Source organism: Cupriavidus sp. 22TCCZM04-2, from assembly GCF_057798895.1.
Genome location: NZ_JBYOJS010000001.1, coordinates 686,132 through 729,749, shown reverse-complemented (window position 1 = coordinate 729,749; position 43,618 = coordinate 686,132). Strand labels below are relative to the sequence as shown.

The window sequence follows — 43,618 nt, the reverse complement described above, 5'->3', positions numbered from 1 at the left end:
TTGCCAAGCGATCGCGGGTCTGCCCTGCGAATCGGCTGTTCTTTAACAATATGGGATGTAGTAAAGGTGTCGCGCGAGCGTTGATGAGACGCTGCAGTAACCAACGCGATACCGGGTTGTGATTGTATCAACCAAAATGTATTTAAGTGATCGAAAGATGACTTGGAATACGGCACAAATGCGAGAACTCACCTGTAGCGAAGGGTCTCACTGAGACACACTCGTTATAGGGTCAAGCGAACAAGTGCATGTGGTGGATGCCTTGGCGATCACAGGCGATGAAGGACGCGGTAGCCTGCGAAAAGCTTCGGGGAGCTGGCAAACAAGCTTTGATCCGGAGATGTCCGAATGGGGAAACCCGGCCCGAATGGGTCATCCCTGGCTGAATACATAGGCCAGGGAAGCGAACGCGGCGAACTGAAACATCTAAGTAGCTGCAGGAACAGAAATCAACCGAGATTCCCAGAGTAGTGGCGAACGAAATGGGAAGAGCCTTGTACTCTTTAGCAGTGTTGTTAGCAAAACGGGATGGAAAGCCCGGCCATAGCAGGTGATAGCCCTGTATGCGAAAACAGCGTTGTGGAACTAGGTGTACGACAAGTAGGGCGGGACACGTGAAATCCTGTCTGAAGATGGGGGGACCATCCTCCAAGGCTAAATACTCGTGATCGACCGATAGTGAACCAGTACCGTGAGGGAAAGGCGAAAAGAACCCCGGGAGGGGAGTGAAATAGATCCTGAAACCGCATGCATACAAACAGTCGGAGCCTGGAAACGGGTGACGGCGTACCTTTTGTATAATGGGTCAGCGACTTACATTCAGTGGCAAGCTTAACCGATTAGGGCAGGCGTAGCGAAAGCGAGTCCGAACAGGGCGTTCAGTCGCTGGGTGTAGACCCGAAACCAGATGATCTATCCATGGCCAGGTTGAAGGTGCGGTAACACGTACTGGAGGACCGAACCCACTAACGTTGAAAAGTTAGGGGATGAGCTGTGGATAGGGGTGAAAGGCTAAACAAATCTGGAAATAGCTGGTTCTCTCCGAAAACTATTTAGGTAGTGCCTCGTGTCTCACCTTCGGGGGTAGAGCACTGTCATGGTTGGGGGGTCTATTGCTGATTACCCCGCCATAGCAAACTCCGAATACCGAAGAGTGCAATCACGGGAGACAGACATCGGGTGCTAACGTCCGGTGTCAAGAGGGAAACAACCCAGACCGCCAGCTAAGGTCCCCAAATATAGCTAAGTGGGAAACGAAGTGGGAAGGCTAAAACAGTCAGGAGGTTGGCTTAGAAGCAGCCACCCTTTAAAGAAAGCGTAATAGCTCACTGATCGAGTCGTCCTGCGCGGAAGATGTAACGGGGCTAAGCTATATACCGAAGCTGCGGACGCACAGCAATGTGCGTGGTAGGAGAGCGTTCCGTAAGCCTGTGAAGGTGTCTTGTAAAGGATGCTGGAGGTATCGGAAGTGCGAATGCTGACATGAGTAGCGATAAAGGGGGTGAAAGGCCCCCTCGCCGTAAGCCCAAGGTTTCCTACGCAACGTTCATCGGCGTAGGGTGAGTCGGCCCCTAAGGCGAGGCAGAGATGCGTAGCTGATGGGAAGCAGGTTAATATTCCTGCACCGTCGTATGATGCGATGGGGGGACGGATCGCGGAAGGTTGTCCGGGTGTTGGAAGTCCCGGTCCCTGTAGTGGAGAAGGCGCTTAGGCAAATCCGGGCGCGTAATTCAAGGCTATGGGGCGAGCGGCCTAGTGCTGCGAAGCAATTGGAAGTGGTTCCAAGAAAAGCCTCTAAGCTTCAGTCATACGAGACCGTACCGCAAACCGACACAGGTGGGCGAGATGAGTATTCTAAGGCGCTTGAGAGAACTCGGGAGAAGGAACTCGGCAAATTGGTACCGTAACTTCGGGATAAGGTACGCCCTGGTAGCTTGACTGGCCTGCGCCAGAAGGGTGAAGGGGTTGCAATAAAATGGTGGCTGCGACTGTTTAATAAAAACACAGCACTCTGCAAACACGAAAGTGGACGTATAGGGTGTGACGCCTGCCCGGTGCCGGAAGATTAAATGATGGGGTGCAAGCTCTTGATTGAAGTCCCGGTAAACGGCGGCCGTAACTATAACGGTCCTAAGGTAGCGAAATTCCTTGTCGGGTAAGTTCCGACCTGCACGAATGGCGTAACGATGGCCACACTGTCTCCTCCCGAGACTCAGCGAAGTTGAAGTGTTTGTGATGATGCAATCTCCCCGCGGCTAGACGGAAAGACCCCATGAACCTTTACTGTAGCTTTGCATTGGACTTTGAACCGATCTGTGTAGGATAGGTGGGAGGCTTTGAAGCGTGGACGCTAGTCTACGTGGAGCCGTCCTTGAAATACCACCCTGGTTTGTTTGAGGTTCTAACCTTGGCCCGTGAATCCGGGTCGGGGACAGTGCATGGTAGGCAGTTTGACTGGGGCGGTCTCCTCCCAAAGTGTAACGGAGGAGTTCGAAGGTACGCTTGGTACGGTCGGACATCGTACCTAAAGTGCAATGGCAAAAGCGTGCTTAACTGCGAGACCGACAAGTCGAGCAGGTGCGAAAGCAGGACATAGTGATCCGGTGGTTCTGAATGGAAGGGCCATCGCTCAACGGATAAAAGGTACTCTGGGGATAACAGGCTGATACCGCCCAAGAGTTCATATCGACGGCGGTGTTTGGCACCTCGATGTCGGCTCATCTCATCCTGGGGCTGTAGCCGGTCCCAAGGGTATGGCTGTTCGCCATTTAAAGAGGTACGTGAGCTGGGTTTAAAACGTCGTGAGACAGTTTGGTCCCTATCTGCCGTGGGCGTTGGAATCTTGACGGGGGCTGCTCCTAGTACGAGAGGACCGGAGTGGACGTACCGCTGGTGTACCTGTTGTCTCGCCAGAGGCATCGCAGGGTAGCTATGTACGGAAGAGATAACCGCTGAAAGCATCTAAGCGGGAAACTCGCCTGAAGATGAGGATTCCCTGGCGGCTTGACCGCCTTGAAGGGTCGTTCGAGACCAGGACGTTGATAGGCTGGGTGTGGAAGCGCAGTAATGCGTTAAGCTAACCAGTACTAATTGCCCGTAAGGCTTGATCCTATAACCAGTGTGTTTTAGCCTGGTGAGAGAATCGCCTGTGCCGTGCGTTGACAAGCACAACCCAAGACTACAGAACTACATCCCGAATTGGTGAGGTTGACCGCGTCAGCCTCACAACCCCTTATGCCTGGTGACCATAGCGAGTTGGAACCACCCCTTCCCATCCCGAACAGGTCCGTGAAACGACTCCGCGCCGATGATAGTGCGGATTACCCGTGTGAAAGTAGGTCATCGCCAGGCTCTTACAACGCAAAACCCCTCGACAGCATGTGCTGCGAGGGGTTTTTGCTTTGGCGGCCGGTGCCATAAGCACGATCCCGCCAACCTCTGATCGTTTCCGGCTGTTGTTTGCCTGCGATTGAGGGTACCGGAGTATTACGGGCGTGCACCGCTTCTGATAACGTCCATCCCAAGTCCGGGGCTAACCGGGATGAAGCAGTCTGCCGCGCGCAAAACGCGGCAAGCAGTACGTAATACAAAGGCCCGCTGCAAAGCAGCAGTGCGGGCGGATTTCCGGAAGCAGGGGGTCACATGGCGGCCAGGACGTATCGGCTTGTATTGACTGGCGTGGCGGTCGCGCTGACGTTGGCGGGATGCGCATCGACGCAGGTCAGTCCGCCTCCAGACCCCGCATCGATGGCGGCCGCTTCCTCCATCGATTGCAAGGTCTTCGCGGCACGCGCCGCGGTGGACGCAAAAGGCCCTGCCGATGTGCCGGTGGCCGATGCAATGACTGCCGCAAACGAGCAAGCGGTCGAGGCGGAAGCCGGCGATGATGGCGATGCCGCGCCCCCTCCGCTTCTGGCGAGCCTCCCAAGGTTTTCCGCTGCACCCCTGCAGAACCGCCTCCCAGTCGGCTGGCAACCCTGGACAATCAACCGCAATAAGATCCCGACACGCTATACGCTGGCCGAAGTGGATCAACGCGTCGTCGTCCACGCCCAAGCGGACAGTTCCGCTTCCGGCCTCTACGTGCCCTTGCGCGAACGTGATGCCGGCATGGTGCGCTGGACCTGGAAAACCAACGGCATCATCCGCAACGCGGACAACGGCCAGGGCAATCGCGAAGATTCTCCGCTGCGGCTGTTTGTCGCGTTCGACGGCGACAGGAGCAGCCTGTCACTGAAGGATCAGCTCATGTACGAAATGGCGCGTCTGACGACGGGCCGTGAAATGCCGTACGCAACGCTGATGTATATCTGGGGCGGCAAGCGCCCCGAGGGCTCGGTCCTGCCTAATCCCCATACCGATCGTGTCCGCATGATCGTCGTGGATAGCGGCACGAAGCACGCCAATGAATGGCGTTGTCACGAGCGCGACCTGCGCGCCGACTACCGCAAGGCCTTTGGCACGGACCCCGGCCGGGTCATTGCCGTCGGCATCATGACCGATACCGACAACACCCGCAGCAAGGCCGAGTCCTGGTACGGCGATATCGCGCTGGACTAGATGGTCATGGGCCGCCAACCGGTTCGCTGAGCGCCAGCACCGCGAACGACGCAAGCCAGTGCGTCGCGACATAGCCGCCACCAAAGGCCTGCGGCAGCGAGGCTTCGATATGGTCCGACCAGGCGCGTATCGCCAGCGGCCGCAAGTCCTCGGGCAAGGCTGGCTCAAGCATGCGCCAGCACCACGCCCGTGACAGGTTGAGACCGTCGAGGTGCGTCATCTTCGGGTCGGTGCGATCGGCGACCGCCACGGGTGTCAGCCAGTTCGCCAGCTCCGTGCGCGGCGGGGCGAACAGCTCCCACCATTCGGCAAAGGCGCATCCGTCCATAACGGCGTGCATCAGCACAGCCTCCGTCAACCCGCCCGAGAGGAATTCATCACCGCCAGGTTCATAGCGGGCAGGGTAGCGCTGATCGTGGCCAAACCAGCGATGCGCGCGCCGGACAATGGCCCGGCGCAGCGCGTGATGCTGGTCCGTGCGCGCATAATAGAGCGCCATGATCAGCGCAAACGCGCTGTTGAAGTGCGTGCCGGTACGGACCGGGAAATCCGCCACATCGAGATAGTCGACAAGCTGCTGCGCCAGATGCCGTGCCAGCGGCGCACAGCATTCGGCCCATCGGGCCGCCTGCGCATCGTGCGCGCCGGCGGACTGCAGCTCTCCCTGCAACCGCAGCAGCCAGGCCCAGCCATAGGGCCGTTCGAACGTGCGCGACGCCGGCCGCTGGAAGTACGCCAGCTCTGCTTCCATTGCCTCGGGCCGAAACTGACGGTCCAGCGTAGTCCTGATCCGCGATGCCTGGTCAAGGTCGGGCCAGATCGACAGCAGGCGGACCAGCATCCAGTGCATATGCACGCTGGAGTGCCAGTCATAACTGCCACAGAACACTGGATGCAGGACGCCGGGGTCGAGTGGCTCCCCAGGCCCTGTCATCATGTGCTCCAACTTGTACGGATAGCGGCGCCCGACATTCTCCAGCGCCACCCGGGCAAAACCCTCCGCCGTATTTCGATCGAGTGCGATGCGCGCCATGGCTGTCGTGCTCGCTCAGGCCGGTGCCAGCCATTTTTCCACCAGCCTGACAAAGAAGGTCGCCCCGACGGGTAGCAGCTCGTCGTTGAAGTCATAGCTGGGGTTGTGCAGCATGCACGGCCCCATGCCGTGGCCCGATTCGCGGTGCGCGCCGTCGCCATTGCCAATGAACAGATAGCAGCCCGGTTTCTCCTGCAGCATGAAGGAGAAATCCTCCGCGCCCATCGTCGGCTCGACGTCGGCATCGACGCTTTCGGGGCCAACCAGCGCGGCGGCCACGCCGGCTGCAAATTCGGCTTCCGCCGCACTGTTGATGGTCGGCGGATAGTTGCGGTGGAATTCGTATTCGACCGAGCAGTCGAAGGCCGCCGCCACTGCCCGCGAGACTTCCCCCAAGCGCCGCTCGATCAGGTCGAGCACCGGCAAGGTAAAGGTGCGTACGGTGCCCCCAATCCAGGCCTGGTCCGGCACGATGTTGGTTGCATCGCCGGCATGGAACTGCGTGACGGAAATCACCGCCGTGTCGATCGGCCGCTTGTTGCGCGTGATGATGCCTTGCAGCGCCGACACGATCTGCGCGGCGGTGAACACGGGATCATTGCCGTTGTTCGGCATGGCCGCATGCGCGCCCTTGCCGCGCACGACGATGCGGAATTCGTTGCTCGATGCCATCAACGGACCGGCGCGGGTGCCGAAGGCGCCGACCGGCATGCCGGGCCAGTTGTGCATCCCGAATACGGCATCGCAAGGGAACCGCTCGAACAGGCCGTCCTTGATCATCTCGCGCGCCCCGCCGCCGCCTTCCTCGGCCGGCTGGAAGATCAGGTTGACCGTGCCATCGAAGTTGCGGTGCTCGGCCAGATAGCGCGCCGCGCCGAGCAGCATCGCCGTATGGCCATCGTGGCCGCAGGCATGCATGCGGCCGTCATGCTGCGAGCGGTGGCCGAAGGTGTTGGCCTCCTGCAGCGGCAGCGCATCCATGTCGGCGCGCAGGCCGATGCTGCGCTGGCCGTTGCCCTGGCGGATCACGCCGACGAGGCCGGTCTTTCCCAGTCCACGGTGGACTTCGATGCCCCAGGATTCCAGCGTGCGCGCGACCACGTCGGCGGTGCGCTGTTCCTCGAAGCACAGCTCGGGATGCGCGTGGATGTCGCGTCGGATCGTGCGGATTTCGGCTTGCGCCTGCAGGATTTCAGGGATGAGCTTCATGGTGCAGGAGCCGGTGCGGCTGGCGGTTGGATACCCCCGATCATACGATGCCCGCACCGAAAGCGCCAAAGCGCGCCGGTTCGCGCCCCGCGTGACGCGCAAGGACGGCATCGCAATGGCGCAGTGCAATACAGGTGGGTGGGTTTCCCCCAATGCCCGGTTTCGTTGGCTGCTGGAACAGTTCATGCTTGAAGTGCCCGGCCGGCAATACCGTCGTCACCTGATGCCCGACCGCACCAGAATGCAGCTTCCCTGGAGGATGGCTGCGCGCGCGCATTGCCGATCCTAACGTCTGCTTCACTTGTCCCTGGGAGAATTGCGCGATGTCCCTTCGCACATTCAAGAAGGCATTTGGTGCTGTCGCGGTAGCCGGGGCCATGAGCCTTGCGCTGGCCGGCGCAGCGCAGGCCGCTGATCTCAAGCTGGCCATGAGTTCGCCGCCAACCTCGATGGATCCGCACTTTTACAACCTGTTCTCGAACATCAACGTGTCGGAGCACGTCTTCGACTCGATGATCAAGATGGATCCCGACAGCCGCATCATTCCCGGCCTGGCGGAGTCCTGGAAGATGATCAACAACCTGACGTGGGAGTTCAAGATCCGCCAGGGCGTGAAGTTCCACGACGGCTCCGAGCTGACCACCGAAGACATTGCCTGGTCGCTCGATCGCCCGGCCACTATCCAGAACAGCCCGGGCAAGTTCGACGTCTACACCAAGGCGATCATCAACAAGAAGATCATCGACAAGTACACCATTCAGCTGACCACCAACCAGCCGTATCCGCTGATGCTGAACGACCTGACGTCGATCTTCATCGTGCAGAAGAAGGCGACCCAGGGGCTCAGCTCGGATGACTTTGCACAAGGCAAGGGCATGGTCGGCACGGGCCCGTTCAAGTTCGTCAGCTACGCGCGCGACGATCGGGTCGAACTGGTGCGCAACAATGATTACTGGGGACCGAAGCCCGCCTGGGACAAGGTGACGCTGCGCTTCATTCCCAATCCCGCCACGCGCCTGGCCGCGCTGCTGTCCGGCGATGTGCAGGCGATCGAGAACGTGCCGACGCCGGATCTGCCGAAGGTGCGCAGCGATCCCAAGCTGTCGTTCTTCTCGAAGATCTCGCACCGCGTGATCTACCTGTACTTCGATGCCAAGCGCGACAAGTCGCCTTACGTCACGACGAAGGACGGCCAGCCGATGGACAAGAACCCGCTGAAGGATGCGCGCGTGCGCAATGCCATCAGCATGGCCATCAACCGGCAGGGCATCAAGGACCGGCTGATGGAGGGCCTGTCCGAGCCGACCAACAACCTCGTGCCGCCCACGCTGTTCGGCTATAACCCGAACCTCAAGACCGTCAAGTACGACCCGGAGGGCGCAAAGAAACTGCTCGCGGAAGCCGGCTACGCGAACGGCTTCGGCGTGACGCTGCACACGCCCAACAATCGCTACGTCAACGACGAGAAAATCGCCCAGACCATCGCGCAAAACCTCACGCGCATCGGTATCGTGACGAGGGTGGAAGGCATGCCTATGGCCACGTATTCGTCCAAGGGCATCAAGCACGAATGGTCGTTCGGTCTGCTTGGCTGGGGCGCCCAGACCGGCGAAGTCAGCTCGCCGCTGCGCGCGCTGCTGGCGTGCGAGGACAGCAAGAAGGGCTTCGGCACGACGAACTGGGGCCAGTACTGCAACCCGAAGATGGACGTCGTGCTCGAGAAGGCGCTGTCCACCGTCGATGACGGCGAGCGTTCCAAGCTTCTGCAGGAGGCCACCGCCATCGCCATCCACGACGGCGGTATCATCCCGATCCACCAGCAGGTGACCACCTGGGCCACGCAGAAGGGCATCGTCTATGTACCGCGTACCGACGAACGTACCTATGCGCACAACTTCAAGCCGCAATAAGCGGCGCCGTCCGGTCGCCTGCGGATAGTCATCGCGGCAACGCGCATCATGCAGGCTGCGCCAGGCACGGGCGCGGCCTGCAACGGTGTGCGAAAGGATAGTGGTCTGACATGCTGGTCTTTATCATCCGGCGGCTGATGCAGAGCGTGGTCGTGCTCTTCATCATGTCGCTGCTCGTTTTCCTTGGTGTCTTTGCCATCGGCAATCCCGTCGACCTCCTGATCAATCCGCAGGCGGACCAGGAAGATATCCGGCGCACCATCGCCGCGCTCGGGCTCGACAAGCCGCTCTGGGAGCAATATCTCGTCTTCCTGCAGAATGCGTTGCACGGCAACCTGGGCACTTCGTTCGCGCACGGCACGCCCGCGCTCAAGCTGATCTTCGAGCGCATGCCCGCAACGATGGAGCTTGCCGTGTTCGCGATCCTGCTGGCCATCGTGCTCGGTATTCCGCTTGGCCTGTGGGCCGGCCTGCGCCCCAACGGCATCGCGGGCAAGTCGATCATGACGGTGTCGATCCTCGGCTTTTCACTGCCCACCTTCTGGGTCGGCCTGATGCTGATCATGGTCTTTGCCGTGCAGCTCGGCTGGCTGCCCTCGAACGGCCGCGGCGAGACCGTGCGCGTGCTTGGCATCCCGCTGAGCTTCCTGACCGTCGATGGCATCCGCCACCTGATCCTGCCGGCAGTGACGCTGTCGCTGCTCAATATCGCGATGGTGATCCGCCTGACGCGCGCGGGCACGCAGGAGGCCATGCTGCAGGACTACGTGAAGTTCGCGCGCGCCAAGGGCCTGTCCAACGCTCGCATCGTCGGCGTGCACGTGCTCAAGAACATCCTGATCCCGATCGTGACCGTGATTGCGCTGCAGTTCGGCTCGATCATCGCGTTCGCGATCGTGACCGAATCGATCTTCGCCTGGCCCGGCATGGGCAAGCTGATCATCGATTCGATCCAGCTGCTCGACCGACCCGTGATCGTCGCGTACCTGATGGTGATCGTGACGCTGTTCATCCTGATCAACCTGGCGGTGGACATTGTCTACAGCATGCTCGATCCGCGCGTGCGCATTGCCGACAACAAGGGCTGAACCATGACTGCCGCCACCGCAGACCAAGCGAAGACCGCGCGCGAGCAGACGCCGCTGCGCCGCTTCGCCGCCGAATTCCTGTCCAGCAAGATTGCCGTCGCGGGGCTGATCACGCTGATCGTCATCATCCTGATTGCCCTCTTCGCGCCTTGGCTGGCGCCGCAGAACCCGTATGACCTGGCCACGCTGGACGTGCTCGATGCGCGCCTCGCGCCCGGAGAGCAGGCCGGCAATGGCATGACGTTCCTGCTCGGCTCCGACGAGCAGGGTCGCGACATCCTGTCCGCGGTCATGTACGGGCTGCGCATCAGCATCGGCGTGGGCGTGGTCAGCACGATCATCGCGCTGTTGCTCGGCGCCACGCTGGGCCTGCTTGCGGGCTTCCTGGGCGGACGCACCGAGGCTTTCATCATGCGCGTGGCCGACCTGCAGCTTTCATTTCCGCCGATCCTGCTGGCGCTGATCCTGCTGGCGTTCCTGCGCCCCGGCATCGGCAATATCGTGATCGCGCTGGTCGCCGTCCAGTGGGCTTACTACGCGCGCACCACGCGCAGCGCGGCGCTGGTGGAACGCCGCAAGGAATATATCGAGGCCGCCACCTGCCTGGGCCTGCCGCCGGGGCGCATCATGTTCCGGCACCTGCTGCCCAACTGCCTGCCGCCGCTGATCGTGATCGCGGCGCTGCAGGTGGCATCGGCCATCACGCTCGAGGCGACGCTGTCATTCCTGGGGCTGGGCGTGCCGATCACCGAGCCTTCGCTGGGCTCCCTGATCGCCAATGGCCAGCAGTACATGCTGTCGGGCAAGTACTGGATCAGCTTTTTCCCGGGTATCGCGCTCGTCGTGACCATCGTCGCCATGAACCTGGTGGCCGACCAGTTGCGCGACGTGCTGAACCCGCGCCTGCAGACGCAATAGGGAAGGGAGTGCAACATGGCACAACCAACCCTGGTAGTGGAACACCTCAAGACGCAGTTCTTCACGCGCGGCGGCATTGCCAAAGCCGTGGACGACGTGTCGTTCACCGTCGGCCGCGGCGAGATCATGGGCCTGGTCGGCGAATCCGGCTCGGGCAAGTCGATGACGGGCTATTCGATCATGGGCCTGATCGACCCGCCGGGCAAAGTGGTCGACGGCCGCATCGCGCTGACCAGTCGCGACGGCGTCACGCGTGACCTGCGCGCGCTCACGCCCGCGCAGCAGCGCGACGTGCGCGGCAACCGCATCGCCATGATCTTCCAGGACCCGATGATGACGCTGAACCCGGTCCTGCGCATCGATACGCAGATGATCGAGGCGGTGATGGCGCACGAGCGGATCAGCAAGGCCGCCGCGCGCGAGCGCGCCCGCAATGCGCTCGCGCGCGTGGGCATTCCGTCGCCGGACGAGCGGCTGCTGGCGTATCCGCACCAGTTTTCCGGCGGCATGCGCCAGCGCGTGGCGATTGCCATCGCGCTGCTGAACAAGCCCGACCTGATCATTGCCGACGAACCCACCACGGCGCTCGACGTGACGATCCAGGGCCAGATCCTCTACGAGATGCAGACGCTATGCCGCGAATCGGGCACGGCGCTGATCTGGATCACCCACGACCTGTCGGTCGTCGCGGGCCTGGCCGATTCAGTGTGCGTGATGTATGCCGGCAGGATCGTCGAATCCGGAGACGTGCGCCAGGTGCTGGAACATCCGGAGCATCCCTATACGCACGGGCTGATCGGCTCGGCACCGTCGCGCAACCCGCGTGGTGCGCCGCTGAAGCAGATCCCCGGCATGACACCGTCGCTGCTGAACCTGCCCGGCGGCTGCTCGTTCCGCGAGCGCTGCCCCTATGCCACCGAGATCTGCAAGACCGAGCCACTGCTGGAGACCGCGGCCGACGGCCGGCGGCTGCGATGCTTCCATCCGGTGATGTCCCGGCAGGAGGCCGCATGAGCGAAACGGACCTGGATACCCCTGCCATGACCGACAGACCATCGCAGCCGGCTACGCCGCCGGCACCGCTGCTGGCACTGCGCGGCGTTTCGAAGCGCTTCGTCAAATCACTGGATACCGCGGCGCGTATCGCCAACCTGTTCGGCGCGCGGGCTCGCGAAGAGGTCGTGCACGCAGTCGACCGGGTCGACCTAAGCATCGGGGAGGGCGAGGTGGTGGGGCTCGTCGGCGAGTCCGGGTGTGGCAAGTCCACGCTGGGCCGCATGGCGGTCGGCCTGCACACGCTGACCGAAGGTGAGCGGCTGTGGCGTGGCACCAACCTTGACCACTTGCCGCCGGAGAAGCGCCGCGAGAAACAACTCGCGATCCAGATGATCTTCCAGGACCCGTATGCGTCGCTCAATCCGCGCTTGCGCGTGATCGATATCGTCGGCGAGGCGCCGGTCGTACATGGCATGGTTGCGCGGGGCGAGCAGAAGGCCTACGTGGAAGACATGCTGGTGCGCGTGGGGATGGACCCGACCGTGTTGCGCCGCTTTCCGCACCAGTTCTCGGGCGGGCAGCGCGCGCGCATCGGCATTGCCCGCGCGCTGGCGGTGAAGCCGGAATTCCTGGTGTGCGACGAATCGGTGGCGGCGCTCGATGTATCGATCCAGGCCCAGGTGCTGAACCTGTTCATGCGCCTGCGCCAGGACCTGAACCTGACCTATCTCTTCATCAGCCACGATCTCGGCGTGGTCAAGCACATCAGTGATCGCGTGGTGATCATGTACCTGGGCCGCGTGGTGGAGTCGGCGCCGACCGAGCAAGTTTTCGCCGCCCCCAACCATCCGTACACGCAGGCATTGCTGGCGGAAGCGCCGAAGCTGGAAGTCGGCAAGAAGACCTATGTGGCGATCCGCGGCGAGATTCCCTCGCCGCTGCATCCGCCCACGGGCTGCCATTTCCATCCGCGCTGTCCGCATGCGATGCCGCGCTGCACGGCGGAGCAGCCATTGCTGAAGGAGATTGCTCCGGGGCGCCTCTCGGCGTGCCACCTGAACGACATGGCATAGGCTCCGCAACCCTTAGCGAATCACCTGCCCCTTCGAGTTGATGATCGTCATCTCCACGAACTTCGACCCTACGTGGTTTTCGGGCGTGAAGTTGACGATGAAGCCGCCCAGGTCGACATTGCGCATGCCTTCCAGCGATGCCACCAGCCGTTCGCGCGTCAGGTCCTTGCCCGCGCGGCGCAGGCCCTCCGTGAACGCCTTGGCAGCGATGAAGCCCTCGATGCCGACGTAGTCGAATTCATCCGGCTTGCCGGTCGCCTGCAGCAGGCGCAGGTATTCACGCACCACCGGCAGCGTGGCGTTGCCCGGGTGCGGCATGACCTGCGAGATGATCACGCCGCTGCCCTGCGGGCCGAGTTCGCGCGCCAGCGCCTGCGTGCCGACATAGGACACGTTGTAGAACTGGCCGGTGTAGCCGCGGCGCAGTGCTTCCTTCACGAAGGCCCCGGCGGTGCGATAGGCACTGATCAGCACCACTGCGTCGGGCTGGGCCTTCATCGTGCCCTGCATGGCATCGCCAATCTCGACGGTGTTGCGCACCACGTTTTCACGCGCCACGATCTGCACGCTGCTGTCCGGCGATGCCTGCAGCGCACGCGCCAGCCCTTCCAGGCCGGCCTTGCCGTAGGCGTCGTCGTTGTAGACCACGGCCACGCGCTTGAGCCCGGTGGTGCGGATCTGGCGGACGATGGCGGCGGTTTCCTCGTTGAAGCCGGCGCGGACATGGAAGATGTTGCGCGCGCGCGGATCGCGCAGCGACTGTGCGCCGCTGTAGGGCGCGAAGAACGGCACGCCGGCCTGGGCCGCGACCGGCAGCGATGCCTCCGCATTGTCGGTGCCCACATAGCCGAACAGGGCAAAGACGTGGTTTTCGCCGATCAGCTTGCGCGTGTTGGCCGCCGCTGTTTCGGGCTCGTTGTAGTCCTCCAGCGTTTGCAATGCGATGCGGCGGCCGTAGATGCCGCCCTGGCGGTTGACGGACTCGAAGTACAGGCGCGCGCCGGCGCCCATCTGCTTGCCGAGTGCCGCGGTCTGGCCGCTGAGCGCCGCCGACTGGCCCAGCACGATGGTGTCGGCCGTCACGCCTGCTTCCGCTGCAATGGCGGCGCCCGATGCGCCGCAAAAGCCAATGGCGCATGCCATCAGCAGGCCGGCGATATGCCTGGCCTTGACCCCGTTCAGATCGGACATGGAACCCCGTTAAAAGTCAGGTTGGATACCTATGCGCCACCCGGGCCGGTCTGCGCCGGCGTCGGGCTCCCAGGGGTCTCCACATGCCTGCGCAAGCCGTTTCCGACTGCGTGGCGATGGGTGGCCCTCAGGACATTTCCGGCCAGGACCGGAACGCGCCGCTGCATCATAATCGAATACAATCCGATCCAGAAACTGCCTCGTCCGCCGCGGGTCTTCCGGCGCCGACAGGCATCGGGCCAACCCCCTCAAGGCCATCGCCGCGACCGACATTCCAGCGCCAGTCTGGCTTTCAACTTCTCGCCCCGCCCCGGAGATTCCATGGCTTCCCGCATCGTCCGCGCCGCCTGTCCGCATGACTGCCCCGACACCTGTGCCTTGCTCGTAACGGTCGAGGACGGCCGCGCCACCAAGGTCAGCGGCGATCCGGACCACCCCGGCACGCAGGGCGTGCTGTGCACGAAGGTGTCGCGCTACACCGAGCGCACTTACCACCCGGACCGGCTGCTGACGCCGATGCGCCGCGCCGGTCGCAAGGGCGAAGGCAAGTTCGAGCCGATTTCCTGGGACGAGGCGCTGGACGAGGTGGCCACGCGGCTCAAGGCCATTGCCGCACGCGACCCGCAGGCGATCGTGCCATACAGCTACGCCGGCACCATGGGACTGGTGCAGGGCGAAAGCATGGCGGCGCGCTTTTTTCACAAGCTCGGCGCCTCGCTGCTGGACCGCACCATCTGCGCGAGCGCCGGGGCCACGGCGCTGCGCTATACCTATGGCGCGAGCGTCGGCATGGACATGGAAAACGTCGTCGACGCGAAGCTGGTGATCATCTGGGGCGGCAACCCGATCGCCTCGAACCTGCATTTCTGGACGCGTGCTCAGGAAGCCAAGCGCCGTGGCGCGACGCTGGTCGCGATCGACCCGTACCGCTCGCTGACCGCCGAGAAGTGCCACCGCCACATCGCGCCGATGCCGGGCACCGATGGCGCGCTGGCGCTGGCCATCATGCACGTGCTGATCCGCGATGGCCTGCTCGACCACGACTACATCGCGCAGCACACGCTGGGCTTCGACGCGCTGCGCGAGCGCGCGCAGGCCTATGCGCCGGCCCGTGCCGCGCAGATCTGCGGCATTGCGGTGGAAGACATCGAATGGCTGGCCGGCCTCTACGGCACGCTGGCCGTGCGCGAGCGCAAGCCGGTGGCCATTCGACTGAACTACGGCATGCAGCGGGTGCACGGCGGCGGACAAGCGGTGCGCGCGGTGGCGTGCCTGCCGTCGCTGGTGGGCGCGTGGCGCCATCCGGCGGGCGGGCTGCAGCTGTCGACCTCGGGGTTCTTCCCGATCAACGAGCGCGCACTGCAGCGGCCAGACTTGCTACCCGGACCGCGCCTGCCGCGCACCGTGAACATGAGCACGATCGGCGATGCGCTGCTCGACGCGGGTAGCCCTGGTCATCCGCGCCTCGAGGCGCTGGTGGTCTACAACAGCAACCCGGTGGCGGTGGCGCCGCAATCGAGCAAGGTGGCCGCAGGCTTCGCGCGCGAAGACCTGTTCACGGTGGTGCTCGAGCAGTTCCGCACCGATACGGCCGACTATGCCGACATCCTGCTGCCCGCGACCACGCAGCTCGAGCACGTGGACGTGCACAAGGCCTACGGGCATACCTACTTCCTGGCGAACAACGCCGCCATCGAGCCGATGGGGCAGGCGCTGCCGAACACCGAGATCTTCCGCCGGCTGGCGCAGCGCATGGGGTTCGACGATCCATGCTTTGCGGACAGCGATGAACAGATTGCCGCGCAGGCCATCGTCCCCGGCGACGCCCGTGCGCAGGGCATTACGTGGGAATCGCTGAAGGCGCAAGGCTGGCAGAAGCTGTCGCTGTCGGCGGCGCCGTTCGCGCATGGGGGGTTCCCGACCGACTCGGGCAAGTGCGAGTTCTATTCCGAGGCCATGCGCAGCGCGGGGCTCGATCCGCTGCCCGACTACGTGGCGCCGTACGAGGCACCGTCTTCCGCGCCCGATCTGGCCGGCAGGTATCCGCTGGCGATGATTTCCCCGCCCGCGCGCAATTTCCTGAACAGCACCTTCGTCAACATCGACAGCCTGCGCGCGACCGAGGGCGAGCCGCACCTGGACATCCATCCCGACGATGCCGCCGCGCGCGGCATCGTCAACGGGGCCCGCGTGCGCGCCTTCAATGACCGCGGCAGCATGCTGGCGCGGGCGCGCGTGACCGACCGTGCACGGCGCGGCCTGGTGGTGGGGTTGTCGATCTGGTGGAAGAAGCTGGCGCCCGACGGCAAGAACGCCAACGAGCTGACCAGCCAGCGGCTGACCGACCTGGGCCGCGCGCCGGTGTTCTATGACTGCCTGGTCGAGGTCGAAGCGTGCCACGAAGCCAGCTAGGCGGTGGCCGCGGTCTCGTGATCCGGTGATGGACTGGAAGCGGGGCCGCCTGCGCGCGGCGGGCATCCTGGTCGCGGCAGGGCTCGCGCTGGCGGTGGCCGGCTGCGATACGGTCGGCTACTACTACCAGTCCATCGGCGGCCACCTTGGCGTGATGGCGCAGGCGCAGTCGCTCGATGAGGCGATCGCCGGCGCGCAGGCCTCAAATGACGCGCGCCTGGCCCAGCGCCTGGCGCTGGCGCGCCGCATCCGCGACTACGCCTCGCGCGAGCTGAAGCTGCCCGACAACGGCAGCTATCGCCGCTACGCCAACCTGCACCGTCCCTACGTGGTCTGGAGCGTGTTCGCCACGCCCGAGCTGTCGATGTCGCTGCACCAGTGGTGTTTTCCGATCGTCGGCTGCATCAGCTATCGCGGCTACTACGCACAGGGCGATGCCGAGCACTATGCCGCCGGCTTGCGCCGCGAAGGCCTGGAAGCCTACGTGGCCGGCATTCCGGCGTATTCCACGCTGGGATATTTCGATGATCCGCTGCTGAACACCTTCGTCTACCTGCCCGAAGGCGAACTGGCCCGCATGATCTTCCATGAACTCGCGCACCAGGTCGTCTATGTGCGCAACGACACGGCGTTCAACGAATCCTTCGCGACCGCGGTGGAAATCGCCGGCGTGGGGCACTGGCTGCACGACGACGCGTCGGACGATGCGCGTGCCAGCTATCGGCTGTACGACAGCCGGCGCCGCCAGTTCCGCTCGCTGCTGCTGGACACGCGCGACCGGCTCGATGCCTTGTACCGCTCGAATGCCAGCGACGAAGCCAAGCGCCAGGGCAAGGCCGAGATCTTCGACAGCCTGCGCAGCCAGTACGCCAGGCTGCGCGTGGAGTGGGGCGGCTACAGCGGCTACGACCGCTGGTTCGACCAGCCGCTGACCAACGCGCAACTCGCCGCCGTGGCCACGTACCAGCAATGGGTGCCCGCATTCACGGCGCTGCTCGATAGCGTGGGCGGCGACTGGACGCGTTTCTATGCCGAGGCGGCCCGCATCGGCGACCTGCCGCCGGACAAGCGCCACGAGGCCTTGCGCAAGCTGGCGCCGCCGGCCGTGAACACCGGCACGCTGAACGCCGAGGAGCGTGCCCCCGGCGACGTCCGTTCCGACCACTGAGCGGGCGCTGTGCCGGCCAGTCGCCCGTCCGTTGTGAACCGCCACGCTCGGCATGCCCAGCGACGCGGCCGCGGGTGGGGTGGCAGGCGAGGTCGGCGCAGCGCTCGAGGTTCAGCTTCTTGACGAAGGACGACACGCCGACGTGGCGCAGCGAGCGCAGGTCATAGTCGACGACGCGCGGGTGGTCCAATCGCCTCGACCGCGCTGTCGACGAGCATCGACGCATTGGTGATCCGATAGTGCTGCACGGTGGCCATGAAAGTCTGCGCGTCCCAGCGCGCCAGCAGTACCAGCGGGACGCCATGGAAGACCGGGAAGATCAGGTGCGCCTGACCGCAGGTGTCGGACCCCGGGGTTTGGAGGGATGGCACGGCCTTGGCGCCGTGCGAGAATTGAAACATGTCAATTGCACCGAAACCCGTAGCGGCGGCCGAAGACGCGCCGGCCCGCCCGCATATCGCCGAGCGCCAGGAAGCCCGTCGCCGCCAGATCCTGGACGCGGCGGCGCAGCTCTTCTACACCAAGGGCTACCCCGGCATGACCATGAACGACCTCTGTCGCTCGCTGGGCGTGACCAAGCCGGCGGTCTACTACTATTTCACGGACAAGTACGAGATCTTCGACATCCTGTGCCGCGAATCGGCACAGACCTGCCTGCCGGTGATCCGCGAGACGGCCGATCCGTCGTTGCCGGTCCGCGAACGGCTGAATGCCTGCCTGCTCGAAATGGCGCGGCGCTGCGTGTCGTGCCATGTCGCCGCCACGCTGAGTTTCCGCGACAACCAGTACCTCAAGCCCGAGACGGTGGCCTGGCTCGACAGCATGGCGCGCGAGTTTTATCGGGACCTCTACACGCTGCTCGAAGAAGGCAAGCGCGAGGGCGTATTCGCGTTCGGCGATGCACGCGTCACGGCGCATTCGATCGGCAGCGTGATCGGCTTCATGTACACCTGGCATCAACCGGGCCGCATGGACCCCGACGTGCTGGCCAGGGAGCTGGCCTCCAACATGATGAAGCTGGTCCTGCCCGCCTGAGTACGGCTTCAGGGTTATCCCGTGGCCGGCACTGTCGCGGTGGCGCATAATCCTCCTGAGCGCTGGCCCGGCCCCTGAGGACTTCATCTAACGTGTTGTTTTCATACGGGGCGCCGTTTAGCATTCCCGAAAAATCGAACGACCATTCAGAAATCAGGAGACGGTGTCATGGACAGGTTTTGGCTGAAACACTACCCGGCCGGCGTACCCGCCGAAATCGATGCCAGCCAGTTTCCCTCGCTTGCGCAGCTGCTCGAGCATTCCTTCCGCACCTATGCCAACCGCCGTGCCTTCGTTTGCATGGACAAGGCCATCACCTACGGCGAGCTGGACCGGATGTCCACGCACTTCGCCGCGTGGCTGCAGTCGCGCGGCCTGCGTCCGGGCGCGCGCGTGGCGATCATGATGCCGAACGTGCTGCAGTATCCGGTGGTGCTGGCCGCCGTGCTGCGCGCCGGGTTTGTCGTGGTCAACGTCAACCCGCTTTATACCCCGCGCGAACTGGAGCACCAGCTCAAGGACAGCGGCGCCGAGGCCATCGTCATCCTCGAGAACTTCGCCACCACGCTGCAGCAGGTGCTGGCGCGCACGCCGGTGAAGCACGTGGTGGTCGCGAGCATGGGCGACATGCTGGGCGGCCTCAAGGGCGCGATCGTCAATTTCGTGGTGCGCAACGTCAAGAAGATGGTGCCGGAGTGGGAACTGCCGAACTGCGTGCGCTTCAACGCCGTGCTGGCGGAAGGGCGCAAGCTCACGCTGCAGCCGGCCACGACCGGCCCGGACGACGTCGCGTTCCTGCAATACACGGGCGGTACCACTGGCGTTTCCAAGGGCGCGGAGCTGCTGCATCGGAACGTCGTGGCCAACGTGCTGCAGTCCGAAGCGTGGATGCAGCCGGCGTTGAACAAGGGCGCGCCGATCGAGCAGGTGGTCACGATCACCGCGCTGCCGCTGTACCACATCTTCGCGCTGACGGTCTGCTGCCTGCTGGGCATGCGCAATGGCGGCATGAGCGTGCTGATCCCGAATCCGCGCGACATCCCGGGTTTCATCAGGGAACTGCAGAAATACAAGTTCCACATGTTCCCGGCGGTCAACACGCTGTACAACGCGCTGCTCAACAACCCGGAAATCAGCAAGGTCGATTTCTCGGGCCTGCGCGTGGCCAACGGCGGCGGCATGGCGGTGCAGGAAGCGGTGGCCAGGCAGTGGCTGGCCAAGACCGGCTGCCCGATCATCGAGGGCTACGGCCTGTCCGAGACCTCGCCTTCGGCGACCTGCAACCCGACCGACAGCACGGCGTTCTCCGGCACCATCGGCCTGCCGCTGCCGTCGACCGATATCGCCATCCGCGATGATGACGGCCGCGACGTGCCACTCGGCCAGCCCGGCGAGATCTGCATCCGCGGCCCGCAGGTGATGGCTGGCTACTGGAACCGTCCGGACGAGACCGCCAAGGTCATGACGCCTGACGGCTTCTTCAAGACCGGCGATATCGGCGTGATGGATGAACGCGGGTACACGAAGATCGTCGACCGCAAGAAGGACATGATCCTGGTGTCGGGATTCAACGTCTATCCGAACGAGATCGAAGGCGTGGTGGCCGAATGTCCCGGCGTGCTGGAAGTCGCGGCCGTGGGCGTGCCCGACACGCACTCGGGCGAGGTGGTGAAGCTCTACGTGGTGAAGAAGGACCCGGCCCTTACCGAGGCGGACGTGATCGAGTTCTGCAAGGAACGCCTGACCGGCTACAAGCGGCCCAAGTACGTGGAATTCCGCACCGAGCTGCCGAAGACCAACGTCGGCAAGATCCTGCGCCGCGAACTGCGCGATACGCGCCAGGCGGCCTGATCCAGGCCCAAGGCAAACGGAACGGCCTCCCTCACGCTGTTGAGGGAGGCCGTTTTGCTTTGCACGCGTGGTTCAGCACTCGTTTGATGGCGCCATGCGCGGTTCGCTGCCGCCGTCCGGGTAGATCAGCCGCACGCAGGCACCCGGCTCCAGCCCGGGCGCGGACGGGGCATTGACCGAGGCGATGGTGCCGTCGAGGGTGCGCACCTTGTATTGGAACAGGTCGATCTGCTGCTGCGGCGGCGGCCGGTTGAACAGCCGCGAGAGGTCGAACGAGAAGCCTACGCCCACGCCGCCTCCGCCGCCACCGCTGCCTCCCACCGCACCGACGCCGACGCCGCCATAGTTGCCGTAGCCGGCGTTGTCGGCGACATCGATGCGGGTCAGGAAAGTCTTTTCGGTGACGCGGCCGAGCTTGATGGTGGCATTGAGCGGCGTGACCTGCGGCGCGGGCGGCGCCGTGTTGCAGCCGGCCAGCACGGTCAGCAGGGCGGCCAGGACCAGTATGCGTGGGGTCTTCATGGCGAAGTCAGGCCGGCCTTGAGCCGGCCAAGCAGGCGGAACAGGGCGCGGCGGTCGGTATCGGCCAGTCCCGCGAACAGTTGCTCGATCCAGTCTTCATGCGCGCGCGCCATGCGGGAAAACGCCTCGCGGCCGGCGGGCGTGAGCCGGATCAGGTAGGCACGCCGGTCGGTAGGCAGGGCTTCGCGCGAGACCAGTCCTTCTTCCTGCAACTGGTCGGTGATGCCGGTGACGTTGCCCCCGGTCACCATCATGCGGCGCGACAGCTCGCCCATCTTCAGGCCTTCCGGATGGCGATCGAGCTGGGCCATCAGGTCGAAGCGGGGCAGGGTGCAGGCGAAGTCCTGGCGCAGCCGGCTGCGGATGTCGGCTTCCACGAGGTTGGTGCAGGTCAGCAGGCGCAACCACAGGCGCAGCGCTTCATGCACGGTGTCGCCGGCGCGGGTTTCCAGGTCGACCGGGGCGGCATCGGCATTGCCGGCGGTGGAGGGATTGGGCATTTCTATGGCAGGTTGTGCGGCCGGGCGGCCCGCTCCGGCGGGCTGCCCAGACATTTGATGCCTCAAGTATATGCCGGTTGGACTGTTCGAACCGCTACCTCAGTCCACCTTGGCCCCGGACGCCTTGACCACTTGGGCCCACTTGGCGGTTTCGGCCTTGATCAGCGCGGCGAACTGCTCGGGCGTGTTGCCGACCGGCTCCGCGCCCTGGGCCTGCAGGCGCTCGCGCACGGCCGGCGAGCCCAGCGCCTTGGCCACCTCATGCTGCAGCCGGCTGATGATCTCGGGCGACGTGCCGGCCGGCGCCAGCAGACCGAACCAGGAGCTGGCCTCGAAGGAAGGAAGGTTCGCGGCGGCGGCGATGGTCGGCACGTCGGGCAGGGCCGGCGATGGCTTCGCGCTGGTCACGGCCAGCGCCTTGAGCTTGCCGGCCTTGATCAGCGCCATCGAGGACGGCAGGTTGTCGAACATGACCTGCATGGTGCCGCCGGCGAGGTCCGTCAGCGCGGGGCCGCTGCCCTTGTACGGGAAGTGGACCATGTAGGTGCGCGTCTGCGTCTTGAACAGTTCGCCCGCCAGGTGGATGGACGTGCCGTTGCCGCTCGACGCCATGTTCAGCTTGCCCGGATTGGCGCGCGCGTAGGCGATCAGGTCGCGCACATTGTTGATCTTGTTCTGCTGGGCGAAGGCCGGGTTGACGACCAGCACGTTGGGCACCGCGGCCACTTCCGTGATCGGCGCGAAGTCCTTGATCGGATCGAACGGCAACTTGCTGTACAGCGACTGGTTGATGCCGTGCGTGCCGACCGTGCCCATCAGCAGCGTGTAGCCGTCGGGCGCGGACTTGGCCACGATGTCGGCACCGATATTGCCGCCGGCTCCGGGCTTGTTGTCGACCACCACGTTCCAGCCGGGCAGTTTCGCCAGCTCGGCCGCCACGGCGCGCGCCAGGATGTCGGTCGTCCCGCCCGCCGCGAAAGGCACCACGAGCCGGATCGGCTTGTTTGGATAGGGATCGGCCGCCATGGCCGCCTGGCCGACCAGTCCGGCCAGGCAGCCGGACAGCAGCAGCGCCATCAGGCGCCGGCGATTGCGTTGCATGGATGTCTCCTCTCTTGTCCGGTGGACTGGTTGGCTGGTGAGGGCATTCTAGTTACTGCCCGTGACCACGCCGATGAGGAAATGCCCTATGCGTCGCCCCACGCACTCATGAAAAAAGGCACCCGAACAGGTGCCTTTGCCATGCCATGGAAGTCCTGGATCAGAACTTGTGGCGGATACCGATGGCGGCGCCGAACATCGAGCTCTGACCATTGGCCAGCGCATAGCTTTGGCCAAGGGAAAGGCTCGTGGCGTACGTAGTGGCCAGGGATTCCATCGTGAGGCCAGCGTTCCTGGCGTAGGCGGTGCTCAGGTAGACATCGGTGCGCTTGGAGAATGCGTAATTCGCAACGAAGGCGATTTGCCACGGGTTGGCAACGTGCGTGTCGCCGAACAGGCTCTTGATGTTGTCGTAGTTGTACTCGAGCGTCAGGCCGACAGAGGGGGTGACTTGGTAGTTGGCGCCGACCCAGAAGAAGTCGTCACGCTGGATCAGCACGTCTGCGTTGTTCTTCTGCTGGCCCCAACGGTAACCGCCCATGATCTTGGCCGGACCCCACGAATAGCTGCCAGCGACCGAAGCCTTCTTGACGGTGCCGTTGCCGGTACCGATGGTCGGATTCCACTGGTCGTAGCCAATGGTTGCGCCGAACGGGCCTTCAAGGTAGGTGACAGCCGCACCGTAGCCGGTATCGCGCCGGAACGCGCCCGGGACTTCACCGTTGCCACCGATCGGCGTTGCCACGCCAACGGTTGCCGGCAAGGCTACGCCCGTGCCGAACGACCAGTGGGCTCCAGCGGTGAACGGGCCGAACTTGCCCGTGTACTTGATGGTGTTGTCCTCGCGGTAGTTCGGACCTTGCTGCAGTACGACCGGCTCGTACTGGGTGGCATAGGCGGTCGGCGAGAAGTTAGCCAGGGCGTCGAACATCGCGACGTACTGGCGACCGAAGGTGAACTGCCCGATGCTGTCGCTTTGCAGACCCACGAAAGACTGGCGACCAAAGAGGCGGCCGCTTTGCTGGAGGCCGCCCGTGTCGCTGCTGAAGCCGCTCTCAAGCACGAACACAGCCTTCAGGCCGGCGCCGAGGTCCTCAGTGCCGCGCAAGCCCCAGCGCGACCCGGACAGGCCGCCAGGATCCATGCGGGTAACGGAATGGGACGGGCCACGATTGAAGCCGTTGGCTGCAGTGGGCACGACGCCAACGTTATTAACGTACTCGATATTGGCGTCCACCACGCCGTACAGCGTCACGCTCGATTGTGCTTGTGCCGCACCAGCAAAGGCACCCAATGCCGCCATCGCGATAAGCGATTTTTTCATGCTCCAGGATCTCCACTAATGATTGTTATGTGGTCAACGGGGAAACCTCCTAAGGTCTCCATTCCCTATTGCCAAACTTCGTAAGAAGTTGCGAAGTACTGTAACAAACAACCCTAAATTCACTATCTGGTGCCAATGCCCTTTGTCTTCTTTTAACAACTCAGGGTTTTTGTGTACTTTTGGGTAAATAGCGAGGCCTGGCATGGGTTGGCGGGAGTTAGAGGCTTGCTACAATGCGGGTAATCCCGATGCTTGCGCCGGTTGTGCGGCGGCATGTTCGCGCTGGCAGTGCGGAAATTTCGGGCCCATTTGCCTGCCTTTCTTTTGATTTCTCTGCTCTATTCGCTTTCCCGCATGGACAACTTCATCCGCGAATTCGACATGGCACTGCGCGCCATCGCCGGCGCCACGCGTTCGGGCCGTTCCAACCCGGCAGACCGGCTGGCGCCGGACGACGGCCAACTCAGTGCGGACGAGCGCCGCCACGTGGCTGGCCTGATGCGCATCAACCATGTTGGCGAGGTCTGCGCGCAGGCCCTGTACCAGGCGCAGAAACTCACCGCGCGCAACGGTGACGTGCGGGCCCAGATGGACGCCGCCGCGCGCGAGGAAGAAGACCACCTCGCCTGGTGCGCCGAACGCCTGCGCGAACTGGACTCGCGGCCGAGCTTGCTGAACCCGCTCTGGTATGCCGGCGCCTTTGCCATCGGCTTCCTGGCCGGACGTGCCGGCGACCGCGTCAGCCTGGGTTTCGTGGCCGAGACCGAGCACCAGGTCGAGCAGCACCTGAGCGGCCACCTTGAACGCCTGCCCGACGCGGACGGCCGCTCGCGCGTCATCCTCGAACAGATGCGCGACGACGAGATCCGCCACGGCGACGCCGCCCGCGCTGCCGGCGGCCTGCCGTTGCCGGCTCCGGTGCGCGCGCTGATGCGCGGTGCTTCGCGCGTGATGACCACGGCCGCCTACCGGATCTGACTCTCAAGAGGAGCCCGACGCCGGCCCCATTTCGGCGGCCAGGTGTGGCGAATGTTGTATCCTTCCCCACGGTCGCGGGCCGGTCTTTCCCGCACCGTCGGCAGTTCCCCCCGCGGTGGTTCTCAGGTGGTTTCTCTGCTTTCCTCCCTAAGATCTTCATTTCATTAAGGATTCGCCTTTGCGTGCGTGTCGGTGTGCGCGCTAAGTCTTTGTTCTGATTCGAGAATCCCGGTTTGTTGCCCTGCAGCGAGCCTTGACCCGCGAAATTGCTTCCTCTAAAGTGGGAAATAGTGTGAGGAAGTGTATTTTTGTGTGAAATTGAGCCCCTCCCGTGGGATGATCCACAGGGTCGGGAACTGAGCGATTCACGCACGTGCCGGCAAGGCAGAAGCCGGTCGGGACCGGGGGGCGAGCTTGTTTCAGGGAGCATCGGCGCTCTCGCTGGATGCCAAGGGGCGGATGTCCATTCCGTCGCGGCACCGGGAAGCGCTGCAACAGCAGGCCGACGGCCGGGTGACGCTGACCAAGCACCCGGACGGCTGCCTGCTGCTGTTTCCCAGGCCCGAGTGGGAAGTTTTCCGGGAACGGATTGCGGCGCTACCGATGGATGCGCACTGGTGGAAGCGCATCTTCCTGGGCAACGCTGCCGACGTGGAGATGGACGGCGCAGGCCGCGTGCTGATTGCACCGGAGCTGCGCGGTGCCGCCATGCTCGACAAGGAAGTCATGCTGCTCGGCATGGGCAGCCATTTCGAAGTCTGGGATGCCGCGACATACGCCGCCAAGGAACAACAGGCGATGGCGCAAGGCATGCCGGAAGCATTGAAGAATTTCTCTTTCTGACAAGGTCATGAGTCCTACCGGATCTCCGGCAACCCCCGCCCTGCGCCATCGCACCGTGCTGCTGGACGAGGCCGTCGAGGCGCTGGTCTGGCGCCCGGACGGCGCCTACGTGGACGGCACCTTCGGCAGGGGAGGGCACAGCCGGGCGGTTCTGGCCCGGCTGGGGCCAGACGGGGCTCTCGTCGCATTCGACAAGGACCCAGCAGCAATCGCAGAAGCGGGCACCATCCAGGATGCCCGCTTCTCCATTGAGCACGAGAGCTTTGCAGCCATGGGCGAGCGCCTGGCCGGGCGTGGCCATGTGGCTGGCGTGCTCCTCGACCTGGGGATCAGCTCGCCCCAGATCGACGAGGCGGCGAGGGGGTTTTCCTTTCGTTTCGAGGGCCCGCTGGACATGCGCATGGACACCACGCGCGGCATCACTGCCGCCCAGTGGCTGGCGCAGGCGGAAGAGCACGACATTGCCAGGGTGATACGAGACTATGGGGAAGAACGGTTTGCTGTACAGATTGCAAAGGCGATTGTTGCTCGCCGGCGCGAACCCGGCGATGGCGGACCTCTCGCCACTACTGCCGACCTTGCCGCGCTCGTGGCGAAAGCCGTCAAAACACGCGAGAAGGGTCAGGACCCTGCGACCCGCACCTTTCAGGCTCTACGGATTCACATCAATCAAGAGCTTGAGGACCTCGAAAGAGGGCTGAAGGCCGCCTATGACCTGCTGCAGGTAGGGGGCCGCCTCGTGGTGATCAGCTTCCATTCGCTGGAGGACCGTATCGTCAAGCGGTTCATGGCGGCGCACGCCCGTCCCCAGCAGGATGCCGATCCGGCGCTGCGCCGCGCGCCGCTGCGCGCGGCCGACCTGCCGCAGCCGACGCTGCGCCTGCTGGGCCGCGTCAAGCCCGGCGCGCAGGAGGTTGCCGACAACCCGCGCGCGCGCTCGGCCGTGATGCGCGTGGCCGAGAAGCTGGCGCCGGCCGTACCGGGCCAGGGAGGTCGGCCGGCATGAATCGCCTGACCTTCTTCCTGCTCGCCGCGCTGATCTTCTGCGCGCTCTCGCTGGTGAGCGCGCAGCACCAGGCGCGCACGCTGTTTGTGGCGATGGAACGCGCACAGTCCGAGGAGAAGCAGCTCGGCGTCGACTGGTCGCGGCTGCAATACCAGCAAAGCGCGCTGGGCAAGAGCGCGCGCATTGCGGAGGCCGCGCGTACCCAGCTGCACATGGCGCCGGTCATGGCGGGCCGGACCCAGTACCTCTCGGGTATCGTGCTGCCGCAGGCGGCGCCGGCACCCGCGGCGGCCGCATCGGCTCCCGCCGGGGAGGAACGTCCATGAACATGCCCCGCAACGGCGCCCCCTCGCGCAACCGCCCGAATAACTCCCGTCCGCGCACCGGCCAGTTCTCGGCCAGCCCCGTGCTGGGCCTGCGCCTGCCGATGTGGCGCTCCAAGTTCGTCGTGTTCCTGATGTTCGCGGCGTTCGTGGCGCTGGCCGTGCGCGCGCTGTGGATCCAGGGCCCGGGCAACCAGTTCTACGAAGCGGAAGGCAAGAAGCGCTTCCAGCGCACGCTCGAGCTGCCCGCCACGCGCGGCAAGATCCTGGACCGCAACGGCCTGGTGCTGGCCACCAGCCTGCCGGTCAAGGCGATCTGGGCGGTGCCCGAAGACGTGCCCAACCAGGTCGAAGCCGCCAAGATCCGCCAGCTCGCGAAGCTGCTCGACATGTCCGAGAAGGACCTGGGGCGCAAGCTGTCGGAAGACAAGAGCTTTGTCTACCTGAAGCGCCAGGTGCAGCCGGACGTGGCGGAGAAGATCGCCGCGCTCAAGATCGAAGGGATCCACCAGACGCGCGAATACAAGCGCTTCTACCCCGAAGGCGAGGCCATGGCGCACATCGTCGGCTTCACCAATGTCGAGGACCGCGGCCAGGAAGGCGTGGAGCTCGCGCGCGAGGCCGGCCTGGCCGGGCGCGCCGGCGCGCGCCAGGTGATCAAGGACCGCCTGGGCCGCGTGGTCGAGGACGTCGGCATCATCAAGACGCCGCGCGACGGCGCCGACATGCAGCTGTCGATCGACGCCAAGATCCAGTACCTGGCCTACAACGAACTGAAGGCGGTGGTCGAGCGCAGCAAGGCCAAGGCCGCCAGCGCGGTGGTGCTCGACGCCCAGACCGGCGAAGTGCTGGCGCTGGCCAACTGGCCGACCTACAACCCCAACGACCGCACCCGGCTGTCGGGCGAGCAACTGCGCAACCGCGTGCTGACCGACACCTTCGAGCCGGGCTCGATGATGAAGCCGATTTCGATCGGCCTGGCCCTGCAGCTCAAGCGCGTGACCCCGTCGACGGTGATCATCACCACCGGCAAGTACAACTTCGAAGGCGCCACCATCAGCGATACCCACAACTACGGCGCGCTGACCGTGGGCGGCGTGATCCAGAAGTCGAGCAATATCGGCACGACCAAGATCGCGATGATGATGAAGCCCCAGGAAATGTGGGACATGTTCACCAGCGTGGGCCTGGGCCAGGCGCCGAAGATCGGCTTCCCGGGCGCCGTGGCGGGTCGCGTGCGGCCGTACAAGAGCTGGCGCCCGATCGAGCAGGCCACCATGTCCTACGGCTACGGCCTGTCGGTGTCGCTGTTCCAGATGGCACATGCCTACACGATCTTCGCCCATGACGGCGAGATCATTCCCGTGTCGATGTTCCGCACCAACGGTCCCGTCACCGGCGAGCGCATCCTGTCGCCGCAGGTTGCCCGCGACGTGCGCGGCATGCTCGAAACCGTGACAGCGCCGGGCGGCACCGCGCCGGAAGCGCAGGTGATGGGCTACCGCGTCGGCGGCAAGACCGGTACCGCGTACAAGCACGAAGGCCGCGGCTACAACCGCAGCAAGTACCGCGCCTCGTTCATCGGCCTGGCGCCGATGTCCAACCCGCGTGTGATCGTGGCCGTCAGCGTGGACGAGCCGACCGCCGGCAGCCACTACGGCGGCGCCGTGGCCGGCCCGGTCTTCGCCGCCATCACCGGCGGCACGCTGCGCGCCCTGAACGTCCAGCCCGATTCGCCGATCCGCCAGCTGGTGGTCAGCGACAAGGTGCAGGAAAGCGAACCGTGGAGCTCGACGCAATGACGGCCAAGCCGCTGCTCCCGCTCGAGATCGCCGCACAGGCCAGCGACGCGCTGGCCTGGCTGCGTACCAAGGTGCCGGCCAATGCGCAGCTGACCGGCGACACGCGCCGGCTGGCGCGCGGCGATGTCTTCTTCGCCTACGTGCTGGGCAATGAACGTTTGTCCACCGACGGCCGCCCGCATATCGCCCAGGCCATCGCCGCCGGCGCTGGCGCCATCGTTTTTGAGGCCGATGGCTACGACTGGACCTTCGGTGACACGGTCCCGCACCTGGCGCTGGAGAACCTGCATCAGCTGGCCGGTCCGATCGCCGCCGGCTGGCACGGCAATCCTGCGCGGGGGCTCGCGGTGACCGGCATGACGGGTACCAACGGCAAGACCTCGTGCAGCCAGTGGCTGGCGCGGGTGCTGCAGGCCACCGGTACGCCGTGCGCGACCATCGGCACGCTCGGCACCGGTTTCCCGGATGCGCTGCAGCCGACCGGCTTCACCACGCCCGACGCCGTGCAACTGCAGGCGAGCCTCGCCAGCCTGCACGATGCCGGCGCACGCGCGGTGGCGATGGAGGTCTCCTCGCACGGACTCGAGCAGGAGCGCGTGGCCGGCACGCATTTCTCGGTGGCGGTCCTGACCAACCTGACTCAGGATCACCTCGACTACCACGGCACCATGGCCGAGTACGAGGCCGCCAAGGCGCGCCTGTTCGGCTGGGACGGCCTGCGCACCGCCGTGATCAATCGTGATGACGGCATGGGCCGTCGGCTGCTGGCTTCCAACGGCGCGGCCATCCGCGCGCCGCACGTGATCGAGTACGGCATCGACGGACCGGCGGGCGCGTCGGTCAGCGGCACGCGCGGTCGCTGGCTGCGTGCCACCGGTGTCCGTGCAACGGCAACCGGCACCGCTTTCCATATCGATGGCAGCTTCGGCAGCGCCGACGTGGCGACGCCGATGATCGGCGCGTTCAATGTCAGCAACCTGCTGGCGGTGCTGGGGGCGGCGCTGGCCAATGGCGTGGCATGGGATGCCGCGCTGGCCGCATTGCGCGCACTCGCGCCGGTGGACGGCCGCATGGAGTTGTTCGGCGCCCACGGCGGCCAGGACAGCCCGCTGGCCGTGGTCGACTACGCGCACACGCCCGACGCGCTTGAAAAGACGCTCGAAGCGTTGCGCCCGGTGGCCCAGGCGCGTAATGGGCGCCTGTGGTGCGTGTTCGGCTGCGGCGGCGACCGCGATCCGATCAAGCGTCCGCTGATGGGTGCGGTGGCGGAACGCCTCGCCGACGAGATCGTACTGACCAGCGACAACCCCCGCAGCGAGGAGCCGCAGGACATCCTCGACGCCATTGCCGACGGCATGGCCGACCGCGCGCGCGGGCGCCAGATCGAAGATCGCGCCGCCGCCATTCTTTATGCAATCAAGCACGCGGCCGGTGCCGACGTGGTGCTGGTGGCCGGCAAGGGCCATGAAGCCACGCAGGAGAGCCATGGCCGCAAGCGGCCGTTCTCGGACCGCGAGCACGTACGCCTGGCCCTCGCCGCGCGGGGGGTATCGGCATGAGCCATCCAGTAATGACCAGTTTGCAGGAAGCCGCCGGCTGGATTGCCGGCGCGCGTGTTTTGGGCGATGGCGCGCAGGGCTTTGCCCGCGTGCACACCGACAGCCGCACGGTCGAGCCGGGCGACCTGTTTGTCGCGCTCAAGGGCGAGCGTTTCGACGCGCACGATTTCATTGCCGACGTGGTCGCGCGCGGCGCTGTCGCCGTGCTGGTGAGCCGCGAGGTCGATGCCGGCGTGCCGGCGATCGTCGCACCCGACACGCGTATCGCGCTCGGCGAACTCGGCGCCGGGTGGCGCCGCCAGTTCACGCTGCCGGCGGTAGCGGTGACGGGCAGCAACGGCAAGACCACGGTCAAGGAAATGATCGCGGCCATCTTCGCCGCGGCCGTGGGCGAAGACCGGCGCCTGGCGACCGGCGGCAACCTGAACAACGACATCGGCCTGCCGCTGACGGTGCTGCGCCTGCGCGCGTCGCACCGTCTCGCCGTGCTCGAACTCGGCATGAACCATCCGGGCGAGACGGTCTACCTGGCCGGCATCGCCCAGCCGACCGTCGCCGTGGTCACGAACGCCCAGCGCGAGCACCAGGAATTCATGGTCAGCGTGGAAGCGGTGGCCCAAGAGCACGCCGCGGCCATTGCCGCGCTGCCCGCCGACGGCGTGGCCGTGTTTCCGCTCGACGACGAAAGCGGTGGCCAGCACGCCGCGGTGTGGCGTAACGCTGCCGGAGCGCGCCGCGTGCTGAGCTTCGGCACCACGCCCCAGGCGGACGTGCATGCCACCGTGGCGCTGGTCGACGGCGTGCAGGTGATGCAGGTCCGCGCGCCGGGCCATGCCTTCGAGGTTCGCCTCGGACTGCTCGGCACGCACAACGTGCGCAATGCACTGGCCGCAACGGCCTGTGCGCTGGCGGCCGGCGTTCAGGTCCCGGCGATCCGGGAAGGCCTCGCGGCGTTCCAGCCTGTCAAGGGCCGCCTGCAGGTCAAGCACACGCCGGGCGGTACCGTGGTCATCGACGACACCTACAACGCCAACCCCGATTCCATGCGCGCCGCCATCGACGTGCTGGCCGGGTTTGCCGCGCCGCGCCTGCTGGTGCTGGGCGACATGGGCGAAGTGGGCGATCAGGGACCGGCCTTCCACACCGAAATCGGCGCCTACGCGCACGCGCGCGGCATCGAGGCGCTGTGGGCGATCGGCGCACTGGCGCCGCACGCCGTGCAGGCATTCGGCGCGCAGGGCAGGCATTTCGGCCGGGCGGAGGATCTCGTCCGGGCGCTGGAGGAAGACGCAGGGGGCATGGTGGCCGGGGCTGGCGCCGTGCTGGTGAAGGGATCGCGCTTTATGCGCATGGAACGGATGGTGGATGCGCTGGTCGCAAACACTTCCGCAAACTAAGTAAGAAGACACGATGTTATTGGCTCTGGCCCAGTGGCTGCAAAACGATTACAGCTTCCTTCGGGTCGTCAACTACCTGACCTTCCGCGCGGTGATGGCCAACCTCACCGCGCTGGTGATCGGCCTGGCGGCCGGTCCGTGGGTCATTCGCAAGCTGACCGAACTGAAGGTCGGCCAGGCCGTGCGCACGATCGGCCCGCAGACCCACCTGGTCAAGTCCGGTACGCCGACCATGGGCGGCGTGCTGGTGCTCGTCTCCATCGCCATCTCGACGCTGCTGTGGTGCGATTGGGGCAACCGCTTTATCTGGGTGGTGATGCTGGTCACCTTCGGCTATGGCGCCATCGGCTGGGTCGACGACTACCGCAAGGTGGTCTATCGCGACCCGCGCGGCATGTCGAGCCGCGAGAAGTTCTTCTGGCAGACGCTGATCGGGCTGGTGGCCGCGGTCTACCTGGCTTTCTCGGTCTCGGAAAGCAGCAACGTTCGCGTCTGGGAACTGTTCCTGAACTGGGTCGAGGGCGGGCTGTCGCTGGACATGCCGTACAAATCCAACCTGATCGTGCCCTTCTTCAAGGAAATCAGCTACCCGCTAGGCGTGGCCGGCTTCATCGTGCTGACGTACCTGGTGATCGTCGGGTCGAGCAATGCGGTCAACCTGACCGATGGCCTGGACGGCCTGGTGATCATGCCGGTCGTGCTGGTCGGCGGCGGCCTGGGCGTGTTTGCCTACGTGATGGGCAGTTCGGTCTACAGCAAGTACCTGCTATTCCCGCATATCCCCGGCGCGGGCGAACTGCTGATCTTCTGCTCGGCACTGGCCGGCGCGGGGCTGGCCTTCCTCTGGTTCAACGCACACCCGGCGCAGGTGTTCATGGGCGACGTCGGCGCGCTGGCGCTGGGCGGCGCGCTTGGCACGGTCGCCGTGATCGTGCGGCAGGAGATCGTGCTGTTCGTGATGGGCGGCATCTTCGTCGTGGAAACCGTGTCGGTGATGCTGCAGGTCACATGGTTCAAGATCACCAAGCGCCGCTATGGCGAAGGGCGAAGGCTGTTCCGCATGGCGCCTCTGCACCACCATTTCGAGCTGAGCGGCTGGAAGGAGACGCAGGTCACCGTGCGCTTCTGGATCATCACCATGCTGCTGGTGCTGATCGGGCTGTCGACGCTGAAGCTGCGCTGATGCGGGCGCGGGTTATTTAGACAACAGGATTACTGAACTCAAAAGGCGGGAATACGAAGTGTTTGGCGAGCTGCAAAAACCTCATGTGCTGGTACTGGGCCTCGGCGAATCGGGGCTGGCCATGGCGCGCTGGTGTGGCCTGAACGGCTGCGCGGTGCGCGTGGCCGACACGCGCGAGGCCCCCGCCAACCTTGTCTTCCTGCAGGCCGAGTTGACGACGGCCGAGTTCGTGGGCGGCGCATTTGCCGAAAGCCTGCTCGACGGCATCGGCATGGTGGCGATCAGCCCGGGCCTGTCGCCGCTCGAGGCCGACACCGGCGCACTCCTGGCTGCCGCGCGTGCGCGTGGCATTCCCGTGTGGGGCGAGATCGAACTGTTCGCGCGCGCGCTGGCGCACCTGCAGGCCGAGTCCGGCTACGCACCGAAGGTGCTGGCGATCACCGGCACCAACGGCAAGACCACCACCACGGCGCTGACCGGCCGGCTGGTCGAGCGGGCGGGCAAAAGCGTGGCGGTGGCGGGCAATATCAGCCCGTCGGCGCTGGACAAGCTGTCGGCCTGCATCGCCTCGGTCACGCTGCCGGACGTGTGGGTGCTGGAGCTGTCGAGCTTCCAGCTCGAAACCACGCACACGCTGGTGCCGCACGCGGCGACCGTGCTCAACGTCACGCAAGACCATCTGGACTGGCATGGCTCGATGGAAGCCTATGCCGCGTCCAAGGCGCGCATCTTCGGCCCGGCCGGCACGGCCTGCGTGCAGGTACTGAACCGCAATGACCGCCTGACCATGGACATGGCCCGTCCGGGCACGGCGCCGGTGACGTTCGGCACCGACCTGCCCGAGACGCCTGGCAGCTTTGGCGTGCTGCGCGAGGGCGGCATGCCCTGGCTGGTACTGGCCGAAACCGATACGGAAGCGGAGGCTGAGAACAAGCCACGCCGCCGCAAGGCCGCCGCCGAGCAGGAAGCCGTGCCGGTGCGCCACAAGCGGCTGATGCCGGCCGATGCACTGCATATCCGCGGCATGCACAACGCCACCAACGCCATGGCGGCGCTGGCGCTGTGCCGTGCCATCGACCTGCCGCTCAACGCGCTGCTGCACGGCCTGCGTGAATACCGCGGCGAGCCGCACCGCGTGGAGTGGGTCGCGACCATCGACGACATCGAGTATTTCGACGACAGCAAGGGCACCAACGTCGGCGCCACGGTGGCCGCGCTGTCGGGCCTGGACAAGCGCGTCGTGCTGATCGCCGGCGGCGAAGGCAAGGGCCAGGATTTCTCGCCGCTGGCCGCGCCGGTGGCGCAGTACGGGCGCGCGGTGGTCTTGATCGGCCGTGCTGCCGGTGAACTGCGCGATGCCCTGCAGGGCAGCGGCGCGTCGCTGGTGGACGCCGACACGCTGGAAGAAGCCGTCAACAAGGCTGCGGAGCTGGCAGAGAGCGGCGATGTCGTGCTGCTGTCGCCGGCGTGCGCGAGCCTGGACATGTTCCGCAACTACGTGCACCGCGCCGAAGTGTTCCGCGCCGCGGTGGAAGAACTGGCCCTGTCGCGGGGGATCATGCCATGAGTGACTCGCAGGTCAAGCGCAGCGGTTTTATCGGCGCCACCATCGGCAACGCCTGGGGTGGCCTGCGTGATGCGGTATCCGGCGTTAAGCCGACCCGCTCGCGCATGATGGAGTACGACCAGCCCCTGCTGTGGGTGGCGATCGTGCTGCTCGCGCTCGGCCTGGTGATGGTCTACTCGGCGTCGATCGCGCTGCCGGACTCGCCGCGCTACGCCAACTATCGCGAAAGCCACTTCCTGGTCCGGCACTTGTTCGCGCTGCTGATCGGGCTGTCGGTGGGACTCGCGGCGTTCCAGATTCCGGTCAAGGTGTGGGACCGCTACGCGCCCAAGCTCTTCATCATCGCGCTCCTGATGCTGGTGGTGGTGCTGGTGCCATTCGTCGGCAAGGGCGTGAACGGCGCGCGCCGCTGGATTCCGCTGGGGATCATGAATTTCCAGCCGTCGGAGCTGATGAAGCTCGCGGTGGTGCTGTACGCGGCCAACTACACCGTGCGCAAGCAGGAATGGATGCAGACCGTGGCCAAGGGCTTCCTGCCGATGGGCGTGGCCGTGGTGGTGGTCGGCATGCTGCTGCTGCTCGAGCCCGACATGGGCGCGTTTCTGGTGATTGCAGCGGTGGCCATGGGCATCCTGTTCCTGGGCGGCATCAACGGCAAGCTGTTCGCGGGGCTGGTCGGCGTGGCGGTCGGCGCGTTCGCGCTGCTGATCACGGCGTCGCCATGGCGGCGCGAACGGATCTTCGCGTACCTGAACCCGTGGGAAGAGAGCAACGCGCTCGGCAAGGCCTACCAGCTCACGCACTCGCTGATCGCCTTCGGGCGCGGGGAGTGGACCGGCGTCGGCCTCGGCGGCAGCATCGAGAAGCTGCACTACCTGCCCGAGGCGCACACCGACTTCATCCTCGCCGTGATCGGCGAGGAATTCGGCTTTGTGGGCGTGCTGGTCGTGATCATCCTGTTCTACTGGCTGGTGCGCCGCGCGTTCGGCATTGGCCGCACCGCGCTGCAGCTCGATCGCACCTTTGCCGGCCTGGTGGCCAAGGGCATCGGCGTGTGGATCGGCTGGCAGACCTTTATCAATATGGGCGTGAACCTAGGCCTGTTGCCGACCAAGGGGCTGACGCTGCCGCTGGTCAGCTATGGCGGCTCGGGCATCCTGATGAATTGCGTCGCGCTGGCGATCCTGCTGCGCATCGACTATGAAAACCGCGTGCTGATGCGTGGAGGGAAGGTATGACGCAGCAGCGCACCCTGCTCGTGATGGCCGGCGGCACCGGGGGACATGTATTCCCGGGGCTGGCGGTCGCGCACGCGCTGCGCGAGCAGGGGTGGAAGGTGGTCTGGCTGGGCAACCGCACGGGCATGGAAGCCACGCTGGTGCCGAAGCACGATATCCCGATGGAGTTCATCCAGTTCGGCGGGTTGCGTGGCAAGGGCCTGGTGACCAAGTTCCTGCTGCCGCTGAACCTGCTGCGCGCGTTCTGGCAAAGCCTCGGCGCGTTGCGTCGCGTGCGGCCGAGCGTGGTGCTGGGCATGGGCGGCTATATCACGTTCCCGGCGGGCATGATGGCCTCGCTGCTCGGGCGCCCGCTGGTGCTGCACGAGCAGAACTCCATCGCCGGCCTCGCCAACAAGGTGCTGGCCAAAGTAGCCGACCGCGTGCTGTGCGCGTTCCCAGACACGCTGCCCGACAGCGAGTGGACCGGCAATCCGGTGCGCGACGAAGTCGCTCATATGGCCGGGCCGGAGGCACGCTATGACCAGCGCACCGGTCCGCTCAACATACTGGTGGTGGGCGGAAGCCTGGGCGCCGCGGCGCTCAACGACGTCGTGCCGAAGGCCATCGCCATGCTGCCTGAAGCGCAGCGTCCGGTGGTCACGCATCAGGCCGGTGCGAAGCAGATCGACACGCTGCGCGCGAACTATGCCGCCGCGCAGGTGTCTGCACAGACCGTGCCTTTTATCGACGACATGGCGAAGGCATATGCCGACGCCGACCTGGTGATCTGCCGCGCGGGCGCGATGACGGTTTCCGAAGTGGCGGCCGCCGGCGTGGCGGCGCTGTTCGTGCCGTTCCCGCATGCGGTGGACGATCACCAGACGACCAATGCGGAATTCCTGGCGAAGCAGGGCGCAGCCCTGCTCGTGCAGCAAAAAGAACTGACGGCGGACGGGCTGGCGCAAACCATCGCCAGCCTGAACCGGCCGCAACTGAAAGACATGGCGCGCCTGGCGCGCGGACTGGCCAAGCCTGAGGCAACCCGGCGCGTAGCCGAGGTATGCAGTCAGATGGCCAGGGACTGAAGCCCATACATGTAGTGACTCAATGAAGCATATCGTCAAGAACATCCACTTCGTAGGCATCGGCGGCGCCGGCATGAGCGGCATCGCGGAGGTCCTGCTGAACCTGGGCTACAAGGTCTCGGGTTCCGACCTGGGCAGCAATGCCGCCACGCGGCGCCTGGCCTCGCTCGGCGCCACGGTCATGCACGGACATGACGCGGCCCATATCGCCGGCGCCAATGCGGTGGTGGTTTCCACCGCCGTGAGCGGCGACAACCCCGAAGTGCTGGCCGCCCGCGCCAGGCGCATCCCGGTGGTGCCGCGCGCCGTGATGCTGGCCGAGCTGATGCGCCTGAAGCAGGGCGTGGCCATTGCCGGCACGCACGGCAAGACCACCACCACGAGCCTGGTGGCATCGGTGCTGGCCGAAGGCGGGCTGGACCCAACCTTCGTGATCGGTGGCCGCCTGAATTCCGCGGGCGCCAACGCGCGCCTGGGCACGGGCGACTTCATCGTGGCCGAGGCGGACGAATCCGACGCATCGTTCCTCAACCTGTTCCCGGTCATCGAGGTCATCACCAATATCGATGCCGACCACATGGACACCTACGGGCACGACTTTGCGCGGCTCAAGCAGGCGTTCATCGAATTCACGCAGCGCCTGCCGTTCTACGGCATCGCAGTGCTGTGCGTGGATGACCCGAACGTGCGCGAGATCCTGCCGTTCGTGTCCAAGCCCGTGGTGCGCTACGGTTTTGCCGAAGATGCGCAGATCCGCGCGGTCAACGCGCGCGCCGTCGACGGCCAGATGCATTTCACGGTGCTGCGCCAGCTCAACGGCCACGCCGAGCCGCCGCTGGACGTGGTGCTGAACCTGCCGGGCCTGCACAACGTGCAGAACGCGCTGGCCGCGATCGCCATCGCCACGGAACTCGAAGTGCCCGACGCCGCCATCGTCAAGGCGCTGCGCGAATTCCACGGCGTCGGCCGCCGCTTCCAGCGCTACGGCGAAGTGGCCACGGCGGACGGCACCGGCACGTTCACGCTGGTCGACGACTACGGCCACCACCCGGTGGAAATGGCCGCCACGCTCGCCGCCGCGCGTGGCGCGTTCCCGGACCGCCGCCTGGTGCTGGCGTTCCAGCCGCACCGGTTCACGCGTACGCGCGATTGCTTCGAGGATTTCGTCAAGGTGCTCGGCACCGTTGACGCGCTGCTGCTGGCCGAGGTCTATGCCGCCGGCGAAGCGCCGATTGTTGCGGCCGACGGCCGCGCGCTGACCCGTGCCCTGCGTGTGGCAGGCAAGGTCGAACCTGTATTCGTGGAGCAGATGGAAGAAATGCCGCAGGCCATCATGAGTGCCGCCCGGCCCGGCGATGTGGTCGTGACCATGGGGGCCGGCTCGATCGGCGCGGTGCCGGGACAAGTGGTCTCGCACCAGCAGCCGCTGCATGCGGGAGGTGCGGCATGAGCTTCGTCGCCAATCCCAAGATCGATCCGAAAGCGCTGGGCAAGGTCGGCGTGCTGTTCGGCGGCCGTTCCGCCGAGCGCGAGATTTCGCTGATGTCCGGCAGCGGCGTGCTGGCCGCGCTGCAATCGCGCGGCGTGGATGCGCATGGCTTTGATCCGGCCAAGCAGGGCGTCGCCGAACTGGCCGCGGCCGGCTTTGACCGCGTCTTTATCGCGCTGCACGGCCGCTACGGCGAAGACGGCACCATGCAAGGCCTGCTGGAACAGCTCGGCGTGCCGTACACCGGCAGCGGCGTGCTGGCTTCGGCGCTGGCCATGGACAAGGAAGCGACCAAGCGCCTGTGGATGACGCATGACCTGCCGACGCCGCGCTTTGCCATGCTGCACGCCGACACCGACTTCAATGCCGTGGTGGCCGACCTGGGGCTGCCGCTGATCGTCAAGCCGGCGCGCGAAGGGTCGTCGATCGGCCTGAGCAAGGTCACCGACGCGTCGCAGATGCGTGAGGCATTCGAGAAGGCGGCCGCGCTGGACAACGACGTTATCGCCGAGACCTTTGTCGACGGGGCCGAGCTGACTTGTCCGCTGGTGGGGGAGGGCGCCACGGCCGAAGCGCTGCCGGTGATCCGCATCGTCGCGCCGGATTCGAACTATGACTATCAAAATAAGTACTTTACTGACGATACCCAATATCTGTGTCCGTCAGGCCTGAGCGCTGAGGTCGAGCGCGAGGTGCAGCAACTGGCGGTGCAGGCCTACCGCGTGCTGGGCTGCCGTGGCTGGGCGCGCGCGGACGTGATGCTGCGCGCAGACGGCAAGCCTTTCCTGCTTGAAATGAATACCTCGCCGGGCATGACCGGCCATTCGCTGGTGCCGATGGCCGCGCGCGCGGCCGGCATCAGCTATGAGGATTTCGTCATGCAGGTGGTGGCCGCCGCAACGCTGGACCTGCATCCGAACGAACACTGGAAACCCGAATAACCCTGGCAATACCGTACCGGACGAACTCGCACCATGTGGCATAACGCTCGCCTGCTCAACCTGATCGCCTCCGCGCTCTACGCGCTGGTGGCGCTGATGGCGCTCGCGGCCGGTCTGCTGTGGCTGGCGCAGCGGCCCGTGTTCGCCATCACCCATGTCGAGGTGGCGCCGATGGACGGCGGCGCGCTGCGCCACGTCAACGCGCCCAGCGTGCGGTCGAATGCAGTGGGCAAGCTGACCGGCAACTTCTTCACGCTGGACCTGAACGCGGCGCGCCAGGTGTTTGAATCCGTGCCCTGGGTGCGGCGCGCGAGCGTGCGGCGCGAATGGCCCAACGGGCTGACCGTGGAAGTCGAGGAACACGAGGCACTGGGCACCTGGGGCCCCGCCGACAGCGGCAGGCTGGTCAACACCTATGGCGAAGTGTTCGTCGCCAACACGGCCGAGGCCGAGGAAGACGCCCAGCTGCTGGCGCTCGACGGTCCACCCGACAGCGAAGGCGACGTGATCGAGAAGCTCGAGGTCATGCGCGAATGGTTCAAGCCGCTCAAGGCGGAGCCCATGGCGGTGGCGCTGTCCGGCCGCTATGCCTGGCGCACGAAGCTGTCGAACGGCATGGTCGTGGAGCTGGGCCGCGAGCAGAACGACGAAGAGCGCGCCGCGATGGAGCAGCGCGTGAAGCGTTTCGTCGCCGCGTGGCCCCAGGTCACCGAGCAGTGGGGCAAGCAGATCGACTACGCGGACCTGCGCTACCCGAACGGGTTCTCGATCCGCACAGCCAGCGCCCGGTTCCTGACCGACGCGCAGGCCGCGGCCGCGGCGAAGGCCAGGGCAGCAGGTACGGGAACCCCGGAAACAGGTACTTCCAACAACAATCCGACGCGACTGAAGAGCAAGGCGGAGAAAACCCGATGAGCAAGGAATACAAGGACCTGTTGGTCGGTCTCGATATCGGCACCTCGAAGGTGGCGGCCGTGGTGGCGGAACTGCGCCCAGACGGCAGCTATGAGGTGATCGGGATGGGCCAGTCGGAGTCCAAGGGTCTGAAGAAAGGGGTCGTGGTCAATATCGAGGCCACCGTGCAATCGATCCAGAAGGCGCTCGAAGAGGCCGAGCTGATGGCCGACTGCAAGATTGCCGAAGTGTTCACCGGCATCGCCGGCAGCCATATCCGCAGCTTCAACTCCAGCGGCATGGTGGCTATCAAGGACAAGGAGGTGACGCAGACCGACGTGGCGCGCGTGATCGAGACCGCCAAGGCGGTCAATATCCCGACCGACCAGCAGATCCTGCACATCCTGACGCAGGAATTCATCATCGACGGCCAGGAAGACGTGCGCGAGCCGATCGGTATGAGCGGTATCCGCCTGGAAGTGAAGGTGCATATCGTCACCGGCGCGGTCAGCGCGGCGCAGAACATCGTCAAGTGCGTGCGCCGTTGCGGCCTGGAAGTGCATGACCTGATCCTGCAGCCGCTGGCTTCGAGCCTGGCGGTGCTGACCGAGGACGAGAAGGAACTGGGCGTGGTGCTGGTCGACATCGGCGGCGGCACCACCGATATCGCTATCTTCAGCGAGGGCGCGATCCGGCATACGGCCGTGATTCCCATCGCCGGCGACCAGATCACCAACGACATCGCCATGGCGCTGCGCACGCCGACGCCGGATGCCGAGGACATCAAGATGCAGTACGGCATTGCCAAGCAGGCGATTGCCGATCCGGAAGACATGATCGAAGTGCCCGGCGTGGGCGACCGCGGCACGCGCACCCTGTCGCGCCAGGCGCTGGCGGCCGTGATCGAACCGCGCATCGAGGAACTGTTTTCGCTGGTGCACCAGGTGGTGCGTGAATCGGGCTACGAAGAGCTGCTGTCGTCGGGCGTGGTGATCACCGGCGGCACGGCGATGATGCCTGGCATGGTGGAGCTTGGCGAGGACATCTTCCTGAAGCCGGTGCGCGTGGGCGTGCCGGAGTACCGCGGCAATCTGCACGAGGTCGTGAAGAGCCCGCGCTATGCCACGGTGATGGGCCTGCTGCTCGAAGGGCGCGTGCAACGCATGCGCGGACGAAAGGTGGCGGTGCAGAGCGGATCGGTCAAGCAGGTATGGGGCCGCATGAAGGAATGGTTTGTCGGCAACTTCTGACGCGAAGCTTGTCTGATGGAAAGGAAAGTCGCGCTGTCTTGACGATCGTGTCTACCACGGCAGAGATGGCGCGTTGATGGGAACAATTTCATTTAATCGGTTTCTTGTTCAGGAACCAGGGGTTGCGGCGGGGAGGCTGCAAAGTCTGGGGACTGATTTTTCTCGGAGGCAGTGATGGACTTTGACATGATCGAAACGGAAGTGATGGACGGCACCATCATCAAAGTGGTGGGCGTGGGCGGCGCGGGCGGCAATGCCGTGCAGCACATGATCAGCCGCGGCGTGCAGGGTGTTGAATTCATCTGCATGAACACCGACGCGCAGGCGCTGAAGCGTTCGACCGCTTCGCGCGTGCTGCAACTGGGCAATTCCGGCCTGGGCGCTGGTGCCAAGCCGGAAGTCGGTCGTAACTGCGCCGAGCAGGCCCGCGAGCAGATCGCGGACGCACTGCGCGGCGCCCACATGGTCTTCATCACTGCCGGCATGGGCGGCGGCACCGGTACCGGCGCCGCGCCGATCGTGGCGCAGGTGGCCAAGGAAATGGGCATCCTGACCGTGGGCGTGGTCAGCAAGCCGTTCGACTTCGAAGGCGCGCGCCGCGCCAAGGTGGCCGAACACGGTTCGAGCGAGCTGGAAAGCTCGGTCGATTCGCTGATCGTGGTGCTCAACGAGAAGCTCTTCGAAGTCATGGGCGATGATGCCGAGATGGACAAGTGCTTCCAGTGCGCGGACGACGTGCTGCACAACGCCGTGGCCGGTATTGCCGAGATCATCAACGTGGACGGCCTGGTGAACGTCGACTTCGAAGACGTGAAGACGGTGATGGGCGAGCAGGGCAAGGCCATGATGGGCACGGCGACCGTGTCGGGCGTGGATCGCGCCCGCCTGGCAGCCGAGCAGGCCGTGGCCAGCCCGCTGCTGGAAGGCGTGGACCTGTCCGGTGCGCGCGGCGTGCTGGTCAACATCACCGCCAGCCGTTCGCTCAAGCTGTCGGAAACCAAGGAAGTCATGAACACCATCCGCAGCTACGCCGCGGAAGACGCGACCGTGATCTTCGGTACGGTGTATGACGACGCCATGGGCGATGCCCTGCGCGTGACCGTGGTGGCGACGGGCCTGGGCCGTTCGGCCAAGAAGCAGCAGCCGATGACGTTGCTCAAGACCGGCACCGACAACATCCCGGTGCAGATGATGGCCGGCATGGCTGCCGCCGCCGTGCAGCACAGCTCGCCGGACTACAGCGGCCTGGATACGCCGGCCGTGTGGCGCAGCTCGCGTGAATCGGCGTCGGCCCACGTGGCCGCGCTGCAGGAGAAGGGTGTCGATACGTACGACATCCCGGCCTTCCTGCGCAAGCAGGCAGACTGAGCCGGGACGGCCGGATCCAGCATCGCAGGGCCGGTCCCTGACGGCTTGCGCGTCCTTGTCGCGAAGCACGAGCGCTCCCTATCCGCGCGTGCCTTGCATGGACCGTGCAAACCGCCCGGGCTGCCGGTGATGCCGCGTCCGCGCTGAACCGCCTCCGTTCACATCCTGTCGCCGGGACGGGCGGCCGCTGGCCGCCTCCCCGGACTGGTTCCCGCCCTCCCGGTCGGGATGTGCCGTCGTCCGCGCGGCGCGCTGCAAGGCGCGTCGCGCGGACTTTTTTGTAGCAAGCTGTATCGAAATGCCACCGGATGTCATCAGTCTTGGACGAGCGCGCTCGGGAGCCTATGATGCCGGCAGGCTTTCCCCGCTTTCCCCCTTCTTTGACAGGTTGCCAATCACCATGATCGCTGTCGGACAACGCGTCCCGGACGCCACGCTGCAAGAATTCTTCGATACCCAGAGCGAAGGCTGCTCGCTGGGTCCCAACGCGTTCCGCGTATCGGACCTGGTCAAGGGCCGCAAGATCGTGGTCTTTGCCTTGCCGGGGGCATTCACGCCGACCTGCTCGGCCAAGCACGTGCCTGGCTATGTCGCCGAGTCGCAGTCGCTGCGCGACGCGGGCGTGGACGAGGTCTGGTGCGTGTCGGTCAATGACGCCTTCGTGATGGGCGCCTGGGGCCGCGAGCAGCACACCGAAGGCAAGGTGCGCATGATGGCCGACGGAAGCGCAGAATGGACGCGTGCGCTGGGCCTGGACCAGGACCTCACGGCGCGCGGCATGGGCGTGCGCTCCAAGCGGTACGCGATGGTGCTCGATGATGG

36 protein-coding genes and 2 rRNA genes (1 of these 38 only partly in view) are annotated in these 43,618 nt (G+C 65.2%); 30 read left to right on the top strand and 8 right to left on the bottom strand.

Translation table 11 applies throughout. From position 1 onward, the window contains the following. Window positions 1-230 precede the first annotated feature (230 nt). From AC3FKG_RS03335 to AC3FKG_RS03325, 3 genes are all read left to right on the top strand, one after another. Window positions 231-3,111 (top strand): 23S ribosomal RNA (locus AC3FKG_RS03335). Between the two features lie 126 nt (window positions 3,112-3,237). Next, window positions 3,238-3,351: ribosomal RNA gene (rrf, locus tag AC3FKG_RS03330) — 5S ribosomal RNA — on the top strand. A gap of 291 nt (window positions 3,352-3,642) precedes the next feature. Next, window positions 3,643-4,560 carry a DUF3047 domain-containing protein gene (locus AC3FKG_RS03325; RefSeq protein WP_483709462.1) on the top strand — a complete coding sequence of 306 codons (918 nt, stop codon included), beginning with the start codon at window positions 3,643-3,645 and terminating at the stop codon, window positions 4,558-4,560. Window positions 4,561-4,564: 4 nt separating this feature from the next. Here the strand turns inward: AC3FKG_RS03325 and AC3FKG_RS03320 are convergent, their stop codons facing one another. Further along, a complete protein-coding gene (locus tag AC3FKG_RS03320) occupies window positions 4,565-5,593 on the bottom strand; it encodes a DUF2891 domain-containing protein (RefSeq protein ID WP_488742403.1) in 1,029 nt (342 codons plus the stop codon). Window positions 5,594-5,608: 15 nt separating this feature from the next. Then, on the bottom strand, window positions 5,609-6,802 hold the full coding sequence (locus AC3FKG_RS03315) for a M20 aminoacylase family protein (RefSeq protein ID WP_483709459.1): 1,194 nt from the start codon (window positions 6,800-6,802) through the stop codon (window positions 5,609-5,611). Here AC3FKG_RS03315 and AC3FKG_RS03310 point away from each other — a divergent pair. The 6 genes from AC3FKG_RS03310 to AC3FKG_RS03285 all read left to right on the top strand — a co-directional run bounded on the left by AC3FKG_RS03310 (window position 6,792) and on the right by AC3FKG_RS03285 (window position 12,787). After that, window positions 6,792-7,091, top strand: coding sequence for a hypothetical protein (locus AC3FKG_RS03310; RefSeq protein WP_483709458.1), 300 nt, complete (start codon window positions 6,792-6,794; stop codon window positions 7,089-7,091). The genes AC3FKG_RS03315 and AC3FKG_RS03310 overlap by 11 nt on opposite strands. A gap of 34 nt (window positions 7,092-7,125) precedes the next feature. After that, a complete protein-coding gene (locus AC3FKG_RS03305) occupies window positions 7,126-8,712 on the top strand; it encodes an ABC transporter substrate-binding protein (protein ID WP_483709456.1) in 1,587 nt (528 codons plus the stop codon). Window positions 8,713-8,822: 110 nt separating this feature from the next. Further along, on the top strand, window positions 8,823-9,800 hold the full coding sequence (locus AC3FKG_RS03300) for an ABC transporter permease (RefSeq protein ID WP_488742402.1): 978 nt from the start codon (window positions 8,823-8,825) through the stop codon (window positions 9,798-9,800). Window positions 9,801-9,803: 3 nt separating this feature from the next. Next, on the top strand, window positions 9,804-10,718 hold the full coding sequence (locus tag AC3FKG_RS03295; protein ID WP_488742401.1) for an ABC transporter permease: 915 nt from the start codon (window positions 9,804-9,806) through the stop codon (window positions 10,716-10,718). Between the two features lie 15 nt (window positions 10,719-10,733). Beyond that, window positions 10,734-11,732: an ABC transporter ATP-binding protein gene (locus AC3FKG_RS03290; protein WP_483709452.1), complete on the top strand. Its 999-nt coding sequence runs from the start codon at window positions 10,734-10,736 to the stop codon at window positions 11,730-11,732. Beyond that, window positions 11,729-12,787, top strand: coding sequence for an ABC transporter ATP-binding protein (locus tag AC3FKG_RS03285; protein ID WP_483709451.1), 1,059 nt, complete (start codon window positions 11,729-11,731; stop codon window positions 12,785-12,787). The genes AC3FKG_RS03290 and AC3FKG_RS03285 overlap by 4 nt, the downstream gene beginning before the upstream one ends. A 12-nt stretch (window positions 12,788-12,799) precedes the next feature. Here AC3FKG_RS03285 and AC3FKG_RS03280 read toward each other — a convergent pair whose 3' ends face one another. Next, on the bottom strand, window positions 12,800-13,978 hold the full coding sequence (locus tag AC3FKG_RS03280; protein WP_488742400.1) for an ABC transporter substrate-binding protein: 1,179 nt from the start codon (window positions 13,976-13,978) through the stop codon (window positions 12,800-12,802). Between the two features lie 321 nt (window positions 13,979-14,299). Between AC3FKG_RS03280 and AC3FKG_RS03275 the strand changes: the two genes are divergently transcribed. Both AC3FKG_RS03275 and AC3FKG_RS03270 read left to right on the top strand, forming a co-directional pair. Further along, window positions 14,300-16,390 (top strand): molybdopterin-containing oxidoreductase family protein, encoded by a 2,091-nt coding sequence (locus AC3FKG_RS03275; protein WP_488742399.1) that lies wholly within the window; start codon window positions 14,300-14,302, stop codon window positions 16,388-16,390. A 28-nt stretch (window positions 16,391-16,418) separates the two neighbouring features. Next, complete coding sequence (locus AC3FKG_RS03270) at window positions 16,419-17,558, top strand: aminopeptidase (RefSeq protein WP_483709447.1); 1,140 nt, start codon at window positions 16,419-16,421, stop codon at window positions 17,556-17,558. Window positions 17,559-17,719: 161 nt separating this feature from the next. On the opposite strand, the gene AC3FKG_RS03265 is transcribed toward AC3FKG_RS03270, so the two are convergent. Continuing rightward, entirely contained in the window at window positions 17,720-17,959 is a 240-nt protein-coding gene (locus AC3FKG_RS03265) for a hypothetical protein (RefSeq protein WP_488742398.1), read from the bottom strand. Between AC3FKG_RS03265 and AC3FKG_RS03260 the strand changes: the two genes are divergently transcribed. Further along, complete coding sequence (locus AC3FKG_RS03260) at window positions 17,958-18,593, top strand: TetR/AcrR family transcriptional regulator (RefSeq protein WP_483709444.1); 636 nt, start codon at window positions 17,958-17,960, stop codon at window positions 18,591-18,593. The genes AC3FKG_RS03265 and AC3FKG_RS03260 overlap by 2 nt on opposite strands. A gap of 168 nt (window positions 18,594-18,761) precedes the next feature. Next, window positions 18,762-20,444: a long-chain fatty acid--CoA ligase gene (locus AC3FKG_RS03255; protein WP_488742397.1), complete on the top strand. Its 1,683-nt coding sequence runs from the start codon at window positions 18,762-18,764 to the stop codon at window positions 20,442-20,444. Between the two features lie 72 nt (window positions 20,445-20,516). Here the strand turns inward: AC3FKG_RS03255 and AC3FKG_RS03250 are convergent, their stop codons facing one another. From AC3FKG_RS03250 to AC3FKG_RS03235, 4 genes are all read right to left on the bottom strand, one after another. Further along, window positions 20,517-20,966, bottom strand: a complete 450-nt coding sequence (locus tag AC3FKG_RS03250; RefSeq protein WP_488742396.1) for a hypothetical protein — start codon at window positions 20,964-20,966, stop codon at window positions 20,517-20,519. After that, window positions 20,963-21,466 carry a MarR family winged helix-turn-helix transcriptional regulator gene (locus tag AC3FKG_RS03245; protein WP_483709441.1) on the bottom strand — a complete coding sequence of 168 codons (504 nt, stop codon included), beginning with the start codon at window positions 21,464-21,466 and terminating at the stop codon, window positions 20,963-20,965. Before AC3FKG_RS03245 ends, AC3FKG_RS03250 begins: the two co-directional genes overlap by 4 nt. 99 nt (window positions 21,467-21,565) lie before the next feature. Next, the gene (locus AC3FKG_RS03240) at window positions 21,566-22,567 is read right to left on the bottom strand and encodes a Bug family tripartite tricarboxylate transporter substrate binding protein (RefSeq protein WP_488742395.1); all 1,002 of its coding nucleotides are present in this window, start codon (window positions 22,565-22,567) and stop codon (window positions 21,566-21,568) included. A gap of 160 nt (window positions 22,568-22,727) precedes the next feature. Beyond that, window positions 22,728-23,891 carry a porin gene (locus tag AC3FKG_RS03235; protein WP_488742394.1) on the bottom strand — a complete coding sequence of 388 codons (1,164 nt, stop codon included), beginning with the start codon at window positions 23,889-23,891 and terminating at the stop codon, window positions 22,728-22,730. 354 nt (window positions 23,892-24,245) lie between these two features. On the opposite strand from AC3FKG_RS03235, the gene coq7 reads away from it, so the two are divergent. The 17 genes from coq7 to AC3FKG_RS03150 all read left to right on the top strand — a co-directional run. Beyond that, window positions 24,246-24,869: a 2-polyprenyl-3-methyl-6-methoxy-1,4-benzoquinone monooxygenase gene (gene coq7 / locus AC3FKG_RS03230; RefSeq protein ID WP_488742393.1), complete on the top strand. Its 624-nt coding sequence runs from the start codon at window positions 24,246-24,248 to the stop codon at window positions 24,867-24,869. Between the two features lie 414 nt (window positions 24,870-25,283). After that, on the top strand, window positions 25,284-25,712 hold the full coding sequence (mraZ, locus tag AC3FKG_RS03225) for a division/cell wall cluster transcriptional repressor MraZ (protein WP_483709435.1): 429 nt from the start codon (window positions 25,284-25,286) through the stop codon (window positions 25,710-25,712). Window positions 25,713-25,719: 7 nt separating this feature from the next. Then, window positions 25,720-26,718: a 16S rRNA (cytosine(1402)-N(4))-methyltransferase RsmH gene (rsmH, locus tag AC3FKG_RS03220; protein WP_483730452.1), complete on the top strand. Its 999-nt coding sequence runs from the start codon at window positions 25,720-25,722 to the stop codon at window positions 26,716-26,718. Then, window positions 26,715-27,044: a cell division protein FtsL gene (gene ftsL / locus AC3FKG_RS03215; protein ID WP_488742392.1), complete on the top strand. Its 330-nt coding sequence runs from the start codon at window positions 26,715-26,717 to the stop codon at window positions 27,042-27,044. The genes rsmH and ftsL overlap by 4 nt, the downstream gene beginning before the upstream one ends. Next, window positions 27,041-28,843, top strand: a complete 1,803-nt coding sequence (locus tag AC3FKG_RS03210) for a peptidoglycan D,D-transpeptidase FtsI family protein (RefSeq protein ID WP_483709432.1) — start codon at window positions 27,041-27,043, stop codon at window positions 28,841-28,843. The genes ftsL and AC3FKG_RS03210 overlap by 4 nt, the downstream gene beginning before the upstream one ends. Further along, a complete protein-coding gene (locus AC3FKG_RS03205; protein ID WP_488742416.1) occupies window positions 28,840-30,402 on the top strand; it encodes a UDP-N-acetylmuramoyl-L-alanyl-D-glutamate--2,6-diaminopimelate ligase in 1,563 nt (520 codons plus the stop codon). Before AC3FKG_RS03210 ends, AC3FKG_RS03205 begins: the two co-directional genes overlap by 4 nt. Beyond that, a complete protein-coding gene (locus AC3FKG_RS03200) occupies window positions 30,399-31,799 on the top strand; it encodes a UDP-N-acetylmuramoyl-tripeptide--D-alanyl-D-alanine ligase (protein ID WP_488742391.1) in 1,401 nt (466 codons plus the stop codon). Before AC3FKG_RS03205 ends, AC3FKG_RS03200 begins: the two co-directional genes overlap by 4 nt. Before the next feature lie 13 nt (window positions 31,800-31,812). Continuing rightward, a complete protein-coding gene (mraY, locus tag AC3FKG_RS03195; protein ID WP_483709429.1) occupies window positions 31,813-32,982 on the top strand; it encodes a phospho-N-acetylmuramoyl-pentapeptide-transferase in 1,170 nt (389 codons plus the stop codon). A 58-nt stretch (window positions 32,983-33,040) separates the two neighbouring features. Beyond that, window positions 33,041-34,549, top strand: a complete 1,509-nt coding sequence (gene murD, locus AC3FKG_RS03190) for a UDP-N-acetylmuramoyl-L-alanine--D-glutamate ligase (RefSeq protein WP_488742390.1) — start codon at window positions 33,041-33,043, stop codon at window positions 34,547-34,549. Further along, window positions 34,546-35,787, top strand: coding sequence for a putative lipid II flippase FtsW (gene ftsW / locus AC3FKG_RS03185; RefSeq protein WP_483709427.1), 1,242 nt, complete (start codon window positions 34,546-34,548; stop codon window positions 35,785-35,787). The genes murD and ftsW overlap by 4 nt, the downstream gene beginning before the upstream one ends. Next, on the top strand, window positions 35,784-36,854 hold the full coding sequence (gene murG, locus AC3FKG_RS03180) for an undecaprenyldiphospho-muramoylpentapeptide beta-N-acetylglucosaminyltransferase (protein WP_488742389.1): 1,071 nt from the start codon (window positions 35,784-35,786) through the stop codon (window positions 36,852-36,854). Before ftsW ends, murG begins: the two co-directional genes overlap by 4 nt. 22 nt (window positions 36,855-36,876) lie before the next feature. Next, window positions 36,877-38,304 carry a UDP-N-acetylmuramate--L-alanine ligase gene (gene murC, locus AC3FKG_RS03175; protein WP_483709424.1) on the top strand — a complete coding sequence of 476 codons (1,428 nt, stop codon included), beginning with the start codon at window positions 36,877-36,879 and terminating at the stop codon, window positions 38,302-38,304. After that, on the top strand, window positions 38,301-39,284 hold the full coding sequence (locus AC3FKG_RS03170; RefSeq protein ID WP_483709423.1) for a D-alanine--D-alanine ligase: 984 nt from the start codon (window positions 38,301-38,303) through the stop codon (window positions 39,282-39,284). Before murC ends, AC3FKG_RS03170 begins: the two co-directional genes overlap by 4 nt. A 33-nt stretch (window positions 39,285-39,317) precedes the next feature. After that, window positions 39,318-40,199 (top strand): cell division protein FtsQ/DivIB, encoded by an 882-nt coding sequence (locus tag AC3FKG_RS03165; protein ID WP_483709422.1) that lies wholly within the window; start codon window positions 39,318-39,320, stop codon window positions 40,197-40,199. After that, entirely contained in the window at window positions 40,196-41,428 is a 1,233-nt protein-coding gene (gene ftsA / locus AC3FKG_RS03160) for a cell division protein FtsA (RefSeq protein WP_483709421.1), read from the top strand. The genes AC3FKG_RS03165 and ftsA overlap by 4 nt, the downstream gene beginning before the upstream one ends. A gap of 174 nt (window positions 41,429-41,602) precedes the next feature. Continuing rightward, window positions 41,603-42,796: a cell division protein FtsZ gene (ftsZ, locus tag AC3FKG_RS03155; protein ID WP_483709419.1), complete on the top strand. Its 1,194-nt coding sequence runs from the start codon at window positions 41,603-41,605 to the stop codon at window positions 42,794-42,796. Window positions 42,797-43,196: 400 nt separating this feature from the next. Further along, window positions 43,197-43,618, top strand: partial view of a redoxin family protein gene (locus tag AC3FKG_RS03150; RefSeq protein ID WP_483709418.1) — the 5' portion only. Its footprint extends 85 nt past the window's final position; the window shows 422 of its 507 coding nt (coding positions 1-422); its start codon is at window positions 43,197-43,199; its stop codon lies beyond the right edge, outside the window.

Coding starts and splice junctions, on each gene's coding strand:
- AC3FKG_RS03280 (WP_488742400.1), bottom strand. CDS start 13,978: ATGTCCGATCTGAACGGGGTCAAGGCCAGGCATATCGCCGGCCTGCTG.
- ftsZ (WP_483709419.1), top strand. CDS start 41,603: ATGGACTTTGACATGATCGAAACGGAAGTGATGGACGGCACCATCATC.
- AC3FKG_RS03210 (WP_483709432.1), top strand. CDS start 27,041: ATGAACATGCCCCGCAACGGCGCCCCCTCGCGCAACCGCCCGAATAAC.
- AC3FKG_RS03240 (WP_488742395.1), bottom strand. CDS start 22,567: ATGCAACGCAATCGCCGGCGCCTGATGGCGCTGCTGCTGTCCGGCTGC.
- AC3FKG_RS03255 (WP_488742397.1), top strand. CDS start 18,762: ATGGACAGGTTTTGGCTGAAACACTACCCGGCCGGCGTACCCGCCGAA.
- AC3FKG_RS03295 (WP_488742401.1), top strand. CDS start 9,804: ATGACTGCCGCCACCGCAGACCAAGCGAAGACCGCGCGCGAGCAGACG.
- AC3FKG_RS03275 (WP_488742399.1), top strand. CDS start 14,300: ATGGCTTCCCGCATCGTCCGCGCCGCCTGTCCGCATGACTGCCCCGAC.
- AC3FKG_RS03200 (WP_488742391.1), top strand. CDS start 30,399: ATGAGCCATCCAGTAATGACCAGTTTGCAGGAAGCCGCCGGCTGGATT.
- AC3FKG_RS03270 (WP_483709447.1), top strand. CDS start 16,419: ATGGACTGGAAGCGGGGCCGCCTGCGCGCGGCGGGCATCCTGGTCGCG.
- murG (WP_488742389.1), top strand. CDS start 35,784: ATGACGCAGCAGCGCACCCTGCTCGTGATGGCCGGCGGCACCGGGGGA.
- AC3FKG_RS03285 (WP_483709451.1), top strand. CDS start 11,729: ATGAGCGAAACGGACCTGGATACCCCTGCCATGACCGACAGACCATCG.
- AC3FKG_RS03325 (WP_483709462.1), top strand. CDS start 3,643: ATGGCGGCCAGGACGTATCGGCTTGTATTGACTGGCGTGGCGGTCGCG.
- murC (WP_483709424.1), top strand. CDS start 36,877: ATGAAGCATATCGTCAAGAACATCCACTTCGTAGGCATCGGCGGCGCC.
- ftsL (WP_488742392.1), top strand. CDS start 26,715: ATGAATCGCCTGACCTTCTTCCTGCTCGCCGCGCTGATCTTCTGCGCG.
- AC3FKG_RS03260 (WP_483709444.1), top strand. CDS start 17,958: ATGTCAATTGCACCGAAACCCGTAGCGGCGGCCGAAGACGCGCCGGCC.
- AC3FKG_RS03305 (WP_483709456.1), top strand. CDS start 7,126: ATGTCCCTTCGCACATTCAAGAAGGCATTTGGTGCTGTCGCGGTAGCC.
- AC3FKG_RS03265 (WP_488742398.1), bottom strand. CDS start 17,959: ATGTTTCAATTCTCGCACGGCGCCAAGGCCGTGCCATCCCTCCAAACC.
- AC3FKG_RS03170 (WP_483709423.1), top strand. CDS start 38,301: ATGAGCTTCGTCGCCAATCCCAAGATCGATCCGAAAGCGCTGGGCAAG.
- ftsW (WP_483709427.1), top strand. CDS start 34,546: ATGAGTGACTCGCAGGTCAAGCGCAGCGGTTTTATCGGCGCCACCATC.
- AC3FKG_RS03290 (WP_483709452.1), top strand. CDS start 10,734: ATGGCACAACCAACCCTGGTAGTGGAACACCTCAAGACGCAGTTCTTC.
- mraY (WP_483709429.1), top strand. CDS start 31,813: ATGTTATTGGCTCTGGCCCAGTGGCTGCAAAACGATTACAGCTTCCTT.
- AC3FKG_RS03205 (WP_488742416.1), top strand. CDS start 28,840: ATGACGGCCAAGCCGCTGCTCCCGCTCGAGATCGCCGCACAGGCCAGC.
- ftsA (WP_483709421.1), top strand. CDS start 40,196: ATGAGCAAGGAATACAAGGACCTGTTGGTCGGTCTCGATATCGGCACC.
- rsmH (WP_483730452.1), top strand. CDS start 25,720: ATGAGTCCTACCGGATCTCCGGCAACCCCCGCCCTGCGCCATCGCACC.
- AC3FKG_RS03310 (WP_483709458.1), top strand. CDS start 6,792: ATGAGCTTCATGGTGCAGGAGCCGGTGCGGCTGGCGGTTGGATACCCC.
- AC3FKG_RS03165 (WP_483709422.1), top strand. CDS start 39,318: ATGTGGCATAACGCTCGCCTGCTCAACCTGATCGCCTCCGCGCTCTAC.
- AC3FKG_RS03250 (WP_488742396.1), bottom strand. CDS start 20,966: ATGAAGACCCCACGCATACTGGTCCTGGCCGCCCTGCTGACCGTGCTG.
- coq7 (WP_488742393.1), top strand. CDS start 24,246: ATGGACAACTTCATCCGCGAATTCGACATGGCACTGCGCGCCATCGCC.
- AC3FKG_RS03300 (WP_488742402.1), top strand. CDS start 8,823: ATGCTGGTCTTTATCATCCGGCGGCTGATGCAGAGCGTGGTCGTGCTC.
- AC3FKG_RS03315 (WP_483709459.1), bottom strand. CDS start 6,802: ATGAAGCTCATCCCTGAAATCCTGCAGGCGCAAGCCGAAATCCGCACG.
- AC3FKG_RS03235 (WP_488742394.1), bottom strand. CDS start 23,891: ATGAAAAAATCGCTTATCGCGATGGCGGCATTGGGTGCCTTTGCTGGT.
- AC3FKG_RS03245 (WP_483709441.1), bottom strand. CDS start 21,466: ATGCCCAATCCCTCCACCGCCGGCAATGCCGATGCCGCCCCGGTCGAC.
- AC3FKG_RS03320 (WP_488742403.1), bottom strand. CDS start 5,593: ATGGCGCGCATCGCACTCGATCGAAATACGGCGGAGGGTTTTGCCCGG.